Consider the following 57,671-nt stretch of genomic DNA (forward strand, 5'->3'; position numbering starts at 1 on the left):
TATTGTATTAATATCCCCCGTAACCACTAAACCTAATTTCACATTTTTTACAGTTGCATTTTTAATGATATTACGAATATGATTCGTTAACCTGATTTTGTACGTTGTCCCTCTTTTTGAAGTAGGATCAATATTTATAATACCACTGTAAATAATTTTACCAGGCGGATTAGCCGTGGCAGTAGTACCATCTAAACTATAATCTAATAATGCCAGACTATTATCTAAGTCATACAAATAAATACGTTTTGGCTCATAAGCCCCTGCCATTTTCTCAGCATCGATAGAAAACACCAAATTAGCTTCATTTACTAACCAGTTCTTCGTTCTGATTTCATCTAACTTAGCACCAAAACCATTAAGATCTACTACAGCAAGTGATCCCTGACCTCCTTTTAGGTAAAGCCTGTCATCTCCCGTCGTTTTGTTAGGATTTGTTACTGCATTATAATAGGTTGGATTCTTAACATCCTGATACAAACTAGCCTGAGCCCCTGATAAATTAATAACCAATGACTTTTCTTCCATTGTATCATCAGGATCAGTTGTTATAGCTGTTTTTGCCTTATACTTAATTGTGATTTTAGCATTCCCGGATTTTGCAAAATCTAATAACGCTAAATTCGAAGGATTTCCATCTGATTTTTCCACTTTAAAATACAATCCTCTGAAATATTCCTGAAAAATAGCTGCAGAAGAAAGTTTAGAAGCTGGCGCTTTTAGAATTTTTTCTAAAAAGAATGCTTTATTCAGATTCAAACGCATTTCCGGAGTTACATAAGTATATGTATATGTTTTTACAGCTGCATTAGCATCTACTACTGTTGAATCTTTTCTTTGTGCTGCACTAAAAAAGAATGCATCATTTTGTGCCGGATCCGGATCATCATTCAACCTTGCACCAATTTTACTTGTATCAAAGTTTATAGGATCTGTACCTGAATCCTGATTTGTATAATACAATTGAGCAAATTGTGAACCACCATCAAAATAAGAAGAACGCATCTGAACTCCAGATTCGTAAACACTTAGTTTAATTTTTCCTTTAGGATCTCCATAAATAGAATCTAACGCATAAACATTTCCTCCCTTAGGATCCGCTTCAGTTACATGAGACAAATAAGAAACACTTAAAACTACACTTTCTATTACCGGAGCTTCACCAATAGTTGGAGCATCTGTCACCATAGTAAGCTGACTTACAAAATTTGATGTATTTGTACCGAAAACAGAATTATCATAAATCCCTAATCCGTTAAGCGTTAATCCGTTTGACTGAACAGGAGTTACTTCCTGATTATAAGCTAAAACATCATATTTTTCAGATTCAAGGCCAAAATGATCGTCGCCGATCAAACTGCCACCAATTGAATTAAAATCTTTATCGCAAGAATAGAAAAGGACAACTGTTGCTATTAATAGAATTTTCTTAATAAAAGAAGTATTGTACATGTTTAATAATAAAGTTAAAATTTAAAGACCCACCGTTTTATAGAAATTTGTATACGCTTCAGCGAATGCATCTTTCGTGGCGAAAGGTAAAAAAGGTTTTCCTGAAGATTCTATAAATTTTGTTAAACTTGGGGATACGTTTTCAGAAGCGATAATCACAGCATCAGAGTGTAATATACTCGCCTTTAAGACATTTTCGTAATTAGGGATCTCCAAATCTGAAATCGCCTCGTGCGGCACACCATCAAATTTGACCTTATTTATCATTTCTAAATCTAAATTTTCATCAAAAGATTGCCCATAAACAGAGGTAACAATTTTTGTTTCAGAAAATAAAGCTTCATTTTTATAGTAGTGCTTCATATAAATTGGCAGCATTGCAGCCAACCAACCGTGAACATGAATGATATCCGGAACCCAGTTCAGTTTTTTTACCGTTTCAACAACTCCTTTAGCAAAAAATATTGCTCTTTCGTCATTATCAGGATATAGAACTCCTTCTTCGTCAGCAAAAGTTGCTTTACGTTTAAAATATTCATCATTATCAATAAAATAAACCTGAATTCTTTCTTTTGGAATCGAAGCTACTTTGATAATCAATGGCATATCTAAATCATTCACTACCAAATTCATTCCTGAAAGTCTAATAACTTCATGCAATTGGTGTCTTCTTTCGTTGATATTTCCATATCTTGGCATGAAAATTCTTATTTGTCCGCCCTGATCATTGATCATTTTTGGAACGTCATATGACATTAAAGAAACTTCATTTTCAGCCAAATAAGGCACGACTTCAGATGATACATATAATATCCTCTTATCTTTCATAATAGTATTTTACTTAATTTTTGGTAATAAAAACGTTGCAAAATTACAAAAATTTATGCAGTTTATAACTAATATATTATGTTTGCACTAAATTTTAATAATACTGCCATGCATATTTTCTACGGTAAAGTAGCTTTGATAGCCTATTTGAAAACTATCAAAACCGCAAATTCAACCATCGGATTTGTACCAACAATGGGCGCTTTACACCAAGGTCATCTGGCGTTAATGCAAAGATCAATTAAAGAAAACGACGATACCGTTGTAAGTATTTTTGTTAATCCAACACAATTTAACAACCCTGAAGATCTCGAAAAATACCCCAGAACTCTTGAAGAAGACGTAAAAAAAATGCGCAATTTAAGTGATAAAATGATTCTATATGCACCTTCTGTAGATGACATTTACGAAGGACATACTATTTCTCAGTCATTTGACTTTGATGGATTAGAGAATCAGATGGAAGGACAATTCAGACCCGGACATTTTAATGGCGTAGGAACGATTGTTAAACGTTTGTTCGAAATTGTTACGCCTACAAATGCGTATTTTGGAGAAAAGGATTTCCAGCAATTGCAGATCGTAAAAAAAATGGTCGAAAAAACAAATTTACCGGTAAATGTGGTAGGCTGTCCAATCTTCAGAGAGGATAATCAGCTTGCGATGAGTTCCCGAAACGAGCGATTAACTCCCGAAGAACGAAAAGAAGCTGCTATCATTTATAAAACTTTGACAGAAGCTAAAGAAATATTTCAGACGGGAACTCCTGAAGACACTATAAAATTTGTAGAAGATACTTTTAAAGATAACGAGAAATTTGATCTCGAATATTTTGTAATTGCTGACGAATCTACATTATTACCGATTGACCATAAAAGTAAAGACAAAAACTATCGCGCTTTTATAGCGGTATTTGTTAATAATATAAGGTTGATCGACACCATTTCATTAAATTAATTTACCTTTGCAAAATGCAAATTCAAGTTATAAAATCAAAAATTCATCGTGTAAAAGTAACTGGAGCTGACCTAAATTATATTGGCAGTATTACTATTGACGAAACATTACTGGAAGCCTCAAATATTATTGAAGGCGAAAAGGTATCTATTGTAAACATCAATAATGGCGAACGTTTTGAAACTTACGCTATCAAAGGGCAAAAAAATTCAGGAGAAATTACCCTGAACGGACCTGCCGCAAGAAAAGTTCAAAAAGACGACATCATTATCATTATATCTTATGCAACCCTGGAGTTTGAAGAAGCAAAAACCTTCAAGCCATGGATCATTTTTCCTAATGAAAACGATAATTCGCTAACCTAAGCCTCCCTTTTACACCTTATATATTATTCTTGTTTGTCGAAATCTGTTTTTTTGACAAACAAGGTTTTTTATGCCTAAATCAAAAAATAGGTTTAATCGCATAATTTCATTGCTTTTTTAAATTCCTACCCAAGCAAAAAAGCAAATAAAGTATTATATTGCCATACTATTTCAATACTTTTCAACTCAATGAAATGCCCCAAATCATGAAGAAAGTTTACCTGCTGCTTGCATTAATTTCAATTTCTGTATTCTCACAGAAAAAATTCGACAATATTAAATCTGTCAAACTCGGAGAAGAAAGAAGAATAACTATTGGACTTCCTGCTTCTTATGAAGCTAATCCCGAAAAAAAATACCCTGTTTTATATTTATTAGATGGTGATTATTTATTTGATCCCTTTTCCGGAGCTATAAGTTATGGCGTTTATTGGGATGATTTGCCTGAAATGATTATCATTGGTGTGCATCAAAATAAAGACGGAGAACGTTATGACGATGCTACAATTGACCAGAATAACGGTTTACCGTTTGAAAAAGGCGCTCAGTTTTTTGAATTTATCGGAGCTGAATTGGTTCCCTATATTGAAAAAAAATACCGCACTACTCCTTTCAGAATTATTGCAGGTCATGACATTACAGCGAGTTTTATCAACTTTTATTTATACAAAGAAACGCCGCTTTTTAACGCTTATATTTGTTTAAGCCCTGAACTTGCACCAAAAATGGAAGTTCGTATTCCGGAAAAGTTCACAAAAATAAAAGAACCTTTCTTTTACTATCTTTCAGCAGCTGATGGCGATATTAAGAAAATCAAAGAGCCAATAGAAAAGCTGGACAGCAATATTAAAATCGCAAATAATCCGTTAGTAAACTATAAATATGATTTATTTAAAGGCACAACGCATTATACAGAAGTGCTGCATTCGATACCAAATGCATTATATCATATTTTTGAGGCTTACAAACCTATAAATTCCGCTGAGTACAATGACAAAATTGCTGTTCTTCAGACTGGATATGCAGATTATTTAGAAGCTAAATATGCGACTATGTCTAAAGTTATGGGAGTTCAGATTCCTGTGAGAATGAGCGACTTTAAAGTAATAGAAAACATCATTCTAAAAAACAAAGCCTACGACGAATTAGGCAAAATGGCCGAAATTGGAAATGTAAATTATCCTAAAGCCATGTTAGGCGAATACGAATTAGGCCTGATGTATGAGAAAATGGGCGACGCAAAAAGAGCGTCTAAAAAATATCAAAATGCTTCACAAATGGAACCAATTGGCGATTTGAATAAGGATATGATGTATGAAAAAATGGATCAAATGAACGCACTTGCAAAAACCGGTAAATAATGTCTAAAGTTAAAACTTCTTTTTTTTGTCAAAACTGCGGAACTCAATATGCCAAATGGCAAGGACAATGCAATGCCTGCAAGGAATGGAATACTATTGCGGAAGAGATCATTCAGAAGCAGGAAAAAGTAGCATGGAAAAGCGAACCAACTTCAAATGGTAAAGCTCCACGCCCATTAAAAATTAATGAGATCGACTCGACTCAGGAAATCCGCATGGATACGACTGACGGCGAATTGAATCGTGTTTTGGGTGGCGGAATTGTTCCGGGATCTTTGACTCTTTTGGGCGGTGAACCAGGAATTGGAAAAAGTACACTTTTACTTCAGATATCATTAAAATTACCCTATAAAACTTTGTATGTTTCCGGTGAGGAAAGTCAGAAGCAAATAAAGATGCGTGCTGAAAGAATTACACCGGACAGTGAAAACTGTTATATCCTGACGGAAACAAAAACACAGAATATCTTTAAACAAATTGAAGCTATTCAGCCTGAAATTGTCATTATCGATTCGATTCAGACTTTGCATACCGATTATATCGAATCAACTGCCGGAAGTATTTCTCAGATTAGAGAAACAACTGCTGAATTGATCAAGTTTGCCAAAGAGACCAATATTCCGGTTATTTTAATTGGGCATATTACCAAAGACGGAAACATTGCCGGACCAAAAATCCTGGAACATATGGTCGATACTGTTTTACAGTTTGAAGGCGATCGAAATCATGTTTACCGAATCTTACGTTCTCTAAAAAACCGTTTTGGCTCAACAGCCGAATTGGGGATTTATGAAATGTTGGGAAGCGGTTTACGAGAAGTCAGCAATCCGTCAGAAATATTAATTTCGCACAAAGACGAAGAATTATCAGGAACCGCAATTGCCTCTACACTTGAAGGAATGCGCCCGTTAATGATCGAAATACAATCGCTTGTAAGTACCGCAGTTTACGGAACTCCGCAACGAAGTACCACGGGTTACAATGCCAAAAGACTGAACATGATTTTGGCGGTTTTAGAAAAAAGAGCCGGATTTCGTTTAGGAGCAAAAGATGTCTTTTTGAACGTAACCGGAGGAATTTCTGTAGATGACCCTGCAATAGATCTTGCTGTTGTTGCGGCGATTTTATCCTCAAATGAAGATATTCCGGTAACAAAAGGTTTTTGTTTTGCTGGTGAAGTTGGACTTTCAGGAGAAATTCGTCCGGTAAATCGGGTAGATCAACGTATTCAGGAAGCTGAGAAACTAGGATTCACCACTATCTTTGTATCTAAGTACAACAAAATTGCGTTAAAGAATACAGGAATCAAGATTGAGCTTGTCGCCAAAATTGAAGATGTAGCCGGTATTCTTTTTGGATAATATGTTTTTTTTACCACGAATTTCACAAATTAAACACGAATTTTTATTTAAATTTAATTCAAATTCATATACTCATGCTCATGCTACGTATAATTCGGGAAAATTAGTGAAATTCGTGGCAAAAACTAATGTTCGCAAAGCGAACATTCCCTAATTTTTTTATGAAATTAACTTTATGAAATTTCCAAAACAAAAAATATACAAAGCACTTCTAATACTTGCAATAGTATTGGTAGTGCTTTTTTTAGGCTTTTACTTTTTTCGTGATTCTTTATTAAAACAAGCTATTGCGAAGGTAAAAACCAAAATGGATACAGAATACAACAGTACTTTTTCTGTAAAATCAGCTTCGTTTGATGGCTTATCCGGCATTAAACTAACTGATATTATTCTGGTTCCGAGAAATGCTGATACGCTTTGCCACATTCAAAAAATAGAAACCAGTATTAGTTTGTCTCATTTATTAATTGGTGATGTTCAGGTTGGCACTTTAAAAGTCAATAATGGTTATATTCAATTAGTCAAAAAAGGAAATGTCCGTAATTTTGATGCTTTCCTGAAAAAAGACAAATCTGATTCTGATAAAAATGAAAAACGCAAATACGCTACTTTTGCGTATAGAATTATTTCAAAATTACTAAATCTGGTTCCGACGGACATGAAACTGGAAAACCTAAATTTCAGGATCGATGATAACGGCAAAAAGACTTCTATTGCTGTCAATAAACTCGTTTTAGACAACAAACAACTCGAAACCAATCTTCATGTACAAAGCAAAGATTTTGACCAGCGATGGAACATTAAAGGTTTTGCTGATCCCAGAAATAAAAAAGCTGATATCCGTTTCTTTAATTTAGATACCGGAGCCATTCGTGTTCCGTATTTAGACGAACGCTATAACTTAAAAGCAAGTTTTGATTCGATCCGATTAAATGTTCAAAATATAGAAAAAGACGGAAGCGAATTGCATATTGACGGTTACACTTCTATCACGAACTTAAAAATCAATCACCCTAAAATCGCCAGTAAAGATGTTGTTATTAAAAATGCACGCTTTGACTATCGCTTTCTATTGGGAGATAATTTTATTTCGATCGACAGTACCTCAACCATGCAGTTGAATAAGATAAAAGTCAAGCCTTATATTTCTTACAGTACAGAAAAAGATACTATTTACACACTGAAAGTAGATATCCCGAAAATGAAGGCGCAAGACTTTATCGTTTCGTTGCCTGACGGATTGTTTACTCATTTTCAGGGAATGGAAGCAACAGGAAATTTCGATTATAAATTGGATTTCAAATTCAATAAAAACAACCCGAATACTTTAGTATTTGACAGCAAACTCAATAAAGAAGATTTAAAAATCACTAAATACGGTGAAGCAGATCTTAATAAATTAAACGGTGAATTTGTTTATCGCGCCATTATTCAGAATGTATTGCAAAGACCTATTTTAGTTGGAAATGCAAATCCTAATTACACGCCTTTGGACCAGATCTCACCTTATTTAAGAAAATCTGTTTTAACAACAGAAGATCCGTCTTTCTTTTCCCATCGTGGGTTTATTAATGAAGCGTTTAAGCAATCTATTTTAAAGAACATCAAAACCAAAAAATTCTCACGTGGTGCCAGCACCATTAGTATGCAATTAATAAAGAATGTCTTTTTGACAAGAGAAAAAACACTTTCGCGCAAACTTGAAGAAATTTTATTGGTTTATATTCTGGAGAACAATCGCGTAGTCAGCAAAGAAAGAATGCTCGAAGTATATTTCAACATTATAGAATGGGGACCAAATGTATACGGAATTGGAGAAGCAAGTCATTTCTATTTTCAAAAAAGTCCATCGGCCTTAAACGTAGATGAGTGTTTGTACCTGGCAACTATTATCCCTAAGCCAAGGAAATTCATGTACCAATTTAATGATCAGGGAAATTTGAGAGACTTTGCAGTACAAAATCAGAAGTTTTTAAAGAATTTAATGTTCCGCCGTGGTCTTTTAGTCCCTGAAGACACAATAGGCCAACTCCCGGTTTACATTTCCGGTAATGCGCGCTCCTTTATTCGTATTAAAGCTCCGGATTCAACTGCGGTGCCGGCTGATTCTTTGTCAATTGGCGATGAATTTGATTTGTAAACTATTTTCCACTAAGGCACAAAGTTTTTATAGCCAATATTGTCATCCTGACGCAGGAAGGATCACAAAAGAGCTCCGCAACGAAAACACAATCTTTGTCGAGTTTCGCGTGTGATCCTTCCTGCGTCAGGATGACATAAAATGAGAAGAAAATCTTTGTGCCTTAGTGCCTTCGCGGCAAAAACCTCATTTAAAAATCTTTAAAAAATCTTCCTTATAAGTCGATGAAACTTCGATTTCAGCTCCGTCATTTAGGGTCACGATTCCACCTTTATTATAGGCTTTCACGCAATTCATATTGATAATATGCGACTTATGAACCCGTATAAATGGCAAAGGCAATATCTCTGAAAAATGTTTCAGGAACCTGCAGACCATTTTCTTGTTTCCGTTGTTTAGATATAGATCTGTAAAGTTTCCATTACCTTTCAATCGAACTATTTCTTCCATTTTAACTACTTCAAAACCTTCTAATGTTGGCAGGATTACCTGTTGTTTTTCAGGTTTGGTTTCGTGAAAGTTTTCGACGATTATCTTATTTCTGTTAAAGATTTCATGGTTCATGACCTGATGATGCACTTTATTTACTGCGACAATCAACTCTTCGATACTAATGGGTTTCAGGAGATAATAAGCCGCACTTTGATTTAGCGCTTTTAATGAATACTCAGAAAAAGCAGTTACAAATATGGTTTCAAAATGCAAATCCTTACAAGCTTCCAGTACATCAAAAGCATTCCCAAAAGGCATTTCTACATCCAGAAAAACCAATTGCGGCTGTAATTCATGCAATAATGGCACAGCTTCTTTTATATTTTGTGCTTCACCAATAACTTCGACCTGCGGACAATATTTACTCAAATAATTTTTGAGTACTTCGCGCGCCGCAAGTTCATCTTCGACAATTACACTTTTTATCTTTTGAAAAGTCATCATAATTTATCTATTAAAGGAAAATAATTCGAACAATTGTACCAGTTTCAGGCATTTCTTTTTCTGTAATTTCAAAAGAGATGTTCTTTTTATACAATTCATTCAGCAAACCAATTCGTTCCTTCGTATTACTTAATCCACGGGATTCATGTACTTTTTGATTACTTGTTTTTAGCTCACGGCTTTTGGTTAAGCCAATCCCGTTATCTTCTATAATCACAACAACTTTTCCTGCTGCAAACTGAAAATTAAGATGCAAAAATCCTTTTTTGTCGAGATAACGCAATCCGTGCCAAATAGCATTTTCGAGATGTGGCTGAATAATCATATTCGGGATCAAAACCGTTTCTGTATCCAGAGTTTCGTCAACACTAATTTTAAAATCAAATTTATCCTCAAAACGTAAATGTTCTAAATCCAAATACTTTTTCAGCTGTTCAACTTCCTTATCCAATAAGATGAAATCCTTATTAGAATTTTCCATCATATTGCGCATTAGATTCGAATAGGAAGTAAGGTATTTATTGGCTTCTAATTCTTTATTTTCCGAAATAAACTGATTTACACTATTCAGACTATTAAAAATAAAATGTGGATTCATTTCGCGTCGGAGCGATTGTAAAGCAATTTCCTTGTTCTTCGTTTTTATCGAATACAATGCTTTTACAATAAAGAAGAACAAAAGCAAAAGCAATAAAATTGACCCCAAAAGAAAATAGTTAAAGGTGTTTTTCTTTGTAATCAATTCATCTTTTAAGGTTTTTTCTTTTTCTAGCTGACGGATTTTATCTTCAGTAACCTGAAACGTTTTGGCATCGATTAAAGTAGTATCTGATTGAATCAATTTATCAAAGTTGTCAAAAAAATTTTCATATAAAGCAATACTTTCTTTATCGTCTCCTTTGGTTTTGTAATACTGAATTAAGGCTGATAAACTTTTCTTTGCCTCAGCAGAATACCCGTTTTTTGAGGCTAAATCATATGCTTCTTTCAGTGATACAACTGCTTTTTTAGGTTCTTCTTTTTTAAAATAAAGTTTTGCCAGCGATTGCAGCTGTTTTATTTGGGTATTAAAATCCTGATTTTTCACCGCTTCGGTCAACAATTTTTCATTGATTCCTATTGCTGCGTCAAACTGATTATCTGCTGCATATACTTTTGCTATTTCATTTTTGATTTTAATAACCTCTTCCGGTTTATCTTTGGCGTAAACCAGTGCTTTATTATAACTTTCAATCGCTACTGCTTTATCCATTTGCTGCAAAGAATTTTCTGCTTTCTGAACGTAGGCCGCTGCAACTTCATCGGTTTTATTATCTTTTTTAAGTAACTTAATATTCGAGTTTACATATCCTGCCTGTACAGCCGGACTTGCCTGCGTACGCAAGCGATTAGCATCATTAAGGTTTATTTTTTCATCGACCGCATCATTTGCTAATGAACCCGCTACTTCGTAATTTTTAATCGCTGACTCAAAGTTTTTTTGATTTTCCTGTACTTTGGCAAGGCTCCTCGTTACACGGGTTTTATCGTCGACTAACTTTAATTTTGTGTAACTGGTAAGCGCTCTTTTATAATAATCTTCGGCTTTCGCATTATCACCTTTATTGACAAACTCATTGGCCAGACGTTCATAATTCTGGGCAATTTTTGCTTCGTCATTTGCATCTAATGAATTAGACAAATCTTCTGCGACTTTACTAATTTTAACTTGTTTGCTTTTTTCGCTTTTCTGTATAGGAGCTGACTGTGCTGTTATTGAATGTGGAATCAATAGCACTAAAAGCAGACTAAAACTAATTAATAAATGACGTTTCACAAATAAGTTATTTTGAGAATGTAAAGTAACCTAATTTCAAATTTCTATCCTATAAGTTTCACCAAGTCAAATGACCCGTTGACCCATTCTGTCAAAAATACGTTTTTTCCTTCAATACATTTGACCCTTAATTTAAAACTATAATTATGAAAAAACTATTATTCACTTCTATAACCCTATTATTTTCCTCCTTTATAATTTCTCAGGTTTCAGGAAATATTAATTATCAGCAACGGCAATCTTATAACAACAATACAATTGATATAAATTTTCCGGTAAATGCTGATATTATAGTAAGCATAAAAGGGCTTGCAAACGTAAAAGCAGATGCGTATACAGCAATTTTCAGCATAACCCAGACCGGTAAAACGGCCAAGGAAGTAAATGAATTAATTGACCAAAGAATTACGCAATCATTCAATGAAATCAAACTTAAAAAAGGTGCAGAAACTTTTGTCGATATGATTTCGTTTGTTCCCCTTTATGAATACGAAGCAGAAAAAAAGATTTTTAATCGTAAAACCTATAACGAAGTCCCAGCGGGATTTGAGTTAAAGAAAAGCATTCATATAAAATACTCTGACCCTAATCAGCTTAATGAATTTATCTCGATTTTATCCAACAATGAAATATATGATCTGGTCAGGGTTGATTATTTCTCCTCTACATTGGAAACAATTAAGAAAGAAATGATGAACAAAGCAAAACTTATGATTCTGGAAAAAGTAAAAAATTATGAATTTTTGCTTGGAGAAACATTTACGAATGCTGAAAAAAGAATTGCAGATGATTATATCGTCAACTTACCTGTAGAAATGTACAAATCGTATGAAGCTTACAATAGTTCTTCCTTAAACTTAAAAAAAGCGGCCAACATTAATCAGCTTAATAAATCTGTTACCCTTTATTATCAGCCAGTCATGAATAAAGAATTTGATTTTGTAATCAATCCCATTGTATCAGAACCCGTTATTCAAATACAATACGAAGTCAAAATAGCGATTACCAGAGAAAAGAAGCAGACTTCGAAAACAGATAAAGAATTTATTCTGGTTACCCCAAATGGCGATTTAAAAACCCTGAATATGAATACGGTCAAACAAAACCATTAATCCTCAGGCGCATTTCACCAAGTCAAAATACGGTTTCACCATTTGTCTGAAAAAAGTGCTTTTTAAGTTTTTAAGTTTGGTCTGTAATCAACAATTAAAAACTCGAAATCATGAAAACTACTCTTCTTATCCCGGCGCTTTTGATAACGGTATTCTCTTTTGCAAACAGCCACAATACAAATTCAAATAAAAACACCAAAATTGAAAAACCAATAGCTGAAAAAACCAAAATACAGGTCGCATTATTACTAGATACTTCGAGTAGTATGGATGGACTTATCGATCAGGCAAAATCAAGACTTTGGAATATCGTAAATACGTTAACAACCTTAAAATACGATGGAAAATCACCTGATATCGAAATTGCCTTATATGAATATGGAAACGACGGATTGTCTAAACAATCTAATTATATCCGACAAATAGCACCTCTTTCGACAGATCTGGATTTGATTTCTGAGAAATTATTTTCCCTAAGCACCAATGGTGGTAACGAATATTGCGGAGCTGTGATTCAGGATGCAACCAAACAATTAAAATGGGCGAAAGACAACAATAATATGAAGCTAATTTATATTGCAGGAAACGAAGATTTTAATCAGGGCAATATCAATTACAAAGAGGCAATCAGCAATGCTTTAAAGAATGATATTTATGTAAATACGATTTATTGCGGAGATAAAACGCAGGGCATAAATGAACTCTGGAAAAACGGTGCCGATTACGGAAAAGGGAAATATTTTAATATTGATTCTAACGAAACTGTACGCTACATCGCGACTCCGTATGATGATGAAATTACAAAATGCAACGAAAAAATCAATAAGACCTATATCAGTTACGGCTCAAAAGGTTCTGCAAAAAAAATGAACCAGGAAACACAGGACAAAAATGCGCAGAAAGTTTCTGCATCCAATTATGCAGAACGCGCTGTAAGCAAATCAAAAGCAGTATATAAAAATGAAAGCTGGGATTTGGTTGATAAAGTCAAAGATGATAAAACTGCTATTTCAAAAATAAAAAAAGAGGAATTGCCTAAAGAACTTCAGAATAAGTCTGAAGCCGAAATAAAAACAATCGTAGCTCAAAAGACTAAAGAAAGGGAAAACATTCAGAAAGAGATTGGTGAACTGGGCAAAAAACGTCAGCAGTATATTGATATGGAAGCAAAAAAGACAAAAAAACAAGATGATATAGGCAACGCTATTAATACCTCCATCATTGGCTTTGCAAAAGTAAAAGGATATACGGTCGAGAAATAAAAAACCATTCTTAAACATGAAAAATAAAATTTTCTTTTTGCTTTCGTTCGCAATTTTTGGCGTGAGTTTTGCCTGTAGGAATGATGAAGAAAAGCCAGAAATTATTAAAATTTCAAAACCGGTTTATTCCTATGAAGAGAAACTAAAAATCGAGACAACTGAAATCAGGAGCTTTTTGGGGAAATCTCCTAAATACAATTCAGATATTGTTTTCTTTTTAGACATGAAGATTGAATCTGGAAAAAACCGGTTTTTTATTTACGACTTAAAGCAGAACAAAATACTTAGCGAAGGCTTGGTTGGTCATGGCTCCGGATCAGAAACCGGTATTCCCGGAAAATTAAAATTCAGCAATGTCAACAATTCCAATTGCAGTTCTTTGGGTAAATATGCTATTGGCAGCTCCTACTCCGGAAGATTTGGCAAAGCTTATAAATTATACGGTCTGGATGCAACTAACAGCAATGCCTTTGACCGAAATATCGTGCTTCATAAATATTCAGACATTCCGTTTGAAGAACAATTAAATCCTATTTGTAATAGCTTGGGATGTCCGATGGTGAATGAAAATTTTTTTACTGTGATTGAAAAAATAATTGACAATTCTAAAAAGAAAATCATTCTTGTCATGTACTATTAAAACCCATTTCAATTCCCGTTATTTGTAATCCATATCTCTCAAATAAATATAAATTATAATCTCATGATAAAAACAATAACAACAACTGTTTTATTCCTAATTGGTACAATTGCCTTTGCACAAAAACCAATTTTTACAACGGCTAAGGTAAAAGCTGCAACAGTATACTTTAATGCTGCCGAAATTTCTCAAACTGCAAATATTAATCTGCCATTAGGAACAAGCGAAATTGTAATAAAAAATGTAGCGGTGGACTTGAATGAGAACTCAATCCAGATAGGAACGCCATCTACAGTTACAGTTCTTTCGGTTCAGTTTACCAATAACTACATCTCAGACTATGAAGTCGATACTAAATCTCCTGCCTTAAAAAGAGTAAGAGACAGTATTGTTTTGGTTCAGAAAGAAATCCTGAAAGTCAATAACACGATAAATTCTGAAACAAAAACAATTCAGCTTTTAGATAAGAACCAACAAATTTCGGGCGTAAATTCAGGTTTAAACGTAACTGAATTAATGAAAATGGTTGACTATTACAAAACCAAACAACTGGAAATCGCCAATACGATTAATACACTTACAGAGAAACAACAAAAACTGAACGAAACGCTTCAAAAACTGAACAATAAACTTGAAGTTGATACGAGCAAAGAAGAAAAAACTTCCTCAGGAAAACTAATCGTTCAGGTTATGAATGAAGTTGCCGGAACTGTTCCTTTAGACATTTCATACTTAACAAATAATGCTACGTGGACTCCGTTTTACGACCTACGCGCCGAAAGTGTTACGTCCCCAATTAATATGATGTATAAAGCACAGGTTGTTCAGAATACAGGAATTGACTGGAAAAAAGTAAAACTGACTTTGTCAAGCGGTATTCCTAATCAAAACAATCAGGCACCAATATTGAGTTCATGGTTTCTGGCCAATCAGGTATATAATGATGAAGTTGTTGTTATGGGGTATGGAGCAACTAAAAAAAGAAATCAACTACAGGGAAGTGTTTACAAAATTTCAGCAGATAAAGCAGTTACCGAACTCAACCAGGCTCCTGCTCCTGTCATGGAAAGCTCATCGGTTTCTAATTATACGACTGTAGCAGAAAATCAACTCAATATTTCTTTTGATATTGATATTCCGTATGATATTTTATCAAATGGAAAAGTGCACAGTGCTTCATTAAAAGAGATAAAACTACCCGCTTCCTATAAATTTTATGCTGTTCCTAAAATTGAAAATGATGCTTTTCTCTTGGCAGAAATTGCAGATTACAGCAAATACAATTTATTGCGGGGAGAAGCCAATATTATTTTTGAAGGTATGTATGTTGGCAAGACTTTTATAGAACCCAACCAAACTGGCGACACTTTAAACTTAAGCATGGGACGCGACAAAAAAGTCTCTATAAAACGTGAAAAAGTAGCGGATAAATCTGGAACTAAATTTTTATCAACCAAAAAAGAACAGACTTTTACTTTTGACATTACAGTACGAAATAATAAAAAAGAGGCAGTCGAATTGTTACTGAAAGACCAATATCCGTTAAGTACCAATAAAGAAATCGAGGTTGAATTATTGCAAAGTGACGGTGCAAAAATAAATACAGAAATTGGAATTCTGACCTGGCAATTACAGCTAAAACCAAATGAAAACAAGAAATTCAGAATTAGTTATAAAGTGAGATATCCTAAAGATCAGATTTTGAATCTTTAAACATAAAATCCCGATACAATAAATTTTGTATCGGGATTTTTTTATTACTGGCTAAACTAGTTGAAGAAACCTAACAGGTTTTAAAAACCTGTTAGGTTTGACTATCTATAACTTATTAAGGTGCAGGATCAGGAATTATTGCCTGAACTGCTGCGATTTCTGTTAATATTTCTTTTGATAAAAAGACATCTATTGTATCGATATTTTCTTTTAACTGTTCCATTGTTGTTGCACCAATAATCGCACTGGTCAAAAATGGCTGCTGCAATACAAATCCCATTGCTAATTCAGTTAAAGTTAAACCGTGTTTGTGCGCAATTTCCTGATATAATCTTGTTGCTTGCGTACATTGATCACTATTGTAACGTGTGTATTGCGGAAAAAGCTTGATTCTCGCATTTGGATGTGCCTCTCCGGTTAAAAACTTCCCGGTTAAAACGCCAAACGCCAAAGGTGAATAAGCCAATAAACCAACATTTTCATATTTCGCAACTTCGGCAGAACCTACTTCAAAAAGGCGGTTTAGCAAATTATACGGGTTTTGAACAGTTTTGATCCTTGGCAGGTTTTGATATTTGCTTTCTTCCAGCAAACGCATCATTCCCCATGCATTTTCATTTGAAACACCAATGTGTTTTATTTTGCCTTCTTTGATTAATCCGTCGAATGTTTCCAGAACTTCTCTGAAATTATCTTCCCAGACATCATCATAATCTTTAAAACCGCGTTCTCCAAAATAATTGGTTTTACGTTCCGGCCAATGCATCTGATACAAATCGATATAATCTGTCTGAAGACGTTTTAAACTATTTTCTAAAGCATATTTGATACTTGCAGGGGAAAAATCTCCTTTTTCGCGCATGTAAGTAAAATTAGGGTTTGGACCTGCGATTTTAGAGGCTAAAACCACTTTGTCACGATTCCCTGATTTCTTAAACCAGGTTCCTATGATTTTCTCCGTACTTCCGTAAGTTTCTTCGCGGGCAGGAACGGAATACATTTCGGCAGTATCAAAAAAATTAACACCTCTTTCAAGTGCATAGTCCATTTGTTGATGCCCCTCGGCTTCTGTATTTTGTTGCCCGAAAGTCATCGTTCCGAGGTTTATCTTACTAACTTTTATGTCGGTATTGGGTAGTGTCGTGTATTTCATTTTTTTCTGAGGTTCTAAGATGCTGAGTGATTATCCCACATTTCGGGACTAAGTTTACAGCTTTTGAATTATAAGAACTCAAAGATACAAAGGGATTCATCAAATGAAAATATCACAAAAGTTAAAAAAAGGATAAGTTTTTTTCTAAAGTCACTGAGTTTTCATCTCGAGGCTTCGGGTATCGTAATTAACTTAAGAGATTTTTGAATGCGGATTAACTATTTTCCTATCAATAACTTTATCAGAATCCGCAATCTTGTGATCTCGACGAAGGAGAGATCACACAAGAAACTCGACAAATATTGGCGAATATCTGAACGGAAATACTAGTGTGATTTCTCCTTCGTCGAAAGGACAAGGTTATGTTTAGACTGTGCGAAGAATGGATTAAAATCCATCCCTACAATATATTTTGTTCTTCCGGAACTCTTTCTAAAACTCCAAAGGAATGCGTTATTTTGTAGCGCCGTCCCGAGTCTCGGGATTGAGAGAAAAATTATGATCAAAAAAGCTTAAATTAATGACCTTATCAGCAAGGACTACACCTGTCCAATTATTTAAAAAAAGAACCCCTTAGAGATTAAATAATCAGTAAACAAATACCACTTTTTTTTGTCGCGTAGGAACTAACTTTATTTTATGATCTAAACAAAAAAAAGACCCAAAGTTAAAAACTCTGAACCTCTCTATTTTAAGCTTTTCAAGGGGTTTTGAAACGAATTAAAAACCCTAATTACAAAAATTGAATTTTCTTTAATTTGATATAATACTTTGTAATTTCTAATTACAATTCTTCGACAGTCAAATCTATATTCATCTAACTGAAATTGTTCGGCAAAAACTATACTATTTGTACAATTGAATAATTCATCTCTAATTTTAATTGACTTTTTCTTTAGAAATGACATTCTTCAATGAAATATAAATTTCTCTTAAGTCTTGTTATGCATTCTGAGTCCAAAAAACTAAAAGTTTTAGTATTACTCATTATCCCAACCCTGCATTTCTTTCGACAAATCTGCTTTTGAAATTATTCGATTATATTTTACATCATCCAAACCTTCTTCAACCTTATTATGATATTCTGACAAAGTCAAAAGATTCCCCTGAGCATCATATGAAACTACCTCATTTAAGTAAGTATCAAAAACAGAAGAAACAATTCGCAACACTCTTTCATCTGCCAAATCTAATTGATGGCGTATTTTGTCTTTTAATTCTGGAAGTCCCATAATTATAATTTTAGAAATTCAAGTTACGAAATAAATGGAGGATGAAAACTTCAATTTTTCAATTCCAAATTCGAACCGGAAAATCAACATATCTTGCTACATTTTTTATGATCTAATCGGATAGGAGCCTAGGGATTAATTCCCTAGGCGACCTTCCACACCACCCGGCATACGGATCCGTACCAAGGCGGTTCTTAATTTACGATACATTTTAAGATAGATACCTAACCTAAAGTACTTCCGTGAGGTTGTTTTCAGTTATCCCAATAAAGGTCTGCACTCCCTGGTAGCTGTCGGATTCCGTCCTATCCTTTCCAAGGTAGTTATCAAATTACTTGATATTTTCTGCATTCGTGCCTTCATAGGTAACATTCATTTACTACTCACTTAATTAAGTTCAGTCCTTCGGTACTCATTTACAGTACCTACTATGACCTCCTGACTTCTTATAGCAATTGTTATCCATAAGTGCTTTTCTTAAAAAAAAACTCCCCCTATGTCTATAAGACCTCCCCAGGTAAGAACGACAACTTTCCTCTCATATACCTGCTATATTTACCATGATGTTTCCGTACAGTTTTGGACTTCAGTTTGTGTTGCAACCTTATCCAACATCTTTGGCCTTTTATATAGTTTCTGTTCGTCAGGTCAAGAGTTTGCCTACTGCTTCCTTCAGATTCCACCTCGCGATGGACACCCTTGCATTCAGCTAACACTTCCCACTGTAAAGGCGTGTTCGGGACTTACACCCTAGAGTTATCGCCCATGCTGGGCACACAACCAAAAAAAGACCCAAAGTTAAAAACTCTGAGCCTTTTAATCTTTAAAAAACTTAGCAACTTAGTCCCTCAGAGACTTAGCAACTTAATTAATACTATTCAACATATCAGCGATTTCATCTAATCTTGGCGTTAAGATAATTTCGATTCTACGGTTTTTAGCTTTTCCTTCGGGCGTTGCATTGCTTGCAAGCGGAGAAAATTCGCTGCGACCTGCTGCTGTTAGTTTTTGTTTATTGATTTTAGTGTTTTCACTTAAAATATTGACAATTGCAGTAGCTCTTTTAGTCGACAAATCCCAGTTGTTGGCAATTGGTCCTGAACCCGCGTAAGGATCATCATCTGTATGACCTTCGATAAGAACTGAAAGATCCGGGTTATCTCCTAATACTTTTCCTAATTCTACAACTGCTTTTCTACCTTCGGTTCCAACAGCCCAGCTTCCTGAGTTAAAAAGTAATTTGTTTTCCATCGAAACATATACTTTTCCGTTTTTCTGTTCAACAGTCAAACCTTTACCTTCAAAACCATTTAAAGCTTTAGACAAAGTTTCTTTTAATTTTTTCATTGCTGCTTCTTTGGCTGCAATCATAGCTTCAAGTTCATTTAAGCGACTTGCTGTTTTATCAAGACTTGCTTGTTCTTCGGCTAATTTTTTAGATTTTGCTTCTAATTGCGCTAACAATTCACGGTTTTTAGCCATGTTTTTTTCCAATGCATCGTTGCTGTTTTTTTCAAGTGCATTGTATGAATCCTGCAAAACTTTGAACTTGTTTTGCGCAACGGCCAAATCAGCTTTTTGTTTTGCCAATTCGTCTTTTGTGCTATTTAAGTCTTTTGTTAAAGCATCGCGATCTAATTCTAACTGATTTTTTGATTTTTGCAAATCGGCATTTTGATCCGCAATTGAACGGTTTTCTTTTTTCAGATCTGAATATTTTGTTTCAAGATCGTTGTAAATTTTCTTGGACACACATGAAGTCATAGACATAGCTACAACTAGTAATCCGATGGAGGCCTTTTTAATCATTTTCCTTTTTTTTATTATGGGAGGCATTAATAATCCAACAATGTCAAAATTCAACATCAATAACAATATTAATTTTTGAATTTAAACTTGCTATTCCTTCAACAAGAACAATACCAAACTTTACTCGATTTCGACTAAAACCGGGCAATGATCAGAATGTATCGCATCCGGAAGAATCACGGCACGTTTTAATCGATGCTGCAAAGAATCGCTTACCAAATTATAATCGATACGCCATCCTTTGTTGTTTCCTCTGGCTCCTGCACGATAACTCCACCATGAATAATGATGCGGATCTTTGTTGAAATGACGGAAACTATCAATAAAACCGGATTTCATAAATCCGTCAAGCCAGGCACGTTCAGAAGGCAAAAATCCCGAAACAGTTTTATTACGAACCGGATCATGAATATCTATTGCTTCGTGGCAAATATTGTAATCCCCACAAATAATCAAATTCGGAATTGTTAGTTTTAGCTCGTTAATATACGTTTGAAAGTCATCCATAAACATAAATTTATGATCTAATCTCTCTATATTGGTTCCTGACGGAAGGTATAAACTCATTACAGAGCAATCGTCAAAATCAGCACGAAGGTTACGCCCTTCAAAATCCATGTGCTGAATTCCGGTTCCGTAAACCACATTATTAGGTTTTATTTTTGATAAGATAGCCACACCACTGTAGCCTTTTTTTGTTGCCGGATAATAATATTGATACGGATAACCCGCGGCAGTAATAGCGTCAACGGGAATTTGTTCTTCTGTAGCTTTTATTTCCTGAAGGCAAATAACATCAGGATTAGCGTGTTGCAGCCATTCGATAAAGCCTTTGGCAATTGCGGCTCTTATTCCGTTTACATTATAAGAAATAATTTTCATCAGTGTTTTTTTAAGGATTCCAAATGTAATAAAAAAGTGGAAAGTTTGTGTTTGAAACAGCGAAAAGTAGAGTTTTTTGTTATCTTTGTTCGCTGCTCTAATAAATTAAAAATAGTACATGGGTTTAGTTACCGCGAAAGAAGTTGCAAAGGCAATAAATGTTGATAAGTACGGAGTTCTTGGTACTTTTTCAGGCTGGATTCTTATGAAGGTCCTTAAGATTTCTACCCTTAATAAAATTTACGATCATAATAAACATTTAGAAGATCTTGCGTTTTTAAACGGAGTATTAGACGAATTGCAAATTAAGTTTGAAATTCCCGAAGAAGATTTAAAACGTTTGCCTAAAGATGGCGCTTATATCACGATTTCAAATCATCCGCTTGGAGGAATTGATGGCATTTTGCTTTTGAAATTAATGCTTGAAAGAGAACCTAATTTCAAAATTATTGCCAACTTTTTATTACACCGAATTGTTCCGCTTAAAAAATACATTATGCCGGTTAATCCTTTTGAGAATCATAAGGATGCAAAATCGAGCGTGGTGGGAATCAAAGAAACTTTACGTCATTTAAGTGACGGAAAACCATTGGGCATTTTCCCTGCCGGGGAAGTTTCGACTTACAGAGACGGAAAATTAGTTGTGGATAAACCTTGGGAAGAAGGCGCTCTAAAATTGATTAGAAAAGCAAAAGTTCCTGTTGTTCCAATTTATTTTCATGCTAAAAACAGTAAATTATTCTATTGGCTTTCTAAAATCGATGATACTTTGCGAACTGCAAAATTACCATCGGAATTGTTAACGCAAAAAGATCGTGTGATTAAAGTTCGTATCGGAAAACCGATTTCTGTAAACGAGCAAAACGAATTTGAAACGTTTGAGGATTATTCAGAATTCCTTAGAAAGAAAACTTATATGCTGGCAAATCCTTTTGAGAAGGATACCAAATTGTTAGACACAGCAAGTTTGAAAATCCCTAAAGCACCTAAAAAAATCGTGACACCTGCAAGTGAATCAAAAATGATTGACGAGGTGAATATGCTAAGAAATAGTGATTGCCGTTTATTGCAAAGTAAAAACTATGAGGTATTTTTTGCAAGAGCAAAATCTATTCCGAATATTTTGCATGAAATTGGTCGTTTGAGAGAAATCACTTTCCGTGAAGTAGGCGAAGGTACTAATGAATCTATAGATTTAGATCAGTTTGATCAATATTATCACCATATGTTTTTATGGGATGAAGACAGCAAAAAAATTGCCGGTGCCTACCGTATGGGTTTGGGTTCTGAGATTTATCCTAAATACGGTATTGAGGGCTTTTATTTGAATGACTTATTTAGATTCGAACCTGAACTGCACGACATGATGCATAAATCAATCGAAATGGGACGTGCTTTTATTATTAAGGAATATCAGCAAAAACCAATGCCTTTGTTTTTATTATGGAAAGGTATTATTCATACCACATTACGTTATCCAGAACATAAGTATTTATTGGGCGGTGTGAGCATCAGCAATCAATTCTCTGACTTTTCGAAATCATTGATGATTGAGTTCATGAAGTCGAATTATTATGATCCTTATATTGCACAATACATTCACCCTAAGAAAGCATACAAAGTAAAACTGAAAGATGCAGATAAGGATTTTATCTTTGATGAAGCCGAATCTGATCTTAACAAATTTGATAAGATTATTGACGAATTAGAACCGGGAAATTTACGTTTGCCTGTTTTAATTAAAAAGTATATCAAACAAAATGCACGTGTTGTAGCTTTTAACGTCGACCCCTTGTTTAATAATGCTGTTGACGGGTTAATGTACATTAGAATCGCAGATATCCCGGAAAGCACCATGAAACCGGTTATCGAAGAGTTTCAAATAGAATTGGAGCGTAAGTTATCTGAGAAGGAAGATTAAACCGTAAATCTGATATAAAATAATAAACCCCATTAGCAATAAATAACTAATGGGATTTTTTTATTCAATTAGAAACCCTTATCTTTTTAAATTTGATTTATTTCATCAAACTCACTTTCAGGATCTGCTCCATATTCATTTAATCCTTTATCACCTTTTGTACAAAACAAAACCAACCACCATATTATAACTGCTAATATAATTAGCAGCCATCAAATAAAACCATATACTTCTATTTCCCATAAAGTAAAGCACCAAAAGAAAAAAGATTGCACTCACTAATAAAACCTGCAATATCAAGAGCCACCATCCACTTTTACCTATATCATGTAACCGCCTAACTGAAACTGCTAAACCAGGTAAAAAAACTGCAAAATTATAAGCTAGACCAAACGCTCCAGTTTCAGCTTGTACAAGAGTTAAATCTAAGGTCCTATCAATTACCCCCAAGAAAAGAACTATAATTAAATTCACCAAACTAAAATACCATTATTCTTTTCTTCCTGCTCTTCCCGTAAAATTTATATAGTTTTCAAAAACTACCTTCTTGTACCATTTAATGATTACCATCCTTTAATCAATTTTAGCTTGTTATTTAAATTTTTCACAAAACCTTTTTAGAGTAAACAAGATTAAAGAGTTTAAAAGCTTAAGACTGACTTTAAAAGTTTTTTTTGTAACTAGAAAGGACATATTTTTAGAAAAAACAGAATCTGTAAGGATACAGTAATTTTTCATAAAAAACCCCATTAGCAAGACTAACGGGGTTTTTATGTTTTAAAACCAGATCGACTGATGCAATATATCATCAAAAGAATTATTTCTGACAAAAAGAACCAAACGGATCACATGATAAAATGCTAAAAAGTAAGCCATATTATAAGCCAGTTTCCTATTATATAAAATACCGGTAAAATATTCTTTTTTGGTTATAATTTCTGTTGTGAGTATAATGATGGTCAACCAGCAAAATACAATAACAAAAGGCCCAAGAATATGATAACTAAGAGATTTATAGATGTCTCCCTGGTAAAAATAAACCAATGATTTTGTTATACCACAACCTGGACAAGGAAAACCTGTCACCATTTTGAAAGGACAAAACGACTGGTCTGTCTCTAAATGATCGTTATGATTATTGAGCATTAAAAAAAACGGAATTATCAGTGTAATTGCTGCACCGATAATTCCGTAAATTTTACGTTTTACCCTGTTATTATTTGTATAATCTGTTGATATCACCTTGTACAATCATTGCTGCTGCCATAGGAAAGAAAAGTCCTAAAACAATTAATAAAGTAGATTGATCTTTTTGAAGTTCACCTGTTTTTTCATAAACCTTTGGTAATGCATCTTTACCAGCAAGATAATAAAAGTAAATATTTACCGGCATACAACATCCTGCAAAAATGGCAATTGGCTGCGAAATAACTTCTCTTTTTGCTACAGCATTAAAAACCTCTGCAACTTTAATATTCCAATAAATTAAATACAATCCGCATGTTAAAAATCCAAAAAGCAATACCATTATAGGATCCACTTGAAATACCGGAATCGGTTCGTCAAAATTGTTTGGCGTTTCTTTAAAATTGTTCTCCATTTTTTATTAATTAATTTAAGTTAGTGTATTTCTAATTTTAAGCATTAGACAAGCTTCTTTTCAAAATTCCTTTAAAAGTTTGCAAAACTAATCCACTATAAATAAGCAGTGGTCTACAATACGTTATTATTGTATTAAAAAAAGCTTTTTTCACAAGACAATTACAATGCTACATTAAATACCGTAACCTCTCATAATCAAATGATTTATCTAAAACTTGAGGCAATATTATTAAAAATTAACATTAAAAACTAATTATGTTTTAAAATCACACAAAAAAACGCGTTATGACATTCTAAAAAACAAACAATTCCTGTTTTTTGTATTTGCCCTAAACTTATTTCGAATACACAGCTTTAATTTTATCTACAATAACCTGTGCTAATCGTTCGTGACTTTCAAAAGTCCAGCCGGCAATATGCGGCGTTAAGAGAACATTTTTAGCTTCCATCAGATATTGAAAAGCTTCAGGAGTATTTTTATCCTGAAAAAGTGTTTCAAATGATAATTTCTCATACTCCAAAACATCCAAACCAGCTCCAAGAATCTTTTTAGTCTTCATCGCTTCAACTAAATCTGCTGTCACGATATTTTTACCACGCGAAGTATTTACAATCCAAAATGGCTTTGCAAATGCCGCAATAAAATTTGCATTGACCATTTTATCAGTTTCCGGAGTCCACGGGAGATGCAAACTAAGAACATCTGATTTTTGCTGTAATTCCTGCAGCGAAACCTGTCTTGCGTTTTCGTCACCTATATTTTCTAAGATATCATGAAAGATGACATCAACTTCAAAACCACGAAGTTTTCTAGCAAATGCTTTTCCCATGTTTCCATAACCAATAATCCCAACTGTTTTACCGTCTAACTCATGACCGCGATTACTTTCGCGGTTCCAGTGTCCCGCTTTTATTTCGGCATCAGCCTGATTCAAATTATTAAATAGGGATAAAATTACGCCCAATGAATGTTCTGCAACAGCGTTGCGATTACCTTCCGGAGCCGCAATCAAATGAATTCCTTTTAACGTTGCATATTCACAATCAATACTTTCTAAACCCGCACCAACTCTGGCAATAAACTTAAGATTGGTTGCTTTGTCTAAAAAAGTTTTATCAATTTTAAAACGGCTTCGAATAATGATTCCGTTATAATCCTGAATTTTTGCTTCGATTTCTTCTTTAGAAGATTTGAAATCAGCGTGATTTTCAAAACCGGCATCTTCTAATTGTTGCCAAAGAATTGGGTTATTGCTATCGATATGTAGAATTTTTATGCTCATTATATTATGTTTTATAAAGCAAAAATACAGCTTATTATAATGGTTTGATTTACAAAATGTGTTTGTTTTTCTTAGTATCGACTCAGCTATTTGGTTCTGGTTGAGAAAAACTAAAATATTAATAATAACAGGATTTCACAAAAAGGTGCAAAACTTTTATTTCAGGCTGATTTGAAAAAACCAAAGATTAAAAACTTCACTCCAATGCCTTTGCGATTATTCTAAAGAATATAATATCGAACGAAAAGTATGTGGATACTGCCATTCATTATTAACATAATTAGCATCATAAGAAACAAAAGCTGTAATTAATTTCCCTTCTGATTCTTTCATTTCAAAATCAGTTGTTTCAAAATAACCTGCCGTCTCGAATTGACGTTTTAAACGCCCTTCTTTATTAAACACAAAAATCGCAATACTTGATCTGTCTTGTTCGCCAGATGTATCGCGGATGTATAAATAAAAAACAAAATCCCCATTATCCCGCTTAAAGCCTTTGGTACTATTAGTAAACGGTACTTCATAATGTCCAGGAAACACAAGCTTAATCCTCCATAAAGCAGTGCTATCGATACTTCGGCTTTTTTCAAATACTACTTCACTGGAATTTATTGCTTTTTCCCTTAGGCTAAAATAAGTTTTATCTATTTTGTCAGTATAAAAAATGACGTTATTACCCTTTTCTACAGTCTGCTTAGTAGTTTCCTCTTTCGTGTTTTCTTCAGCAGCGTTTGTGGTTTCGTCTTCAGTCTCTTCTTCGGCCTCTGGTGCTGACGGACCGCGATAGAAAGAATAATACGGTTCTTTATCTGATGTATCAGAAAGCAACTTTAAATTAGAATTCAGTACAAATCTTTTATGTGTCGAATAATACGATCCGTCTGCAGCAGAATTTTCTTTTCCTTCTACATAAAAATTTCCATCGGCAGTCAAACTTATGGCGTTAATTTCTGTTTCCGGATATCCATCAAAAAAATTCAGATTTAGTAAATTCAGATTGTGATCTAAAATTGCAACAAAAGGAATTTCATCCTGATTAGGTTTTGAAGCTGTACAGCTCACCACTATTTTATCCTGTATATATTGCAGTAAAAAATCTCCTTTTGAAATATTTGAAAACCCCTTTTCCAACAAAGGTTTAAGAAAAATATCCGACATCGATTTACTTTCTGTTTTATACCCTGAATATTTGTTGTCGAATTTCATTTTATCGAGTTGAAATCTTATCAGGACAGCTTTCATTCTTGCTTCATCTGTATTGTCCTTTTCTGAATTACCATATGACTTACTCTCTTTTTTTGCATACAAGGTAAATCCGCCTTGATTGTCTACCACTACTAATGTGTTGAACAAATTATATTTTGATTTCGAATCAATTAATTTCTGTTTTACTACTTGACCGCCTTGTTTGTTTATAATCAGCAAGACAGGAGTATAGTTGTATTTTTCATCTCCTTCTTCCATTAAATACAATATGTTCCCATTCTTCAGTTCGTTAATAGATCTGAGACCTGCTTTTTTCATATCAAGATCAAACTGCCATATTGAACTCGAATTGTATTTTTTAGAAAACTTAATTACTGATTTTTCTTCAAGACTCTCGTTTCCGTATTGCTTTTCATCTGTTTGATATGTTTTATCAATAAGAACCGGGACTGGTTCATCTATAATCGTTGCTGCAGTATTTTGAGCATTTTCTTTTTTACAAGATATTTGAATTAGAAAAAAAGAGAGTAGTAAAGGTCGAAACAAAATGGTCTTATAATTCATTGGTCTTTTTTTTGGTAACAGTTTTAAAGGTTGGTTAAATTACTACATTCATACTAAAGCTATATTACAACTCAAAAATGCTTTTAGCAAAAAAACATCAAATCGTTAAATAATAAAGATTAATAGGACAAATTAATGAAACAAAAATACAGTGAATTTTTTATTGATAAGATTTTTTTTAACTTTGAAAATCTAAGATTCATCGATTTTCTTTGAATTTCCTTCTTTCTAAATCAATAGAACCTCTCACAATGAAACTAACTAAGACATTCAAAGCCTTTTTCAACAACGAAAAATCAGGAGGATTACTCCTTTTATTCGTTACGATTATCTCATTATACTTAGCAAACTCTTCATTTCAAACTGAATATGTTGCTTTCTGGGAAAAAGATTTGGGCGGACATTCAATTACTCATTGGATTAATGATGGATTAATGACTATTTTCTTTTTATTAATTGGTCTGGAATTAGAGCGTGAAATTTATCACGGTGAACTATCGAATATCAAAAATGCATCTTTGCCAATTATGGCTGCTCTTGGCGGAATGTTGGTTCCTGCCGCCATTTTCCTGGCTTTAAATTTTGGAACTGATACTCAGAACGGAGCCGGAATCCCGATGGCGACTGATATTGCTTTTGCCATTGGTATTCTATCCCTTTTAGGAAAAAAAGTCCCATCATCGTTAAAAGTATTCCTGACTGCATTGGCAGTTATTGATGATTTAGGCGCGATCATTGTTATTGCCATTTTTTACACTACCTCTATATCTTTTGTAAATCTTGCAATCGCGTTAGGAATATGGGGATTCTTATTTATTTTGAACCGTATGAAAATTCACAACCTGATTCCCTATTTAATCGGAGGTATTATAATGTGGTATTTCATGCTCAACTCAGGTGTTCATGCTACTATCACCGGAGTGATTCTTGCTTTTGTAATTCCATTTGGCGATGGTGGAGAAAAATCTTCATCTTATAAATTGCAGCACTTTTTACACAAACCCGTTGCATTCGTAATTTTACCTTTGTTTGCTATTGCAAACACTTGTATTGCTATTCAATCAGACTGGCACGAAGGTTTAAGTCATTCCAATACAATCGGAATTATTCTGGGACTTGTTGTTGGTAAACCATTGGGTATTGTACTTTTTTCTTCTATTGGAGTCAGTGCAGGTTTATGCTCTTTACCTAAAAGCCTGAAATGGGCGCATATTCTGGGCGCCGGAATGTTAGGAGGAATTGGTTTTACGATGTCAATCTTTATAACAATTTTAGCTTTTAAAGATCCTGAAACTATTGTTTTTTCTAAAATTGCAATTTTAATCGCTTCTATACTTTCTGGTGTATTTGGATTAATTTATCTGAAATATACTTTGTCAAAGAAAAAAACCGTATAGATTTCAGCACTCAGATTTAGAAATTCAATCTATAAAAAAGTATCGTGAAAATTATGAAATCAGCCAACAAGCCTTTCTTTGCCCTTTTGATAATAGTATTGATTTTAGCCTGTAACAACAAGCCAAAACCTGTAGTTCCCGAAAAGAATCCTGAAACAATAGTTATTGATTCTATAAGTAAAAATGAAGAATCTATAGCAGGTTTTTACCAGACACAATCTGATCCAGATAATACGGGTGAATGTGGAATTTCTTTGGAAATAAAGAAAGAAAAAAGTGGTTATACTTATTTTCTAAAAACAAAACTTAAAAAATTAAAAGGTATCGCAACTTTTACTAAAAATGAATCAGGAGAAAAATACATTGTTTTAGAAGGCATAAAATGGGATGATTATGAAGGCGACATAAGCCGCGAAGATGAAAATGATTCTATTGCCGACTCTAAAACCGCATCTGCTGAACCGGAAATTCCTGTAGGAATTGATGCCAGTTATGTTAAAGATACGCTGACGATTCAGAATTATGGAAATTCGATGAATTCTTATACTAAGATTTCAGAGTGTGACAGGAAATATATACAGTTGATTAAAAAGTAAACTCCAATATTCCAATTAACTACTCTGATAAATGAAGAAAATTCGTTTGATCCTTTTGTTTTCAGTATCCTTTATTATGCTCCTGGCTGGATTTATACTTCATCAAATTAAGACAAATACCTCACCTACTTATTTAGTTTGTGCAATACCGGTTCCTATGTTTTGTGGAACTCCTAATTTAACAGAAAATCAAGAAAAAGGAAGAGAAATATTTAATTCAAATTGCGCGGCATGTCATAAAAAATATGCAAAATCTACAGGACCGGCTCTTCAAAACGTTGATTCCTTAGTCGTTGTAAAATGGTTAAGGAATAGAAAAAACAAGATTGACAGTACAAAAATTGAAGAATACGGAATCGATTATCATAGAATTACGTTTTCTAAAGTTCTAAATAAAAAAGAGATAATTGATTTAATAGAATATTGTAATAATTAACGAATTCGTCAAATTCCAATTATCGACAATATTGTCATTTCGACGCAGGAGAAATCACATCCTGAGAGCAAGTTGCTAAATTATTCTGAACGTTAGTTTTTGTGTGACTTCTCCTCTGTCGAAGTGACAAACATACCTAAAAGTAACATTCAAAAAAAAATCCAAACCCCAACAAAGTTGGAATTTGGAATTTTATCCCGAAACTACAGGATTGGAATTTAATATTATCTAACCTTTGATTTGCTTCAAAGAAGTCTTGATTCCTTTTATTAAAGACGAACTGAAACCATTGTGCTCCATTTCATTCAAGCCTACGATTGTACAACCCTGAGGCGTTGTTACACGGTCGATTAATTGTTCCGGATGCACTTTCTCCTCTAATAACATTTTTGCAGCTCCTTTTACGGTTTGTGCTGCAATTGCCAAAGCAGTTTGAGAATCAAAACCAATTTCGATTCCGGCTTGCATAGAAGCGCGAATGTATCTTAATGCATAAGCTGTTCCGCATGCACCAAGAACTGTAGCAGCATCCATTAATTTTTCATCGATTACCGGAGCAGTTCCTAGATCCTGGAACAAGTCAACAATTGGCAATGCTTTCTCTCTGTATTTTTCAGGAAAAGAAATACAAGTTGCAGATTCTCCAAATTGTGCCGCAATATTAGGCATAATTCGAATAACCGGATATTCATTATTTGTTTTCTCCTGAAGTATATCCAACGATAAACCACTAACCGCCGAAGCAATCGTTTTACCTTTAATTACCGGTAAAATTTCACCTAAAACTACATCAACCTGATAAGGCTTTATAGTCAAAATCACAACATCAGCTTCCTGAATATTATGTTTATTGTCTGATGAAACCGTGATTCCGTACTCTGATAAATATTGAATACTGGCTGTATTTCTTCTGGTAACTGTAACTTGATTATTTTTTGAGAACTTCGCAATTCCCAAGGCAATAGAAACTCCAAGGTTCCCTCCTCCTATGATGTGTACTTTCATTCCTGGTTGTTTTTGATTTATTTTTGGTTGGTTAATAGCGTATAATTTGAAAATAATGTGTCTTTATAACAACTTTCCTTTCAACAATAACGAAGCGATGGTAAAATAGATTACTAATCCTGTTACATCTACTAAAGTAGCCACAAACGGCGCTGATGAAGTTGCAGGATCGAGTTTAAGCCTTTTCAGTAAAAAGGGTATCATAGATCCTGAAAGTGTTCCCCACAAAACAATAAATACTAATGATAGCGAAACCGTCATACCTATCGCTACCCAATGTTCTCCATATTCATAAAGTCCTGTTTCCTGCCAAATAAGAATCCTGATAAATCCAACAATACCCAAAATAGCACCTAATAAAAATCCCGATGCAATTTCTTTTTTCATTACATACCACCAGTCTTTTAGCGTAAGCTCTTTCAATGCCATAGCACGAATTATAAGCGTTGCGGCTTGTGAACCGGAATTTCCACCACTCGAAATAATAAGCGGAACAAATAATGCCAAAACTACTGCTTTCTCAATCTCACCTTCAAAATATCCCATTGCCGAAGCCGTAAACATTTCTCCAATAAAGAGCACAACTAACCATGTAGCTCTCTTTTTAACCATCTCGCCAAGACGCGTTTGAACGTAAGGCAATTCAAGAGCTTCTAAACCCCCAAATTTCTGAATATCTTCAGTATCTCTTTTTTCTATTTCGTCTTTAATGACATCAATAATATCATCAATAGTAATGCGACCTACTAAACGTCCCAATTCATCTACGACAGGAATGGCTTCCAGGTCGTACTTATCCATCATTCTCGCTACCTCAACATCAGGAGTTTCGACATTTACGTAATATAATTTTCGAATATAGATATCAGAAATCTGTGTTTTGGTCGATGTTGTCAACAAATCCTTAAGAGATAATCTGCCTTTAAGTCTGTTTTCATCATCTACAACATAGATAGAATGCACTCTTGAAACATTTTCGGCCTGAATACGCATTTCCTTTACACAAGTAAGTACGTTCCAGTTTTCGTTGACTTTTACCAACTCTTTGTGCATGATACCTCCGGCAGTATCTTCGCCGTAACGAAGTAAATCCACGATGCCTTTTGCATGTTCGACATCCTGAAGCTCAGAGATTACTTCGGCTTTTCTGTCTTTTGAAAGTTCACCAATAATATCCGCTGCATCATTCGTTTCAAGTTCATCAAGCTCTTCAGCGATTTCTTTAGGCGAAAGTCGGTTTAAGATTTGTTCACGTAAATCATCCTCTAATTCCAGAAGAATTTCGGCTGTTTTTTCGCTGTCTAAAACCTTAAATATATAAGTTGCTTCATCAATGTCAATTTCATCAAGGATTTCAGCGAAATCGGCATGGTGCATGTCATTTAATAAAACCTCAAGTTCTTTATTATTTTTAGCTTGAATGAGTTGAGCAATTTCCTTAATTAGCTCTTTGCTGATTTTAAACTCCATCGGCTTCTATTTTTTGAGTCAAAACAATAAATTCCTCCACGCTCAATTGCTCCGGACGCTTATCAAAGATAGTGTCTAATCGCAATTCATCTGATAAATTTAATGTTTTCAAACTGTTACGTAATGTTTTTCGTCTTTGCTGAAAAGCCGTTTTTACAACCGTAAAAAACAACTTTTCTCCACACGGAAGGCTATAATCTTCCTTTCGGGTCATTTTCATCACACCCGACTTGACCTTGGGCGGAGGAATAAAAACGTTTTCATCTACCGTAAACAGATACTCAGTAACATAGAAAGCCTGTGCTAATACGGATAAGATTCCGTAAGCTTTTGAGCCTTTTTTCTCGCATATCCTTTGAGCCACTTCTTTTTGAAACATCCCTGAAAATTCCGGAATCTGATGTTTGTATTCTAAAGTTCTAAAAACGATTTGCGTAGAAATGTTATAGGGAAAATTCCCAATAATAGCGAATTGTTTATTTTCGTAAACCTCGTTTATATTGTATTTCAGGAAATCCTGAGAGATAATTTTATCTTTTAATTTTGGATAATTTTCACCCAAATACACCACAGATTCCGTATCGATCTCGATCACGTGTGTATTAATTGGTTTGTCAAGCAAATATTTAGTCAACACACCCATCCCCGGTCCTATCTCTAAAACCTCATCGTATCCTTTTAAACTTAAAGTATCTGCAATTGCTTTGGCGATACTTTCGTCTTTCAGGAAGTGTTGTCCTAAATGTTTTTTGGCTTTTACTTTTTCCATTTTATTTTTTATTAGCCATTAAGGCACTAAGATGTTTTTACCACGAAGGGGCTAAGACACAAAGTTTATTTTTTATTTCTTTTTGCCAGATTTGTCACAAAGGCACGAAGGCACAAAGCTTATTTTTTATTCTCCAAATCAATTACAATCTGGAAATTGTCTTTATTTTTATCTACCTTATTTTTTCACAGGAAATTTACTTATTCTTTCACTTAAACGTAAAAAACTATAAAACCTTTCCGTTTTAGACAACTTCAAAAAATCCTCCTGTTGTTGTTTATTACTTTCTTTCTTAGTTTGAAATCGAATTTCCACAATAACTTTTATTTTGCCACGAAGGCTCAAAGACACAAAGCTTATTTTTATTATACTTAACGATTATTTTTCGCCACGAATTGCACAAATTTTCGCAAATTCAGAACATTATAAATCATCTGTGTAAATCTGTTTAACCCGTTAAAATCTGTGGGCTTTTTTTTATTAAGATTCAGCTAAAGCTTTCACATACTGAAAACTAAAAAACTAATGCTCCGAAATCACTTCCAGCTCTGTTCTGAAAGAAAGCATCTTGTCCGCAAATAAAGACAAGGCTTCCTGATGAAAAGCAGGCTCATCTTCTATATAATACTGATCTAAAGTTTCTTTGCTATCTGTAACATATTGTACAGAATACGTAATTCCGCCCATTTCTTCTTCGATCATAACCCTTACGATTCTTGCCGAAGAAAACTTTTGTGTCGCCAGAATTTCCGGTATGTGTTTTTCCTGCATCCATTTCAACCATTGGTCGTGAACGCTCTCGTGTATATTTGTGGTAACGTTGTAAATTATCATTTTTTACTGTTTAATCGTTTTTCGGTTAATCGGTTAAACAAATAACCAATTAAACCTAACTTATAAATTCTTATCTCCTCTTAACTCTCGGTATTTTTTTCTCGCATCAACAAAGTAAATACTATCCTGATGGTTAAAAATTACCTTCTCATACAAAGGTTTTGCCTTTTCTGTATCGTGCAACTCATCGTTGTAAATTTCTGCCGAAAAAAATAGCGCTTCATCTACATAAATTCCGTCACTATGATTGTCAATGATCTGCTGGTATTGGCTTAAAGCCGAATTAAAATCTTTTTGACTTTCATAAACTTTACCTAAACGCAACAATGTTACAGCTTCAATTCCCTGCCCTTTAAAGATTTTTAAAATACTCTGAAACTGAGCAATTGCCTCTGGTTTTTTATTCTGATAAATCAAAAAATCACCTCTTGCAAATTGCTTTAACGCTGTTTGTGTCGAATCAGCAACCGTATTGTCATTTATCAATAAAAAATATTCCAGCGCGTCATTGGCAATTAATTGCGTATTTGCTGCTTTCAGCTCTTTAAATTGTTTCAAAGCCCACTCAAAATCACCTTTGTAATAACTTGTCTTTGCTGCTTTTAAACTTGCTTCGTGCGCCATGACATCATTCTTTAGATCCAATTGAATCTGCGAATAATAAATCAGCGCCTGATTGAATTTTTCTTCTAAAAGCAAGATGTCAGCCAACTCCATCTTTGCATCTGCTCTTTGATAATCATTCAAATTTAAATCCAGTGCTTTCTTAATAATTGCCTTGGCTTCTTCAGTCTTTTTAAGATTGAAAGCCAGGAAATGTGCCTGAATTATTTGCAAAGATAAGGTAAAAGGAGTTATTTCATAGGTTGTAAGCAATTGTTGTAACTCAGTATTGATAACCGTATAGTCTTTTTCCTGCGCTTTGTCTATTTTAATTTGCATTAAGTAAGAATTGGTCTGTACCAGCAAATCTAAATCTTTAGTATTTAGAAGTATAAAATTAAGAATTTCTGAAGCTGTATCAGTATCATCCTCGTTCAAAGCAAACTGACTTAAATTAACGATACTTGAAAGCGATTCGGGTTCTCGCTTATAGATTGCTTTTTCCTGAATAAAGGCTTTTCCGAATTCTTTTTGCTGAACATAAAACCAACTTAAATAATGATTCCAAAAAACATCCTGATCTTTTTGAGTTCTTAAAATCAAAGATTTACGCATCGCATCTTTAAAAGCGGTATTATCAGTTTCACCATTCATGAAACGCGATAATTGAGTCTGGATTAAATTTGCATTTTGTGGATTATTGTATGATTCCGTCAGTAAAAGTTCGATCATCTGATCGGTTTTCCCTAACTGTCCGTACAACATTCCGATCTGAAAATTGAAATTGTAATTGGGCTGAATCTGCATCGCAGTTTGATAAGCCTTTAAGGCATATTCGAGCAATACTTTTTTCTCAAAAGAATTTCCAATTCCGTAAACATCATTTGGACTGGTCTTTATTTTTTCGATTGCCTGTTCGTAGTAATTTTTGGCTTTGGCATCGTTTTTTTGTAATTGATAATTATACCCTAATTCTACAAGAAAAACACCTTGTTTGTATCTGTTATAACGATCCTGAATTGTTTTTTCAGCCACGTCAAATTGCTGCAATTGTTGATAGCAATCGATCGTTCTTAAAAAATACTGAGTATTGGATGGCGAACCTTTTAAAAGTTCTTCATAACTGATTTTGGCTTTTTCGAAATCACCTTTATCATAGTAATATTGAGCCAGTTGCTCATTTTGTGCTAAAGCAAAAGTAGACCATAATAAAACGATATAAATAAAGATGTTTTTCATAATTCAGTCTTTTTCAGTTTTCAGTTTTCGGTCTCTCCCGATAGCTATCGGGATTAGTCGCAGTCTCAGTATTCAGTTATCAGTCTCGGCATTCAGCGCAATTCACTGTAAACTGCGACTGCGACTGTAAACTAAACTTCCAGACTGTAAACTAATTTACAACTCACTTCTTCGATTTCCAAATCATTAAAGCTATACCAATTAAAATAAAAGGAATACTTAATATTTGTCCCATATTAATAATCATATCATCCTCAAAGGTTTCTTGATTTTCTTTGAAAAATTCGATTATAAATCTTGCTACAAACATTAAAGTTAAGAAACATCCAAAGATAAATCCGTCCGATTTTTTGATTGTTTTTGATTTATACAAATAAAGAACTATTCCGAAAATCAGCAAATAAGCAAATGCTTCGTACAATTGTGTTGGATGCCTTGGGATCATATCATCTCTTTGAAAAACAACTCCCCAATTTCCGTTCGTCGGTTTTCCGTAGATTTCAGAATTCATGAAATTCCCAAATCTGATAAAAGCACCCGTAACAGGAACTCCAATCGCCATTTTATCTAAGATCCATAAGAACTTAACTTTGTATTTTCGGCAATATAATATCATGGCGATTAAAACACCAATCGATCCTCCATGACTGGCTAAACCCTGATAACCAACAAATTTATATACTCCGGCTACTTTCTGAATTGGTAAAAGAATTTCTATTGGATGTTGCAGAAAATAAGCTGGTTCATAAAAAAAACAATGTCCTAATCGCGCACCCAAAATGGTTCCAACAATTACATAAACCAATAAACTATCCAGATTATCGAGCGAAAGATGTTCTTTTTGGTAAATTCTTCTTACGATATAATACCCCAATAAAAGTCCGCAGGCAAAAAGAGCTCCATAATATTTTAAAGGAAAACTATCTGTTATCATCAAAATAACCGGATCTACATTCCAATTTAAAATTCCATTCATCATGCTCTGTTTTAATTTTAGTTCTTAGTAAAAATTAAGAAACCTAACAGGTTTTAAAAACCTGTTAGGTTGAATCCTAAGAACTCTAAAAGTTAATTTATAATATCAAATCCACAGTAAGGGCGTAAAACTTCTGGAATTACGATTCCTTCCGGAGTTTGGTAGTTTTCTAAAATTCCGGCCAAAACTCTTGGCAAAGCCAATGAACTTCCGTTTAATGTGTGCGCCAATTGATTTTTTCCGTCTTTGTCTTTGAAACGTAATTTCAAGCGATTTGCCTGAAAAGTTTCAAAATTAGAAACTGAACTGATCTCTAACCAGCGATCCTGCGCTGTAGAAAACACTTCAAAATCATACGTCAAAGCCGATGTGAAACCCATATCACCACCACATAAACGTAAAACGCGGTATGGCAATTTCAATTCTTTCAAAATATCTTTTACATGTTCTACCATTCCGTCAAGTGCTTCATAAGACTTATCAGGATGCTCAACGCGTACGATTTCTACCTTGTCGAACTGGTGCAAACGGTTTAATCCACGAACATGTGCTCCGTAAGAACCTGCTTCACGACGGAAACATGGCGTATATGCTGTATATAAAACTGGCAATTCAGTTTCGGTTAAAAGAACATCGCGGAATAAATTTGTAACCGGAACCTCAGCCGTTGGAATCAAATATAAATCATCAATTGTTGAGTGATACATTTGTCCTTCTTTGTCCGGCAATTGTCCTGTTCCGTAACCTGAAGCTTCGTTTACCAAATGTGGTACCTGAACTTCATTATATCCTGCAGCAGTATTTTTATCTAAAAAATAATTGATCAAGGCACGTTGTAAACGAGCTCCTTTTCCTTTGTAAACCGGAAATCCTGCACCTGTAATTTTCACACCCAATTCAAAATCGATTATATCGTATTTCTTTACCAATTCCCAATGTGGCTGTGCGCCTTCATGCAAAACCGGAATATCACCTTCCTGAAAAACATTCAAATTGTCGTCCGGAGTTTTTCCTTCCGGAACAATATCAGCCGGAAGATTGGGTAATGTGTATAATTTATTTGTTAATTCGGCTGCCAAAGCTTCTGCTTTTTCGCCTAATTCTTTACTTTTTTCTTTTAATGAAACCGTTTTTTCTTTTAAGATCGCTGCTTTAGCTTTCTCTCCCGCTTTCATTAATTCTCCAATATCTTTGGATAATTTATTAGATTCAGATAAAGTGTTGTCTAATTCAACTTGTGTTGCACGACGGTTTTCGTCTAATTGCACGACTTCTTCAACAACGCTTTTAGCATCGATATTTCGTTTTGCTAAGGCCTTGATTACTTTCTCCTGATTCTCTCTAATAAATGCGATCTGTAACATAGCTTGATTTTTATAACTATTGTATTTTTTAATAACGGAAGCAAATTTAAGGAAATGTTTTATAAGATCACGACAAAGTTGATTCTAAAGTTATTTCGGGGTTTTTCAACAGAGATACGCGAAGATGACACAGAGATTCTCCGATATATGTGATGGATTAAAATCCATCCCTACAATATAAACCGAGCCGAAGGCTCTTTCTTCAAGTTTCGAAGGAACGGAGCATTTTGTAGCAACGGATTTTAATCCGTTGAAAACAGGAATATTCCATGAAGCTTTGTGCAATCTTCGCGAAACTCTGTGAATCCCGATCGCTATCAGGATTGTGTATCTCCGAGAAATCCCCTCTTAGAAAATAAAAAATAAGTAAATTGCAATTAAAAAAAATCACAATGATTCATATCGACCATTTTATAGAAGATTTTTCAAAGACTTTTAATGATTTAAACACATCAGAACCCTGGAATATTACGAATGACCTTAAAAATACAATCGAAAAGATGATTTTGAATCTGGGTGATGATTATGTTATTCAAGACAATATCGCCATTCATAAATCTGCAATTATCGAAAATAATGTTACCATAAAAAGTCCGGCAATTATTAACGAAAACTGCTATATTGGTGCAAATGCTTATTTTAGAGAAGGAGTTTATTTAGATAAATCGGTGAAAATTGGTCCAGGCTGCGAAATAAAAAACAGCATCATTTGCTCTAACACCGCCATTGCTCATTTTAATTATATCGGAAACAGCATTATTGGTAGAAATATCAATTTTGAAGCCGGTTCTATTGCAGCAAATCATTATAACGAAAGGATCAATAAGAAAATATCCGTGCTTTATGATTCGGAAATTATAGAAACAAACTCAGATAAATTTGGTTCTTTAGTTGGCGACAATTCCAGAATTGGAGCAAATGCCGTATTATCTCCGGGAACGATACTGCTTAAGAATTCTATTGTAAAAAGGCTGGAACTGATAGAACAAGTCAAATAAAGATTATTCTGCAGAGGCACACGAAGATTGCACGGAGATACGCAAAGATTTTTTATTATTTAAAGAACCGAATCCCAACGGGTAACATAATTTATAAATTGCAAATTCAATTGGATATAAAACCCTAACAGGGTGAAATCTTTGGCTCCTTTATATATCGCTCCAATGGAGCTTAAATACAAAATCAATATCATTTTATATAAATATGACGCTCCTCTGGAGCTTCTTGCCAGGATTAATTATTTATTACAAATGCTTATTCTTTTATAACCTTAAAAGTTTCTATACCATCTTGGGTCGCGATTTTCAAAACATAAAAACCTGACGTTAAACCTATAACATTTATCGTTCCGTCACTGGTTTTGCCTTTTAATGCACTTTTAGATTCAAAATCAAAAAACTCGAAATCAAAATTTTTAGTTTTTAAATTCTCAACTGAAATAATTGTAACAGCGGGATTCGGAAAAACAAAAGGCTTTATGGTATTCGTAACTTCTGTTTGAACATTATTACAGGCACTTTCTAATAACGATGGCAAATCGATCTCATCATAAGCCAGCGTATAATTGAGTTCATTGGCTTTCTGAAACAATTCGCAGGCTTTTTTGTATTTATGCTGATCGAGATAGATAATACCCAGATTTTTCATGGCGTATGAATTGTTTTTATCCATTTCTAAAGCCGCCTTTAAATCAGCAATTCCTTTATCTGATTCTCCTAATTTATGATAGATTAAACCTCTGGTCGTTCTTAAATCCCGACCTCCGTAAGCTGTGGTTCTTTCTATTATGGCACTTTCAGATTTAAAAGCTTCCGTGATATTTTCCATTGCTTTTTCATATTCCCCCATATCACTATACAATCTTGCCAGTGCCCATCTTGCATGCGCGTGATTAGGCTTTTCGGCGACAATTTTCTCTAAGTAATAACGCGCCAGATCATTCGATTTTCGTTGCTGCAATAAAGAGGCAAAGTTGTATAAAATACGTAAATCATCAGGAGCGTTTTTTATTGCTTTGTGGTAATAATTAAAAGCAAAACCTTCCATTTCCAGTGATGCATAAATACTCGCCAATCGATCGTAAAGTTTACTTCTAAAAGCGGCTTTCTTTTTTTCTAAAGAATCGGCCAAAACCAGATCTTTGTTTTTAGGATCTTTATCCAGAGAATATTCTACTTTTTTTAAATCCTCCAGTGCCAATGTTGTGTTGCCAAGACTAATGCTCAGAACACCGCGATTATAAAGATCATTAACTCTTGTTGGATTATAATTTGTTTTGATGTTGATTTCTGTCATCAACTTCAACGCTTTTTTAACCGTTTCTTCCCTGTCTTTGTTAAAAGGCAATTTATGATCGGTTCTGTTTACTAATTTTCCGTGAGAGAATTTCCAGGTTACCAGTTTTTCACCTTGTTTGTTGTACTGAAAAGCATCTAAATCTTTAAACCCTTTATCATCATAATAAAAAATCTCATTTAGTTTTCTGTTCGAATAATAGGTTTTTGTGCTGTCCGGTTTATTGTCCGGTCCGTACCAAATTTCTATAGAAACCACATGATCATCATAAAAATAACGGGAAACATTTTCTGCAGGAGTATTGCTTTTTTCCTGACCAGATAGCAAAACAGGCAAAAACAATAAGGCAAACATTATTTTTTTATAAAACATAAATGGTTCTGTCAATTTTTTTTGGATTAAATGGAAATTCAAATTTCGACAAATTTAATTATGTTCCCGAAATAATTCATTTGTTTTTAAATCTGTGAAACTTTTCATAAAAATTAAAATGATCGATTAACAGAAACAAATTTGTTTTAATTTTGTAAGTTTACCTAACAAGTTTAACTTTATAAAAATGCAAACAAAAGAATTAGCGTCATCATTAAGAACGGTTATATCGCTTTTGCACAAAAGCTTGCGCAAGCAAATGTATTCTATCAATACGCTTTCGTTGACCGAAATGGAAACTGTGGGCCACTTGATTCGAAACACTCGTTTGCTTCCTTCTGAATTGGCAAATTTGACCCGGGTTAAAACACAATCGATGTCACAAATCATCAAAAAATTTGAAGGATTGGAGATTATCACCAGAACTCCTTCGACTGAAGATGGCCGAAAAGTCTACATTTCCTTAACCGAATACGGAAAACAAGCGGTTGAAAAAACAAGATTTGATCGTGATGAATGGCTCACCGAAGCCATAAGCCAAACTTTAACAAAAGAAGAAAAGGAATTACTGGAAAAGGCAATTCCTATTTTGAATAAAATTGTCCCTCTTAACTAAATACAAACGTTATGGAATGGTATCATTATTTTATGGGTTTCTGGTCTGGCATGTTTCTCGCCAATTTTGTTCCGCATTTTGTTAACGGAATTTCCGGCGATAAGTTCCCAACTCCTTTTGCCAATCCTCCGGGAAAAGGACTTTCGTCGCCCACTATAAATGTCCTTTGGTCTTTGTTCAATTTATTGGTGGGATATATACTTTTTGTAAAAGCCAAAATTTCAATTGACAATACTATTTCGGTATTGATTTTCTTTTTAGGAATTACCTGTATCAGTATTCCGTTAAGCAAAAGATTTTCTGGAAAAGAAAAACAATAACTCCATGTCAAAGATTTTAAACATCAGAACATTCAAAGCGTTTCAAAGCCGAAATTATGCTTTGTTTTTTGGCGGACAATTGATTTCGAGAATCGGAATGTGGATGCAGCGCACCGCTGTCGTCTGGATCGTTTATAGCATGACACATTCTACATTTATGTTGGGATTAACAGTTTTTGCAGAACAATTTCCATCTTTTTTATTCTCGCTTCTGGGCGGAGTTGTTGCAGACAGAAACAATCGTTATAAGGTTTTAATGATTACTCAAATTATATCTGCAATGCAAGCGGTGCTGCTGACGGTTTTAATCTTTATGGAGCATTATGTCATTTGGGAAATATTGAGTTTAAGCGTTCTTCTCGGGATTGTAAATGCTTTTGACATTCCGGCAAGACAACCATTAGTTCATGATATTATCAAGAAAAAAGAAGATTTACCAAATGCGATCGCCTTAAATTCAACCCTCAATAATCTTGCACGATTAATTGGTCCGTCACTATCCGGAATTGTACTCTTGAAATTTGGAGCTGGAAACTGTTTCTTATTGAATGCGATAAGTTTTATAGCCGTAATTATATCCTTATTATTAATGAAATTACCGCCTTATAAACCAAATCCAATCAAAAAGAAAATCTATACAGACCTGAAAGATGGTTTATTGTATCTTAAAAATACGCCAAAGATTAGCGTTATTCTTTTGATGTTATCACTTTTATGTTTACTTGTAATTCCTTACAATACGCTTTTGCCGGTTTATGCCAAAATCATCTTTAAAGGAAACGCAGCCACTTTTGGTTACATCAATAGCTTTATTGGTTTGGGAGCCGTTATTGCAGCAATCTATTTAGCGTCTTTAAAATCAAGTACGAACCTGAAAAGAGTTTTATTTGTAAACACAATAATTTTAGGCGTAAGCTTAATCATTTTTTCTCACTTAAACATTTTTCCCGTCGCAATGGCTGTTGCTATTATTTGCGGATTTGGCACCATGTCACTAATCCCAATTTGCAATACCATTTTGCAGCTTGAAGCTGACGAAGCCATGAGAGGAAGAGTAATTAGCTTTTTTGCAATGGCAGCTTTTGGAATGATCCCAATAGGAAGCCTTTTCATCGGGATGGTTTCTAAATATATTGGCGCGCCCAACAGCTTAATGATTCAGGGCGTTATAGCACTTATTATCGCGATTTCGTTTTATGTGTTTTACAAAAGAAAGAAAAAAACGCAGGAAATAGTAATCCCGATTCAAACAGAAGAAACAGACAATATCAACAATCAAATCTAAAAAAATGGAACAAAACACCGCTTTACTTGTCATGGACATGCAACTTGGAATATTATCCAATTTTCCAAATCCAGAAAACATCATCAAAAACGTAGCTAATGCTATCGAAATTGCCAGAGCCAAAAACATTCCTGTAATATATGTAACGCTTGAATTTAAAAACAGGATTTCAGACATTAGTCCTAATAACAAACTTTTTGCACCGTATAGAGAACGTATTAAAGACATAAATTTAAATGAATTTTCTAAAGTTCATCCTGCATTAACGCCACAAGAAGGTGATATTCGTGTTATGAAACGTCGTATAAGCGCTTTTACAGGAAGCGGATTAGAAGTTGTTTTAAGATCAAACGGAATTCAGCATATTATACTTTCAGGCGTTGCAACTGGTGGAATCGTACTTTCGACCACGACTGAAGCGGCGGACAAAGATTATAAAATCAGTGTTTTGTCTGATGCATGCGCAGATCGTGATGAAGAAGTACATCGCGTGCTAACAACCAAAGTATTCATTCGTCATGCAAATGTATTGACTATTGAAGAATGGAAGAATTCTTAATATCGAAAATGTTATTACACAGAGATTCAAAAAGCACAAGGCCGAAATTCAAAATTTTGAACACGAATTTCACAAACTAAATAGCCAATTAAAATTCGTGAAATTCGTGTTTGTTTTGTACTTGTATTCACACTATTGGATTAATCCCCTAAAAATAGTCAATCCAAAAATTCAAGAATAAAATTTCCGAATCTCTGTGCTACCTTCATGAATCTCTGCGAAACTAAAACCCTATTTATATTCCACCAATAATTCTTTTAATTCATTGGTTTTTAAATAAGCAGCAAAACGTCCGGACAGCAATAACATTTCACGTTCTTCGGGAGTAATTCGCAGTTTTGTTTCGACATGCGAGGCATATTCATATAACATCAAAACTTGTCTGGCAGCTAAATTTTTGAATTTTTCTTTGTTTAAAGTGGCAACAATTATTTCACCTTCTTTATCTTTTTTAAAGGAATCTTCACCAAACCTCATGATTAGTTCCTGTTTGAAATTTGCATACAATTTTGCCCAACTACCCGATTCATCATTTGTGTTTTTTAATTCGAACACTAAATCTTCATAAGGGTAATCTTTTTCCATCTTTACCAAATAATCCCTAATGGTAGTAAAACCAATGATTTGATAATTAGAAATTGGTATTTTATAACGTTCAAAAGTACTTTCAACATCTTTATCAAAAGTCATATAGCGTGTTTGAACGGTGTATAAAGAAGCGGTTTCAAACAACGAAATCAATCTTATTTTGGCATCAGTTATATATGGCGTTTTTTTTCCTTGTCCCAGGCAATCAATAAAAAGGGCTTTTTTGTTTTTGTCATTCACTCTGGTATCGTTATGAAGCAACTCTACCAAAGTTTTGTAACCCATATTATCTGAAGCACCGCCATCTACGATACATAATATTTTATCCTGGTCTTTAACCCCAAATTTTACTTTTGGCAAAACGCCCGGAAAAGCAGAACTCGCCGTAATGGCATAGGTTACGGGAAAATTATAGCCATCGTTAATATTATTTTCATTCAATACGATTGAAGCTTTATTGGGAGCCAAAGAAGCATTAAGATTCAAACCGCGAATAATATGCGGCATAAACGGAATGCGTTCGCCATTATTAAAAGCGGTTCCGTTGGCAACAAACATGGGCAATAACGGAATTGTTTTACTATCCTTTGGAACAAAAAAATCCGACAATAACATTTGAGAATTAAACTTATTGATATTATCAGGATTTGTGGCGTCGTATTGCAAAATATCCGAATCTATTCGTTGGGTCATTGATATTTTATCGCCTTTTTCGTTTCGGCTATTGTTTAATAAAGACAAAATATTGGCTGATTTATCGACATAATCTTTATAAGCATCGGCTTTAGAAAAGTAAAATTCGTTGAACGAACAATTGTCATGAAACAACTTATTCTTTAAGATCGTTAAATAATATCCTGCCGAAAAGCAACCACCGGAAACCGTAGAGAAATAATCTATTTCGTTTAAGAAATTACGTTGCGAATTATTTCCTTTAATTTCTTCTAATCCTAAAAGTACGCCCATACTAAAAAACTGGGCTCTCGAACCTCCTCCAGAAATCCCGATTCCTAAAGCAATATTAGGATTCTGAAACTTTTTATCACGATCCTGAACTGATTTATAATCGCTTAACGAAACCGAAGGAATTGAACTATAATTGATTTCTGAAAAAAGGTTTATTTTGTTTTGAGAAAATCCTGTTTGAAGAAAAAGCAACAGCAATATTAGGCAGTATCTATATCTCATTTTTTAACTTTTAAAATCGCTAAATCATCAAAGGCGAAGTTACGAGAATCTGTAGTAAGTTAGAAATCAAATAATAAAATCTTAACATACCGAAATTTGAAGCGATCTAAAAACAAAACCGTGTAATTAATAAAAGCTAAATTAAACACATAGAAACATAGATTTTATGTCTAGAAAGAATAAAAAAGAAATAGATTTCTTTGACGCGGCTAGCTTCGTGTGTTTTAAATAAGTAAAAACGCCTTTTTTGAGAATAAAGAATCTATGTTTCTATGTTTTAAGAATAATTACGCCCAACTGTAGAACCTAATTAATTATAATACTTCTTGTTGGTGATGCAGTACAAGCTGCTTTTCCGTCCTGAATCGTAATATCAGCTCTTACAGTATAAGTTCCGGCGGCAGTATAGATATGCGAAATTGTTGTGTTGGTTGTGGTTTCAGTTGTTCCGTCACCAAAAGTCCATTTAACAGATTTAAACTCATAATTTCCAGTATACTCCACAACAAAATCAACTTTTTTAGCATTTTCAGGATCAGTTTTATTCTTGAATTTCATAAAAAATGACTCGCCAAAACAATCAATTCCTTTATCCAGATCAGATTTGCTACAAGAATAACCTAACAACAATACTGCAACAATACATACAATTTTAAATCTGGTTTTCATGGTATTTAGATTTTTCAGTTACTATTTATATTGACATTTATGCAAATATAATTAATATCGTGCATTTGTTTTTTGACAATTATCATGAAAAAACGTTTTTTAATCAACATTAAATAATCTCAAAATAATGCATTATGAATATTAAGAAACAATAAAATATTCCACCCAATCCCCATAGCTATCGGGAGCAAAGATTCGCAAAGTTTTTCATAACAACTGTCAGAACGAAGTCGAAGCTTCGGAAAAAGCTCCACAAAGTTCTATTTTAACGCCAAAGATTAAAAGATTAAAATGATTTTTTTAAATCTGCCTAAATCTTTTAAAATCTGCGTGAAACAAAAAATTCGCTACCTATCACTATCTAAATTTCGAGAGATTTCGAATACATTCAAATAAAAACGCATTATAATCTTTGCGCAGATGGATTAAAATCCATCCTTATAATATAAATCGAGCCGAAGGCTCTTTCTAAAAACTTTGTGTGGCTTCGACTCCGCTCAGCCTGACAATCCTAAGAATAATCTTTACGCAGATGGATTAAAATCCGTCCCTACAATATAAATCGAGCCGAAGGCTCTCTATAAAAAATATTGAGCCTTCGCTCCTGATATCTATAGGGATTGTGTGCGGTTTTATAGACATTCAAACAAATAACTTTGCGTGCATTGCGAAACCTTAGCGTGCATTGTGGTTAAACAACAAAACCTAAGCTCTTTTTATCTCATGCCCAACATATTCCTCTAAAGCTGCAAACATATCATCTACCGAAAGCACTTCGAAATCAGGGTGATTTTTCAGGAAACCGGCATTCAAAGTAATTAAGTTTTCTTCTAGTTCGAAGAAAGTATCGTTGTTCAGCAAATCTCTTGTTGGGTTTACACCTTCCAATTTTCCGCTAAGAAATTTATTCAGCTTTACGCTGCTCATCAGTTTTACTTTTTTGCTTTGTTGTTGGAATAATTCCAAGTGTTTTTCGGCGCCAATCAAAGCCAGACCTTCTTCGATAAGTTCGTTCAGTTCCTTATTCCAACCTGATTTGTGTACAAACTGAGCAAAATTTCCTTCAGCATATTGCGAGTAGTAATAATCAAGATAATAACTCATCAAGGCATCTTCGTGAATAAACTCATCATCGACATCTTCCTCACGCATTAAATTGATTACCGAAATATTAGAGTGAATCACATCCTGAAGATTTTCACTATTCATTGCCGTTTCAGAAACTAGTATTCTACCGAATTCCTCCATTTTGTTTGTTTTTATATCTTGATTTGCAAATTTCAGCTAAATTAAAACAGAAACGAAATACAATCTGATTTAAATAGCATCAGATTCATCACTATTCTTTTTCTGATTCATTTTTGTCACCAAAGCCTTTAAGCGCAAAGCATGCGCTTTTTTCTCCTCCTGAATTTTGGCTTTTTTCTTATTGAGTAGTTTAGTATGCAAAGCCTTGTTTTTCGTGTTTTTCTCGGGACCTTTTGCCATGATTTGCTCTTTTAATTTACGTTTACAAAGATAGGGAACTTGATATAAATATTTTTTTAGGCGTTTCAGCCGCCGCGAATCGGGCTATTGCTGCAAGTCCTCGCACTTCCTTCGTCAAGCTGTGGGCTTTTCGCTGCTATCCCTAACGCTGATATTTTTTTTATAAGAAAATTATTCCTTTTATTATATCAAGCTTCATTAAAACAGTATTTTAGCACTTTCACACAACTAAAGAAAACATCAACAATAGCAGTAAAGCAATGGGCAAAACCAAAGATTTTCTAGATACATTTTCAGATCACGAATTGGCTTTTTTTGCCAAATACAAACAGCATACTTACATGCGTGATACGCAAGAAGACATAAAAAATTACATACTAGAAAGAAACTTGACTCAAAAAGCTATTGATCAATTTATTGCCCAACCAACACAACTCTATTATGAAAATGCAGAATGCTGTCCTCGTTGTGGATCAGACAAGCTATTAATTAACAATGTACAATGGACTCAAACTCATCAAAAACATAATTACGGAAGTGACTTCATTTTTAAGGATAGTTTATATAATGGAGATGTAATCTATAAAGATGAGATCATCTGTAATGTTTGTGACTTTTGGCTAGAAGATCCAAACAATCAAAATCCGAACAAAAAGAGAAAGAAAACCTGGATAATTTGGGATTTGTTCATGTCTGCTTTTGATTAAATCTGTTAAATTTACAATCCGATAATACAGATTTAGAATCTGTGTTCGTAATGACAAAATCAATCAAAGCAAAATCACCATGACCCAAATCCACCACCTCAACTGCGTAAAAATTGTTTCACCCGTAAACGATAATGTTTGCGGACATTGCCTATTGATTCAGGAAAACGACAAACTCATTTTGATCGATACCGGTATTGGTCTTTTAAACATTCAAAACCCGGGAGAAAGAATCGGTCAGCAGCTTATAGACATGGTTGGTTATCATTTCGACGAAAATCAAACTGCAATAAAACAAATCGAAAAATTGGGACTAGATCCAGCAAAAGTTACTGATTGCATTATTTCGCATCTGGATAATGATCATATTGGCGGATTGGCAGATTTACCAAATGCAACCGTTCATGTAGGAATTGAAGAATACAAAAGTTTTCTTTCCGGAAATCCCAGATATCTCAAAACACCTTTATCTCATAACCCAACAATTAAAACTTATGAAAAATCAGATTTTGATTGGTTCGGGTTTGAAGCCAGAAAAGTCAGTATCGATACTGAAACAGAATTTTTTCTTATTACGCTTTTCGGGCATACGTTAGGACATTGCGGTGTAGTTTTTAAAACAGAAAAAGGATGGTTATTTTATATTGCCGATGCTTATTATATGCGAATTGAACTTACTGACACTAATCATCCGGTAAATCAACTGGCGCAAATGAGAGCCGAAGACAATAATTTAAGATTAAATACATTAGACAAAATCAGAAATTTAATAAATGAACATCCGGAAATTGAAGTTTTTGGATATCACGATATCGAAGAATTTAATTTTCATCAGAACTGAACCACATTCCATTCAAAATAAAATTATAAAAATAGAATAAATTGAAAATTTTCAACTGGTTTAATACAATAGCAAATAACTCAAAATTTGAGAAGACATTTTCATCTTTAAAAAGAATGGGAAACATAGTTCCAAGTGCAAAAACCACTTTTGAATTATTAAAAGAATTAAATCGGGAATCCACAGATCCGGAATCAGACATTTTAATTTCTGAATTCGATAAAATTCAATATGGATCTAACACCAATAGTTATTTTTACTTTTATTTGCCAATAGTGACTCATATTCTCTTTTATAAACCGCAATATGAAAAAGATATTTTAAGATATTTGATAGGTCCAAATTTTGCAAACGGAACATCAGAAACCAATGAAATGATTGCAATCATAAAAGGAGCAATGGATTTTAAACTTAAAGAAGATAAATTCTATTTAAGCAAAGAAAGTCAGTTTTAGGTTTTAAATGAACTTCCTAAACTAGAAAAAGAAGTTCAAAGAGAAATATATGTTTGCTGGAAAGAACTTGATGAATAAAAATTAAAACTTTACTATGAAAATACAAATCGTACTTATCTCGTTACTTTTATTGTTCATCTCTTGTTCTAAAAAAGAAGAATCAAATGTAACGTTTAAATATTTCGATTTTACTTTTAGCAACACTTTCGAAACTAGTTTTTCGGTAAAATTCACTCCAAACGATAGTGTTTATATTAGAGAACATTGGAGTGGCTACGATGCTTTTGACAGCACTAAGATTCCAAAAAGCAAAACAAATTATATCGCTTTAATAAGTAAAAAAGATAAAGCAAAACTGTTAGATTTAATTTCTAAAACGCAACTGAAAAAATACAACGAGAATTATCAGGAAGATTATAGCGATGGGAGATATTACACCTTTTATATTGACAAAGATTCAATCAAAAAATCAATTGCAATACACAGCCACAAAGACGATGTTCCAAAAGATCTGGATTCTTTAGCAAAATGGATTTATACCTGGAAAAAGAAAGTAAGATTAATTGAAACCAATAAAAAGCTAACTTTTTTCAGCTCAAAATCTGTTTTACCTCCGCCGCCACCGCCACCGCTATTAAAAACGAAATAAAATGAACCCAACTTTCTTCGCAACCCAAAACGAATTCAGAGCATGGCTAGAAAAGCATCACCAAAAAGAAACCGAACTTTTAGTAGGTTTCTATAAAGTCAACAGCAAAAAACCGTCAATGTCGTGGTCACAATCTGTAGATCAGGCGCTTTGTTTTGGCTGGATCGATGGCGTTCGAAGATCAATTGATGACCAAAGTTATTTGATAAGGTTTACACCAAGAAAAAAATCCAGTATTTGGAGCGCGATCAACATCAAAAAAGTCGAAGATCTTATCAAAGTAGGATTAATGACGCGCGAAGGTGAGAAAGCTTTCGCACTAAGATCTGAAGAAAGATCCGGAATTTATTCGCACGAAAAGGAACCATCTATTCTTGATCCTGAGTTTGAAAAACAATTTAAAGCCAATACAATCGCCTGGAAATATTTTAATACACAAGCACCATCGTACAAAAAAGTTATGATTCACTGGATTATGACGGCAAAACAGGAAAAAACCAGAATTTCGAGACTTGAAAAAACAATAAATATTAGCGCAGAACAAAAACGAATGTTGTAAAAGAAAAACGATTCATTGTAACTTAGATCAAAGAACAAATAGTAACTTTATTCTATCGAATTAATTTCAACAAAAAGAAATCATAATGAAAGATAGAATAACATTAGAATACTACGTTTTAGATGTATTCTCTAACAAAAGTTACAAAGGAAATCCGTTGTCTGTTGTTTTTACTGATGGCGATTTAGCAATCGAAGCATATTCGAATATTGCAAAGGAATTTGGCTATTCTGAGACTTCATTTGTTTATTATTCGACAACACAAAAAGCTTTGAATGTTAGGTCTTTTACACCTTCAGGTTTTGAAGTTGATGGCGCCGGACACAATTTATTAGGTGCCGTTTGCGCTGCCTTACTCAAAAAAATCTCCATATTTGAGGAACAAAATGAAACCGATCATTTTGTAATCATGAAAGATAGTCCGATTCGATTAACCACAAGTTTTGATCCCCTTACAGCAGATCCAATTGTGCAAATGCATCAAAAACCTGCAACTATTGGTCAGGAAGTTCCGGCTTCGAGAATCGCAAAAGCACTTGGTTTAACTATTGACGATTTAACGGTAGACGATCTTTTGCCTACAATAGTTCAAACAGAAGTTGCGCATGTTATGGTTCCCATAAAAAACAGGAGATTTCTACACGATTGCATTCCGGACAACAAACGCTTAATCGAAATCTCTAAAGAATACGACTTTGAAGGTTTCTATTGCTTTACACTTTCTGACGAAGATCCAAATAATATAGCCGAAGCCCGATTTTTTAATCCCTTAATCGGAATCAATGAAGACGCTGCAACAGGAACAGCTGCGGGACCATTAATTGGATTTTTGACCCAACATAAATACACGCAACCCAATACCGAATATAAAATTCTGCAAGGCGTAAAATTGAGTCAGCCTTCGCTTATTGAAGTAATGGCAAGAGAAAATGATATTTTAGTAGGCGGTTCTGCGGTTATAACAATGCGTGGGGAACTTTATATATAAAAAAAGCTGCATGATGCAGCTTTTATAGTATAACCAGAAAATAAGATTTCTTAGTTTGTTTTCATTGGTGGTAAATCGAATGCGATAGAATCGTGTTCGAAATTATTACGGTGCCCTCCATCGCAAAAAGGTTTGTTTGCAGATAATCCGCAACGGCAAAGTCCTAATGCAGCTCTTCCTTGTAGTCCGTAAACAGTTCCTTCAGAATCCATGATTTCAAAATCACCTTCGATTTTAATAGATCCGTTTTTATTGATGATTAATTTTGTCTTGCTCATAAAATTGTCTTTGTTTTTTTCAGGGCAAAGATTGCAAAATAAATTTTTAAGATTTTAATGCGGATGCTAGTTTAAACTGGTTCTATTTTATGGTGTTATTTCACAGAGGTTAATATCAATTGGGTTGAAATAATCGCGCAAAGGTTTTATGTTTTGTCAGGCGAAGTCAAAGTCAATGGCACGCGGATGACACGGATCACTTCGTGAAAACGCTGATCAATACGGATTTTTTTCTTGTTTCGGTTTTCTTTGTGAGACTGAGACGAAGCCTCGCAAAGATTGGCGTCTCTAAACACGGAGACTGGACTGAAGTCCAGCCCTACAAAATAAATCGTTCCTCTGGAACTTTTTTTGGAGAGAGCCTTTGGCTCGGGATGTATTGTAAGGCTGGACTCAGGAGAATGCACAGAAATCCAGCCCTATAAAAAAACGTTCCTCCGAAAATTTTAAGGAGAACCTTAGGTTCGGAATATATTGTAGGGCTGGACTTTAGTCCAGTCTAAACCAGAAAGGAAAATGTCAATCTTTGTCGAGTTTCTAGTGGGATTTCTCCCTTTGGTCGAAATGACTAATTGGAGCGAATTTCTTTGCGCCTTTACTGAAATCCAGTACTAAAAAAATCGTTCCTCCGAAAATTTTAAAGAGAACCTTAGGTTCGGAACATATTGTAGGGCTGGACTTCAGTCCCGTTTAAACCAGAAAGAAAAATGTCAATCTTTGTCGAGTTTCTAGTGGGATTTCTCCCTTTGGTCGAAATGACAAATTGCAGCGAATTTCCTTGCGCCTTTACGACTTTGCAAGATTATTTTAAGCTATACAAATAAAAAACTTCGTGAATCTCAGTGAGAACCTTCAAGAATCTCAGTGGTTTTTCTTTGTGAAACTCCGCAGAATAACAAAATCTCAATTCTATTGCTTATTTTTGCACTCAATAAAATTGAGTTATGATACAAAATCCAAAGAGATATACTATTACGGCGGCATTGCCTTACACGAATGGACCTATACATATTGGGCATTTGGCGGGGGTTTACGTGCCTGCAGATATTTATTCGAGATATTTACGTTTGCAAGGAAAAGACGTTGCGTTTATTTGCGGAAGTGATGAACACGGGGTTGCAATTTCGATGAAAGCTAAAAAAGAAGGAATTACACCACAAGAAGTTATTGATAAATATGACGGAATTATCAGAAAATCATTCAATGATTTCGGAATTTCGTTTGATAATTATTCTCGTACTTCGGCTAAAATTCATCATGATACAGCTCAGGAATTTTTTAGAACATTGTATGATAATGGTGATTTTATTGAAGAGGTAACAGAGCAATTGTATGATGCAAAAGCGAATCAGTTTCTTGCAGACCGTTTTGTGGTTGGAACTTGCCCAAAATGTGGCAATGATGGAGCTTACGGAGATCAGTGCGAAAATTGCGGATCTACTCTAAATGCTACGGATTTAATTAACCCAAAATCGACGATTACCGGAGAAACTCCAATTTTGAAATCGACAAAACACTGGTTTTTACCTCTTGACAGATATTCTGATTTCTTAACTGAATGGATTTTGGTTGGACATAAAAACGACTGGAAACCTAATGTTTACGGACAAGTAAAATCATGGATCGATGGCGGTCTTGAACCTCGCGCAGTAACGCGTGACCTTGATTGGGGAATTGATGTTCCTGTTGAAGGTGCCGAAGGAAAAAAATTATACGTTTGGTTTGATGCACCAATAGGATATATTTCATCAACTAAAGAATGGGCTCTCCGTGAAGGAAAAGACTGGGAACCGTACTGGAAAGATGAAGACACGAAACTGGTTCATTTTATAGGGAAAGACAATATTGTTTTTCACTGCGTTATTTTCCCTGCGATGCTTAAAGCCGAAGGAAGCTATATTTTGCCGGATAATGTTCCTGCAAATGAGTTTTTGAATTTGGAAGGAAACAAACTTTCGACTTCTAAAAACTGGGCGGTTTGGCTGCACGAATACCTGGAAGAATTTCCGGAGAAACAAGACGTTTTGCGTTATGCATTAACCTCTAACGCTCCTGAAACTAAGGATAATGATTTTACCTGGAAAGATTTTCAGGCGAGAAATAACAACGAATTGGTTGCAATTTTCGGGAACTTCATTAATCGTGTTGTGGTTTTAACCAACAAATATTACGACGGATTTATACCTACGCCAAACGAATTATCTGAGGTTGACGAAAAGACTTTAGCAGAATTAAAAGCGTATCCAGCCGTGATTTCAAGTTCGGTTGAGCGTTACAGATTCCGTGAAGCTTTGGGCGAATTGATGAATGTTGCGCGTTTAGGAAATAAATATCTTGCCGATGAAGAGCCTTGGAAAGTAATGAAAGACAATCCGGAGCGTGTAAAAACTCAAATGTATGTTGCCTTGCAAATTGCTGCTGCGTTGAGTATTCTTGCTGAACCGTTCTTGCCTTTTACTGCTGCAAAGTTGTCAGGAATCCTGAAAAATGAAGGTAAATTGAAATGGAATGATGTTACTGAAAATTCAGAATTGATTCCGGAAGGTCACCAAATTGGTGAAGCCGAATTATTATTCGCAAAAATAGAAGACGAAGAAATACAAAAACAAATAGATAAATTGGAAGCTACAAAAACAGCTAATATTGCCGAAAACAAACAAGCAGAACCTCAAAAAGATTTAATTCAATATGAGGATTTCGCCAAAATGGATTTACGTGTAGGAACTATTATTGAAGCTGAAAAAATGCCAAAAGCCAACAAACTTTTGGTTCTTAAAATTGATACCGGAATTGATGTTCGTACAATTGTTTCGGGAATTGCCGAAAGCTTTTCGCCAGAAGAAATCATTGGTAAACGTGTTACGGTTTTAGCCAACTTAGCGCCAAGAGCTTTACGCGGAGTTGAAAGTCAGGGAATGATCCTGATGACAACAAATTCAGAAGGTAAATTGGTTTTTGTAAATCCTGATACGGATGCACCAAATGGTGAAACGATAAACTAACTTTTTTGTAAAAAGTTAGATGTGAATTGATAAATGTTAAAACATGAGAAATTTCTCATGTTTTTTCTTTTTACCTGAGTTTATAGTTGTAAGTTTTTATCGACAAAATATCTTGAGACTTTAAATAGAAACTTATTCAAAGTTAACATAAGCGAACCCTCGCCAAGGTGCTGGAGCAGGAAACTACCCTTAATCTATCCTCGGATATTTTGTCACACCTAAAGTGAGGGTTTCGTGCGTTTAATATTTTCGATATGACAAAGAAAATCACAAACATCAGAAACGGCTGTAATGACAGCAATGGCAAAATTTCTTTCGGACATTTGGTTCGTAGATGAAATCAGGGATCAACCAGAACAGCTAGCCGAGATTTTCGACGCTATTCTGATAACAGAAACAGGAGATTATCAAGATCTTCGCATTAAAATGATAAGCTGCATTAGAACCATCAAAACTTTGGTGCAAGCGCCTGAACCTTTTTCGGATACGGAAATTAAAAAAACTTATCAAAAAATGATGAATGCCTAATACCACACAAAAACAAATTTAATCTTTACATTTTTTTGTGCTGTCAGGCACTAAATATCGGTAGAAATATTAGGTTTCAAATTCGTTGGCGTGCCGTAGGTACGCAACAAAGCGAAACTATTGCGTACCTACGGCACGCCAAATTTGATTCAATTCATGTTTTCTACCAACATTTAGTGCCAATGGACATTTTTATATTTATTAAAAAAGCGTGAATTTATTAATCATTTTAATAGATTCGCTCTTTTCGTTTTATAAAGAACCAATAAGTCATGACAAACCAAATAAAATTAACCCTTACGCTATTTCTCCTTTTAATTTTCACCTCTTCGAAAGCACAAAACATAGGTGCTTTTGCAATTATTAAAGACAAAAAAGATGGTTTTGTGAATATACGGGATAATAATAATGCGAAATCAAAAATAGTAGGTAAAATTTCTGAAAATCAGGTTTTCGAAGATATGGATGCCATACAAGGCGAAAAAAATGAATGGGTTTACATTACTTACGGAGTTTCAAAACAGAAAACAGGCTTATCAAACAAACCTGAAGATCAGGAATTTGGTTATATTCATAAAAGTTGAATTCAATATTTAAGCAATCTGCCAAAATTACGAATGAAGATTATTTCTGAAAATAATGCCGAATTTAAAAATGACGATCTCACGATTACTATCCAAACCGGAAAGTTCATACCAAAAGAACATCAGATTAAAAAACAAGATGGCTTTATATCAAAAATAGATGACCAATATGCATGGGGAATTGACGGAATAAAACCTGAAAATCTTATCGAAATAAAAACTATAAAAAACTTCATTTTTAGTGGTAATTTTATAATATCCCAATAAATAATCTAACCGGAATATATAGTCCTAATTTCAAAAACACGCAAATTTATATTGGTCCGGAGAAAACAATTTTTATAGGAATGTCTAACGGAGACGCTGCCGGAGCATATAATGTGGTCTGGACAATTAAAGACAATAACGCAAAAGATCAATTTGTTTTTAGGGATTTCTAAACAGATAATAATCATAGAAAAGCACGCGTATTTCAGTGATTTTGTAATTACTTTCTTATATAATTTTCATGCAAATTAGTTTTGTTAAATAAAAAACAAGATATTAGCGCCTAATCATTCAAAAAATACAAAATGATAGAACTGTTAGATAGTTTACCCACTTTACTCAAATCTTTTTGGTATATCGCTATCCCAACAAGTATCATTTTTATAATTCAAACCATTATCACCTTTTCGGGTTTGGATATTGGTGATGGTGTTGAGACTGATTTTCACGGCGACACACATGGCGGAGGTGATTTTCAGCTTTTTTCGTTACGAAATCTTATCAATTTTTTATTGGGATTTAGCTGGACAGGAATTTCTTTTTATACCACAATTGGCGATAAACCCATATTTCTGATTATTACTTCACTTGTTGTTGGGGTTTTGTTTGTCGTTTTGTTTTTTCTGGTGATCAGACAAGTACAAAAATTAGCCGAAGACAACTCATTTAAAATCACCAATACTTTAAACAAAACTGCCGAAGTTTATTTGACTATTCCCGAAAACAAAAAAGGCAAAGGCAAAATCATGATCAGCGTACACGGTGCATTTCACGAACTCGAAGCCATGACTGAGAATGAAAGAATTCAATCAGGCGCAATCGTTAAGGTCATAAAGATAGAAAACAACAATATTTTAATAGTAGAATCCATTTAACATAACCAAGCATGAATCCAATTATTTTAATTGCAGTTGCGGCAATAGTATTTTTCGTAACAATTTCGGCATTAATATCAAGGTACAAACGTTGTCCTTCTGATAAAATTTTAGTCATTTATGGTCGTACCGGCGGAACATCGGCAAAATGTGTTCACGGAGGTGGCGCCTTTATCTGGCCTGTAATTCAGGATTATGCATTTTTAGATTTAAAACCGCTTTCTATCGACGCAAATTTAACTAATGCCCTGAGCAGACAAAACATTCGTGTAGA

At 34.2% G+C, this 57,671-nt stretch carries 56 protein-coding genes (2 of these 56 only partly in view); 30 read left to right on the forward strand and 26 right to left on the reverse strand.

What is annotated here, in order from left to right:
* Positions 1–1,452 carry the 5' portion of a BamH family beta-barrel-assembly machinery protein gene (gene bamH / locus QLQ94_RS04140; RefSeq protein WP_271334048.1) on the reverse strand. It extends 162 nt beyond the left edge of the window, so 1,452 of the gene's 1,614 nt are visible here — the first part of the coding sequence; its start codon is at positions 1,450–1,452; the stop codon falls past the left edge of the window.
* A 21-nt stretch (positions 1,453–1,473) separates the two neighbouring features.
* Positions 1,474–2,280, reverse strand: a complete 807-nt coding sequence (locus tag QLQ94_RS04145) for a glycogen/starch synthase (RefSeq protein ID WP_271334047.1) — start codon at positions 2,278–2,280, stop codon at positions 1,474–1,476.
* Between the two features lie 78 nt (positions 2,281–2,358).
* Here QLQ94_RS04145 and panC point away from each other — a divergent pair, with 78 nt between their 5' ends.
* The 5 genes from panC (at position 2,359) to QLQ94_RS04170 (ending at position 8,464) form a co-directional block, all read left to right on the forward strand.
* Positions 2,359–3,237, forward strand: coding sequence for a pantoate--beta-alanine ligase (gene panC / locus QLQ94_RS04150; protein WP_271334046.1), 879 nt, complete (start codon positions 2,359–2,361; stop codon positions 3,235–3,237).
* Between the two features lie 14 nt (positions 3,238–3,251).
* Entirely contained in the window at positions 3,252–3,602 is a 351-nt protein-coding gene (gene panD / locus QLQ94_RS04155) for an aspartate 1-decarboxylase (protein WP_072957097.1), read from the forward strand.
* A gap of 206 nt (positions 3,603–3,808) precedes the next feature.
* Positions 3,809–4,963: an alpha/beta hydrolase gene (locus QLQ94_RS04160; protein ID WP_271334045.1), complete on the forward strand. Its 1,155-nt coding sequence runs from the start codon at positions 3,809–3,811 to the stop codon at positions 4,961–4,963.
* Positions 4,963–6,324, forward strand: a complete 1,362-nt coding sequence (radA, locus tag QLQ94_RS04165; protein ID WP_271334044.1) for a DNA repair protein RadA — start codon at positions 4,963–4,965, stop codon at positions 6,322–6,324. The genes QLQ94_RS04160 and radA overlap by 1 nt, the downstream gene beginning before the upstream one ends.
* Positions 6,325–6,499: 175 nt before the next feature.
* Entirely contained in the window at positions 6,500–8,464 is a 1,965-nt protein-coding gene (locus tag QLQ94_RS04170; RefSeq protein WP_271334043.1) for a transglycosylase domain-containing protein, read from the forward strand.
* A 186-nt stretch (positions 8,465–8,650) separates the two neighbouring features.
* Here the strand turns inward: QLQ94_RS04170 and QLQ94_RS04175 are convergent, their stop codons facing one another.
* On the reverse strand, positions 8,651–9,400 hold the full coding sequence (locus QLQ94_RS04175) for a LytR/AlgR family response regulator transcription factor (protein ID WP_482499235.1): 750 nt from the start codon (positions 9,398–9,400) through the stop codon (positions 8,651–8,653).
* A 10-nt stretch (positions 9,401–9,410) separates the two neighbouring features.
* The gene (locus QLQ94_RS04180) at positions 9,411–11,216 is read right to left on the reverse strand and encodes a tetratricopeptide repeat-containing sensor histidine kinase (protein ID WP_482499236.1); all 1,806 of its coding nucleotides are present in this window, start codon (positions 11,214–11,216) and stop codon (positions 9,411–9,413) included.
* 146 nt (positions 11,217–11,362) lie between these two features.
* On the opposite strand from QLQ94_RS04180, the gene QLQ94_RS04185 reads away from it, so the two are divergent.
* The 4 genes from QLQ94_RS04185 (at position 11,363) to QLQ94_RS04200 (ending at position 15,943) form a co-directional block, all read left to right on the forward strand.
* Positions 11,363–12,328, forward strand: a complete 966-nt coding sequence (locus QLQ94_RS04185) for an SIMPL domain-containing protein (protein ID WP_271334040.1) — start codon at positions 11,363–11,365, stop codon at positions 12,326–12,328.
* Between the two features lie 110 nt (positions 12,329–12,438).
* Positions 12,439–13,590 carry a vWA domain-containing protein gene (locus tag QLQ94_RS04190; protein ID WP_271334039.1) on the forward strand — a complete coding sequence of 384 codons (1,152 nt, stop codon included), beginning with the start codon at positions 12,439–12,441 and terminating at the stop codon, positions 13,588–13,590.
* Positions 13,591–13,606: 16 nt separating this feature from the next.
* Positions 13,607–14,230, forward strand: coding sequence for a murein L,D-transpeptidase catalytic domain-containing protein (locus QLQ94_RS04195; protein WP_271334038.1), 624 nt, complete (start codon positions 13,607–13,609; stop codon positions 14,228–14,230).
* Between the two features lie 63 nt (positions 14,231–14,293).
* A complete protein-coding gene (locus QLQ94_RS04200; protein WP_482499237.1) occupies positions 14,294–15,943 on the forward strand; it encodes a DUF4139 domain-containing protein in 1,650 nt (549 codons plus the stop codon).
* Positions 15,944–16,058: 115 nt separating this feature from the next.
* Here QLQ94_RS04200 and QLQ94_RS04205 read toward each other — a convergent pair whose 3' ends face one another.
* The 4 genes from QLQ94_RS04205 to QLQ94_RS04220 form a co-directional block, all read right to left on the reverse strand.
* A complete protein-coding gene (locus tag QLQ94_RS04205; protein WP_427401206.1) occupies positions 16,059–17,096 on the reverse strand; it encodes an aldo/keto reductase in 1,038 nt (345 codons plus the stop codon).
* 980 nt (positions 17,097–18,076) lie between these two features.
* Positions 18,077–18,328 (reverse strand): hypothetical protein, encoded by a 252-nt coding sequence (locus tag QLQ94_RS04210; protein ID WP_271334035.1) that lies wholly within the window; start codon positions 18,326–18,328, stop codon positions 18,077–18,079.
* Between the two features lie 864 nt (positions 18,329–19,192).
* Positions 19,193–20,137 carry an OmpA family protein gene (locus QLQ94_RS04215; RefSeq protein ID WP_427401205.1) on the reverse strand — a complete coding sequence of 315 codons (945 nt, stop codon included), beginning with the start codon at positions 20,135–20,137 and terminating at the stop codon, positions 19,193–19,195.
* 120 nt (positions 20,138–20,257) lie between these two features.
* A complete protein-coding gene (locus tag QLQ94_RS04220; protein WP_271334033.1) occupies positions 20,258–21,019 on the reverse strand; it encodes an exodeoxyribonuclease III in 762 nt (253 codons plus the stop codon).
* A 118-nt stretch (positions 21,020–21,137) separates the two neighbouring features.
* Here QLQ94_RS04220 and QLQ94_RS04225 point away from each other — a divergent pair, with 118 nt between their 5' ends.
* Positions 21,138–22,940: a lysophospholipid acyltransferase family protein gene (locus QLQ94_RS04225; RefSeq protein WP_271334032.1), complete on the forward strand. Its 1,803-nt coding sequence runs from the start codon at positions 21,138–21,140 to the stop codon at positions 22,938–22,940.
* Between the two features lie 150 nt (positions 22,941–23,090).
* On the opposite strand, the gene QLQ94_RS04230 is transcribed toward QLQ94_RS04225, so the two are convergent.
* The 5 genes from QLQ94_RS04230 to QLQ94_RS04250 all read right to left on the reverse strand — a co-directional run bounded on the left by QLQ94_RS04230 (position 23,091) and on the right by QLQ94_RS04250 (position 27,595).
* Positions 23,091–23,414, reverse strand: coding sequence for a DUF805 domain-containing protein (locus QLQ94_RS04230; RefSeq protein ID WP_482499943.1), 324 nt, complete (start codon positions 23,412–23,414; stop codon positions 23,091–23,093).
* A gap of 303 nt (positions 23,415–23,717) precedes the next feature.
* The gene (locus tag QLQ94_RS04235) at positions 23,718–24,182 is read right to left on the reverse strand and encodes a DUF2752 domain-containing protein (RefSeq protein WP_271334030.1); all 465 of its coding nucleotides are present in this window, start codon (positions 24,180–24,182) and stop codon (positions 23,718–23,720) included.
* Complete coding sequence (locus QLQ94_RS04240; RefSeq protein ID WP_271334029.1) at positions 24,157–24,540, reverse strand: DUF4234 domain-containing protein; 384 nt, start codon at positions 24,538–24,540, stop codon at positions 24,157–24,159. The genes QLQ94_RS04235 and QLQ94_RS04240 overlap by 26 nt, the downstream gene beginning before the upstream one ends.
* A gap of 337 nt (positions 24,541–24,877) precedes the next feature.
* Complete coding sequence (locus tag QLQ94_RS04245; protein ID WP_482499238.1) at positions 24,878–25,825, reverse strand: 2-hydroxyacid dehydrogenase; 948 nt, start codon at positions 25,823–25,825, stop codon at positions 24,878–24,880.
* A gap of 216 nt (positions 25,826–26,041) precedes the next feature.
* Positions 26,042–27,595 carry a hypothetical protein gene (locus tag QLQ94_RS04250; RefSeq protein WP_482499239.1) on the reverse strand — a complete coding sequence of 518 codons (1,554 nt, stop codon included), beginning with the start codon at positions 27,593–27,595 and terminating at the stop codon, positions 26,042–26,044.
* Between the two features lie 251 nt (positions 27,596–27,846).
* On the opposite strand from QLQ94_RS04250, the gene nhaA reads away from it, so the two are divergent.
* From nhaA to QLQ94_RS04265, 3 genes are read left to right on the forward strand one after another with little or no spacing between them, the layout of a single operon-like run.
* Positions 27,847–28,992 (forward strand): Na+/H+ antiporter NhaA, encoded by a 1,146-nt coding sequence (nhaA, locus tag QLQ94_RS04255; protein ID WP_271334026.1) that lies wholly within the window; start codon positions 27,847–27,849, stop codon positions 28,990–28,992.
* A gap of 53 nt (positions 28,993–29,045) precedes the next feature.
* The gene (locus QLQ94_RS04260) at positions 29,046–29,588 is read left to right on the forward strand and encodes a hypothetical protein (protein WP_482499240.1); all 543 of its coding nucleotides are present in this window, start codon (positions 29,046–29,048) and stop codon (positions 29,586–29,588) included.
* A 31-nt stretch (positions 29,589–29,619) separates the two neighbouring features.
* The gene (locus QLQ94_RS04265) at positions 29,620–30,024 is read left to right on the forward strand and encodes a c-type cytochrome (protein WP_271334023.1); all 405 of its coding nucleotides are present in this window, start codon (positions 29,620–29,622) and stop codon (positions 30,022–30,024) included.
* Between the two features lie 228 nt (positions 30,025–30,252).
* On the opposite strand, the gene proC is transcribed toward QLQ94_RS04265, so the two are convergent.
* The 7 genes from proC to serS form a co-directional block, all read right to left on the reverse strand.
* Entirely contained in the window at positions 30,253–31,029 is a 777-nt protein-coding gene (proC, locus tag QLQ94_RS04270; RefSeq protein ID WP_271334022.1) for a pyrroline-5-carboxylate reductase, read from the reverse strand.
* Between the two features lie 63 nt (positions 31,030–31,092).
* Positions 31,093–32,499 (reverse strand): magnesium transporter, encoded by a 1,407-nt coding sequence (mgtE, locus tag QLQ94_RS04275; protein ID WP_271334021.1) that lies wholly within the window; start codon positions 32,497–32,499, stop codon positions 31,093–31,095.
* A complete protein-coding gene (rsmA, locus tag QLQ94_RS04280) occupies positions 32,489–33,268 on the reverse strand; it encodes a 16S rRNA (adenine(1518)-N(6)/adenine(1519)-N(6))-dimethyltransferase RsmA (protein WP_271334020.1) in 780 nt (259 codons plus the stop codon). The genes mgtE and rsmA overlap by 11 nt, the downstream gene beginning before the upstream one ends.
* Before the next feature lie 522 nt (positions 33,269–33,790).
* Positions 33,791–34,102, reverse strand: a complete 312-nt coding sequence (locus QLQ94_RS04285) for a DUF4286 family protein (protein ID WP_271334019.1) — start codon at positions 34,100–34,102, stop codon at positions 33,791–33,793.
* Between the two features lie 60 nt (positions 34,103–34,162).
* Positions 34,163–35,944 carry a tetratricopeptide repeat protein gene (locus tag QLQ94_RS04290; protein WP_482499241.1) on the reverse strand — a complete coding sequence of 594 codons (1,782 nt, stop codon included), beginning with the start codon at positions 35,942–35,944 and terminating at the stop codon, positions 34,163–34,165.
* A 163-nt stretch (positions 35,945–36,107) separates the two neighbouring features.
* Entirely contained in the window at positions 36,108–36,923 is an 816-nt protein-coding gene (gene lgt / locus QLQ94_RS04295) for a prolipoprotein diacylglyceryl transferase (protein ID WP_427401199.1), read from the reverse strand.
* An 89-nt stretch (positions 36,924–37,012) separates the two neighbouring features.
* Positions 37,013–38,284 (reverse strand): serine--tRNA ligase, encoded by a 1,272-nt coding sequence (serS, locus tag QLQ94_RS04300; RefSeq protein WP_271334016.1) that lies wholly within the window; start codon positions 38,282–38,284, stop codon positions 37,013–37,015.
* 392 nt (positions 38,285–38,676) lie between these two features.
* Between serS and QLQ94_RS04305 the strand changes: the two genes are divergently transcribed.
* A complete protein-coding gene (locus QLQ94_RS04305) occupies positions 38,677–39,282 on the forward strand; it encodes a DapH/DapD/GlmU-related protein (RefSeq protein WP_271334015.1) in 606 nt (201 codons plus the stop codon).
* A gap of 256 nt (positions 39,283–39,538) precedes the next feature.
* On the opposite strand, the gene QLQ94_RS04310 is transcribed toward QLQ94_RS04305, so the two are convergent.
* On the reverse strand, positions 39,539–40,951 hold the full coding sequence (locus tag QLQ94_RS04310; protein WP_482499242.1) for a tetratricopeptide repeat protein: 1,413 nt from the start codon (positions 40,949–40,951) through the stop codon (positions 39,539–39,541).
* A 187-nt stretch (positions 40,952–41,138) separates the two neighbouring features.
* On the opposite strand from QLQ94_RS04310, the gene QLQ94_RS04315 reads away from it, so the two are divergent.
* From QLQ94_RS04315 to QLQ94_RS04330, 4 genes are read left to right on the forward strand one after another with little or no spacing between them, the layout of a single operon-like run.
* On the forward strand, positions 41,139–41,567 hold the full coding sequence (locus QLQ94_RS04315; protein ID WP_271334013.1) for a MarR family winged helix-turn-helix transcriptional regulator: 429 nt from the start codon (positions 41,139–41,141) through the stop codon (positions 41,565–41,567).
* An 11-nt stretch (positions 41,568–41,578) separates the two neighbouring features.
* Complete coding sequence (locus tag QLQ94_RS04320) at positions 41,579–41,887, forward strand: hypothetical protein (RefSeq protein WP_271334012.1); 309 nt, start codon at positions 41,579–41,581, stop codon at positions 41,885–41,887.
* Positions 41,888–41,891: 4 nt separating this feature from the next.
* On the forward strand, positions 41,892–43,172 hold the full coding sequence (locus tag QLQ94_RS04325; RefSeq protein ID WP_482499243.1) for an MFS transporter: 1,281 nt from the start codon (positions 41,892–41,894) through the stop codon (positions 43,170–43,172).
* 4 nt (positions 43,173–43,176) lie between these two features.
* Positions 43,177–43,731, forward strand: a complete 555-nt coding sequence (locus QLQ94_RS04330; protein ID WP_482499244.1) for a cysteine hydrolase family protein — start codon at positions 43,177–43,179, stop codon at positions 43,729–43,731.
* Between the two features lie 231 nt (positions 43,732–43,962).
* Here QLQ94_RS04330 and QLQ94_RS04335 read toward each other — a convergent pair whose 3' ends face one another.
* The 4 genes from QLQ94_RS04335 to QLQ94_RS04350 all read right to left on the reverse strand — a co-directional run bounded on the left by QLQ94_RS04335 (position 43,963) and on the right by QLQ94_RS04350 (position 47,664).
* Positions 43,963–45,507: a patatin-like phospholipase family protein gene (locus QLQ94_RS04335; protein WP_482499245.1), complete on the reverse strand. Its 1,545-nt coding sequence runs from the start codon at positions 45,505–45,507 to the stop codon at positions 43,963–43,965.
* Between the two features lie 306 nt (positions 45,508–45,813).
* Positions 45,814–46,176: a PKD domain-containing protein gene (locus QLQ94_RS04340; RefSeq protein ID WP_271334008.1), complete on the reverse strand. Its 363-nt coding sequence runs from the start codon at positions 46,174–46,176 to the stop codon at positions 45,814–45,816.
* Between the two features lie 705 nt (positions 46,177–46,881).
* Positions 46,882–47,424, reverse strand: coding sequence for a DMP19 family protein (locus tag QLQ94_RS04345; protein ID WP_271334007.1), 543 nt, complete (start codon positions 47,422–47,424; stop codon positions 46,882–46,884).
* Between the two features lie 69 nt (positions 47,425–47,493).
* Positions 47,494–47,664 carry a hypothetical protein gene (locus QLQ94_RS04350; RefSeq protein WP_271334006.1) on the reverse strand — a complete coding sequence of 57 codons (171 nt, stop codon included), beginning with the start codon at positions 47,662–47,664 and terminating at the stop codon, positions 47,494–47,496.
* A gap of 260 nt (positions 47,665–47,924) precedes the next feature.
* Here QLQ94_RS04350 and QLQ94_RS04355 point away from each other — a divergent pair, with 260 nt between their 5' ends.
* The 6 genes from QLQ94_RS04355 to QLQ94_RS04380 all read left to right on the forward strand — a co-directional run bounded on the left by QLQ94_RS04355 (position 47,925) and on the right by QLQ94_RS04380 (position 51,863).
* Positions 47,925–48,371, forward strand: coding sequence for a hypothetical protein (locus QLQ94_RS04355; protein WP_271334005.1), 447 nt, complete (start codon positions 47,925–47,927; stop codon positions 48,369–48,371).
* Positions 48,372–48,450: 79 nt separating this feature from the next.
* A complete protein-coding gene (locus QLQ94_RS04360; protein WP_482499246.1) occupies positions 48,451–49,212 on the forward strand; it encodes an MBL fold metallo-hydrolase in 762 nt (253 codons plus the stop codon).
* Positions 49,213–49,328: 116 nt separating this feature from the next.
* Positions 49,329–49,667: a hypothetical protein gene (locus QLQ94_RS04365; RefSeq protein WP_271334003.1), complete on the forward strand. Its 339-nt coding sequence runs from the start codon at positions 49,329–49,331 to the stop codon at positions 49,665–49,667.
* A gap of 94 nt (positions 49,668–49,761) precedes the next feature.
* On the forward strand, positions 49,762–50,316 hold the full coding sequence (locus QLQ94_RS04370; protein ID WP_482499247.1) for a hypothetical protein: 555 nt from the start codon (positions 49,762–49,764) through the stop codon (positions 50,314–50,316).
* Position 50,317: 1 nt separating this feature from the next.
* Positions 50,318–50,875 carry a YdeI/OmpD-associated family protein gene (locus QLQ94_RS04375; RefSeq protein WP_427401192.1) on the forward strand — a complete coding sequence of 186 codons (558 nt, stop codon included), beginning with the start codon at positions 50,318–50,320 and terminating at the stop codon, positions 50,873–50,875.
* An 85-nt stretch (positions 50,876–50,960) separates the two neighbouring features.
* Complete coding sequence (locus QLQ94_RS04380) at positions 50,961–51,863, forward strand: PhzF family phenazine biosynthesis protein (RefSeq protein ID WP_271334000.1); 903 nt, start codon at positions 50,961–50,963, stop codon at positions 51,861–51,863.
* 50 nt (positions 51,864–51,913) lie between these two features.
* Here QLQ94_RS04380 and QLQ94_RS04385 read toward each other — a convergent pair whose 3' ends face one another.
* Positions 51,914–52,141 carry a CDGSH iron-sulfur domain-containing protein gene (locus tag QLQ94_RS04385; protein WP_056248078.1) on the reverse strand — a complete coding sequence of 76 codons (228 nt, stop codon included), beginning with the start codon at positions 52,139–52,141 and terminating at the stop codon, positions 51,914–51,916.
* A 944-nt stretch (positions 52,142–53,085) separates the two neighbouring features.
* On the opposite strand from QLQ94_RS04385, the gene metG reads away from it, so the two are divergent.
* The 6 genes from metG to QLQ94_RS04415 form a co-directional block, all read left to right on the forward strand.
* Entirely contained in the window at positions 53,086–55,143 is a 2,058-nt protein-coding gene (gene metG / locus QLQ94_RS04390; protein ID WP_482499248.1) for a methionine--tRNA ligase, read from the forward strand.
* Positions 55,144–55,434: 291 nt separating this feature from the next.
* On the forward strand, positions 55,435–55,671 hold the full coding sequence (locus tag QLQ94_RS04395; protein ID WP_482499249.1) for a hypothetical protein: 237 nt from the start codon (positions 55,435–55,437) through the stop codon (positions 55,669–55,671).
* 272 nt (positions 55,672–55,943) lie between these two features.
* Positions 55,944–56,255, forward strand: coding sequence for a hypothetical protein (locus tag QLQ94_RS04400; RefSeq protein ID WP_482499250.1), 312 nt, complete (start codon positions 55,944–55,946; stop codon positions 56,253–56,255).
* Between the two features lie 33 nt (positions 56,256–56,288).
* Positions 56,289–56,522, forward strand: a complete 234-nt coding sequence (locus QLQ94_RS04405) for a hypothetical protein (protein ID WP_482499251.1) — start codon at positions 56,289–56,291, stop codon at positions 56,520–56,522.
* Between the two features lie 305 nt (positions 56,523–56,827).
* Positions 56,828–57,397, forward strand: coding sequence for a serine protease (locus QLQ94_RS04410; protein WP_271333995.1), 570 nt, complete (start codon positions 56,828–56,830; stop codon positions 57,395–57,397).
* Positions 57,398–57,408: 11 nt separating this feature from the next.
* On the forward strand, positions 57,409–57,671 hold the beginning of the coding sequence (locus tag QLQ94_RS04415) for a flotillin family protein (RefSeq protein WP_482499252.1). 1,255 nt of this gene lie beyond the right edge of the window; only the first 263 of its 1,518 coding nucleotides appear in the window; the start codon lies at positions 57,409–57,411; its stop codon lies beyond the right edge, outside the window.

This window comes from Flavobacterium sp. B114r (genome assembly GCF_056824125.1).

What these genes read in the sequence shown, in the direction of transcription:
- QLQ94_RS04145 (WP_271334047.1), bottom strand. Translation starts at nt 2,280, where the DNA reads ATGAAAGATAAGAGGATATTATATGTATCATCTGAAGTCGTGCCTTAT.
- QLQ94_RS04360 (WP_482499246.1), top strand. Translation starts at nt 48,451, where the DNA reads ATGACCCAAATCCACCACCTCAACTGCGTAAAAATTGTTTCACCCGTA.
- rsmA (WP_271334020.1), bottom strand. Translation starts at nt 33,268, where the DNA reads ATGGAAAAAGTAAAAGCCAAAAAACATTTAGGACAACACTTCCTGAAA.
- QLQ94_RS04355 (WP_271334005.1), top strand. Translation starts at nt 47,925, where the DNA reads ATGGGCAAAACCAAAGATTTTCTAGATACATTTTCAGATCACGAATTG.
- serS (WP_271334016.1), bottom strand. Translation starts at nt 38,284, where the DNA reads ATGTTACAGATCGCATTTATTAGAGAGAATCAGGAGAAAGTAATCAAG.
- QLQ94_RS04380 (WP_271334000.1), top strand. Translation starts at nt 50,961, where the DNA reads ATGAAAGATAGAATAACATTAGAATACTACGTTTTAGATGTATTCTCT.
- QLQ94_RS04240 (WP_271334029.1), bottom strand. Translation starts at nt 24,540, where the DNA reads ATGGAGAACAATTTTAAAGAAACGCCAAACAATTTTGACGAACCGATT.
- QLQ94_RS04250 (WP_482499239.1), bottom strand. Translation starts at nt 27,595, where the DNA reads ATGAATTATAAGACCATTTTGTTTCGACCTTTACTACTCTCTTTTTTT.
- QLQ94_RS04310 (WP_482499242.1), bottom strand. Translation starts at nt 40,951, where the DNA reads ATGTTTTATAAAAAAATAATGTTTGCCTTATTGTTTTTGCCTGTTTTG.
- radA (WP_271334044.1), top strand. Translation starts at nt 4,963, where the DNA reads ATGTCTAAAGTTAAAACTTCTTTTTTTTGTCAAAACTGCGGAACTCAA.
- QLQ94_RS04325 (WP_482499243.1), top strand. Translation starts at nt 41,892, where the DNA reads ATGTCAAAGATTTTAAACATCAGAACATTCAAAGCGTTTCAAAGCCGA.
- QLQ94_RS04370 (WP_482499247.1), top strand. Translation starts at nt 49,762, where the DNA reads ATGAAAATACAAATCGTACTTATCTCGTTACTTTTATTGTTCATCTCT.
- QLQ94_RS04225 (WP_271334032.1), top strand. Translation starts at nt 21,138, where the DNA reads ATGGGTTTAGTTACCGCGAAAGAAGTTGCAAAGGCAATAAATGTTGAT.
- QLQ94_RS04350 (WP_271334006.1), bottom strand. Translation starts at nt 47,664, where the DNA reads ATGGCAAAAGGTCCCGAGAAAAACACGAAAAACAAGGCTTTGCATACT.
- QLQ94_RS04385 (WP_056248078.1), bottom strand. Translation starts at nt 52,141, where the DNA reads ATGAGCAAGACAAAATTAATCATCAATAAAAACGGATCTATTAAAATC.
- QLQ94_RS04205 (WP_427401206.1), bottom strand. Translation starts at nt 17,096, where the DNA reads ATGAAATACACGACACTACCCAATACCGACATAAAAGTTAGTAAGATA.
- QLQ94_RS04195 (WP_271334038.1), top strand. Translation starts at nt 13,607, where the DNA reads ATGAAAAATAAAATTTTCTTTTTGCTTTCGTTCGCAATTTTTGGCGTG.
- QLQ94_RS04200 (WP_482499237.1), top strand. Translation starts at nt 14,294, where the DNA reads ATGATAAAAACAATAACAACAACTGTTTTATTCCTAATTGGTACAATT.
- QLQ94_RS04290 (WP_482499241.1), bottom strand. Translation starts at nt 35,944, where the DNA reads ATGAAAAACATCTTTATTTATATCGTTTTATTATGGTCTACTTTTGCT.
- QLQ94_RS04405 (WP_482499251.1), top strand. Translation starts at nt 56,289, where the DNA reads ATGAAGATTATTTCTGAAAATAATGCCGAATTTAAAAATGACGATCTC.
- QLQ94_RS04175 (WP_482499235.1), bottom strand. Translation starts at nt 9,400, where the DNA reads ATGATGACTTTTCAAAAGATAAAAAGTGTAATTGTCGAAGATGAACTT.
- metG (WP_482499248.1), top strand. Translation starts at nt 53,086, where the DNA reads ATGATACAAAATCCAAAGAGATATACTATTACGGCGGCATTGCCTTAC.
- QLQ94_RS04215 (WP_427401205.1), bottom strand. Translation starts at nt 20,137, where the DNA reads ATGATTAAAAAGGCCTCCATCGGATTACTAGTTGTAGCTATGTCTATG.
- QLQ94_RS04395 (WP_482499249.1), top strand. Translation starts at nt 55,435, where the DNA reads ATGACAGCAATGGCAAAATTTCTTTCGGACATTTGGTTCGTAGATGAA.
- QLQ94_RS04330 (WP_482499244.1), top strand. Translation starts at nt 43,177, where the DNA reads ATGGAACAAAACACCGCTTTACTTGTCATGGACATGCAACTTGGAATA.
- QLQ94_RS04190 (WP_271334039.1), top strand. Translation starts at nt 12,439, where the DNA reads ATGAAAACTACTCTTCTTATCCCGGCGCTTTTGATAACGGTATTCTCT.
- QLQ94_RS04345 (WP_271334007.1), bottom strand. Translation starts at nt 47,424, where the DNA reads ATGGAGGAATTCGGTAGAATACTAGTTTCTGAAACGGCAATGAATAGT.
- QLQ94_RS04285 (WP_271334019.1), bottom strand. Translation starts at nt 34,102, where the DNA reads ATGATAATTTACAACGTTACCACAAATATACACGAGAGCGTTCACGAC.
- QLQ94_RS04245 (WP_482499238.1), bottom strand. Translation starts at nt 25,825, where the DNA reads ATGAGCATAAAAATTCTACATATCGATAGCAATAACCCAATTCTTTGG.
- proC (WP_271334022.1), bottom strand. Translation starts at nt 31,029, where the DNA reads ATGAAAGTACACATCATAGGAGGAGGGAACCTTGGAGTTTCTATTGCC.
- QLQ94_RS04305 (WP_271334015.1), top strand. Translation starts at nt 38,677, where the DNA reads ATGATTCATATCGACCATTTTATAGAAGATTTTTCAAAGACTTTTAAT.
- QLQ94_RS04365 (WP_271334003.1), top strand. Translation starts at nt 49,329, where the DNA reads ATGGGAAACATAGTTCCAAGTGCAAAAACCACTTTTGAATTATTAAAA.
- QLQ94_RS04210 (WP_271334035.1), bottom strand. Translation starts at nt 18,328, where the DNA reads ATGGGACTTCCAGAATTAAAAGACAAAATACGCCATCAATTAGATTTG.
- QLQ94_RS04400 (WP_482499250.1), top strand. Translation starts at nt 55,944, where the DNA reads ATGACAAACCAAATAAAATTAACCCTTACGCTATTTCTCCTTTTAATT.
- nhaA (WP_271334026.1), top strand. Translation starts at nt 27,847, where the DNA reads ATGAAACTAACTAAGACATTCAAAGCCTTTTTCAACAACGAAAAATCA.
- QLQ94_RS04320 (WP_271334012.1), top strand. Translation starts at nt 41,579, where the DNA reads ATGGAATGGTATCATTATTTTATGGGTTTCTGGTCTGGCATGTTTCTC.
- QLQ94_RS04220 (WP_271334033.1), bottom strand. Translation starts at nt 21,019, where the DNA reads ATGAAAATTATTTCTTATAATGTAAACGGAATAAGAGCCGCAATTGCC.
- QLQ94_RS04185 (WP_271334040.1), top strand. Translation starts at nt 11,363, where the DNA reads ATGAAAAAACTATTATTCACTTCTATAACCCTATTATTTTCCTCCTTT.
- panD (WP_072957097.1), top strand. Translation starts at nt 3,252, where the DNA reads ATGCAAATTCAAGTTATAAAATCAAAAATTCATCGTGTAAAAGTAACT.
- QLQ94_RS04340 (WP_271334008.1), bottom strand. Translation starts at nt 46,176, where the DNA reads ATGAAAACCAGATTTAAAATTGTATGTATTGTTGCAGTATTGTTGTTA.
- QLQ94_RS04265 (WP_271334023.1), top strand. Translation starts at nt 29,620, where the DNA reads ATGAAGAAAATTCGTTTGATCCTTTTGTTTTCAGTATCCTTTATTATG.
- QLQ94_RS04315 (WP_271334013.1), top strand. Translation starts at nt 41,139, where the DNA reads ATGCAAACAAAAGAATTAGCGTCATCATTAAGAACGGTTATATCGCTT.
- QLQ94_RS04375 (WP_427401192.1), top strand. Translation starts at nt 50,318, where the DNA reads ATGAACCCAACTTTCTTCGCAACCCAAAACGAATTCAGAGCATGGCTA.
- QLQ94_RS04160 (WP_271334045.1), top strand. Translation starts at nt 3,809, where the DNA reads ATGAAGAAAGTTTACCTGCTGCTTGCATTAATTTCAATTTCTGTATTC.
- lgt (WP_427401199.1), bottom strand. Translation starts at nt 36,923, where the DNA reads ATGATGAATGGAATTTTAAATTGGAATGTAGATCCGGTTATTTTGATG.
- mgtE (WP_271334021.1), bottom strand. Translation starts at nt 32,499, where the DNA reads ATGGAGTTTAAAATCAGCAAAGAGCTAATTAAGGAAATTGCTCAACTC.
- QLQ94_RS04170 (WP_271334043.1), top strand. Translation starts at nt 6,500, where the DNA reads ATGAAATTTCCAAAACAAAAAATATACAAAGCACTTCTAATACTTGCA.
- QLQ94_RS04260 (WP_482499240.1), top strand. Translation starts at nt 29,046, where the DNA reads ATGAAATCAGCCAACAAGCCTTTCTTTGCCCTTTTGATAATAGTATTG.
- panC (WP_271334046.1), top strand. Translation starts at nt 2,359, where the DNA reads ATGTTTGCACTAAATTTTAATAATACTGCCATGCATATTTTCTACGGT.
- QLQ94_RS04335 (WP_482499245.1), bottom strand. Translation starts at nt 45,507, where the DNA reads ATGAGATATAGATACTGCCTAATATTGCTGTTGCTTTTTCTTCAAACA.
- QLQ94_RS04410 (WP_271333995.1), top strand. Translation starts at nt 56,828, where the DNA reads ATGATAGAACTGTTAGATAGTTTACCCACTTTACTCAAATCTTTTTGG.